Source organism: Corynebacterium sp. TAE3-ERU2 (assembly GCF_019209955.1).
GTDB lineage: Bacteria > Actinomycetota > Actinomycetes > Mycobacteriales > Mycobacteriaceae > Corynebacterium > Corynebacterium megadyptis.
Window position 1 is genome coordinate 345,516 of sequence record NZ_JAHUTL010000002.1, and the last position, 56,914, is coordinate 402,429.

53 protein-coding genes, 2 tRNA genes and 1 pseudogene (2 of these 56 only partly in view) are annotated in these 56,914 nt (G+C 63.0%); 21 read left to right on the plus strand and 35 right to left on the minus strand.

Going from position 1 to position 56,914, the window contains the following annotated elements; translation table 11 throughout:
• The 11 genes from KRX12_RS04420 to KRX12_RS04470 all read right to left on the minus strand — a co-directional run.
• A protein-coding gene (locus KRX12_RS04420; RefSeq protein ID WP_255549020.1) for a Na/Pi symporter crosses the window boundary here: on the minus strand, positions 1 to 981 show its 5' portion. The gene continues 261 nt to the left of window position 1, outside the view; the window shows 981 of its 1,242 coding nt (coding positions 1-981); its start codon is at positions 979 to 981; the stop codon falls past the left edge of the window.
• A gap of 730 nt (positions 982 to 1,711) precedes the next feature.
• Positions 1,712 to 1,996, minus strand: coding sequence for a hypothetical protein (locus KRX12_RS04425; RefSeq protein ID WP_218365863.1), 285 nt, complete (start codon positions 1,994 to 1,996; stop codon positions 1,712 to 1,714).
• A 16-nt stretch (positions 1,997 to 2,012) separates the two neighbouring features.
• A complete protein-coding gene (locus KRX12_RS04430) occupies positions 2,013 to 2,240 on the minus strand; it encodes a hypothetical protein (protein ID WP_218365864.1) in 228 nt (75 codons plus the stop codon).
• Positions 2,241 to 2,529: 289 nt separating this feature from the next.
• Entirely contained in the window at positions 2,530 to 2,814 is a 285-nt protein-coding gene (locus KRX12_RS04435; protein ID WP_218365865.1) for a hypothetical protein, read from the minus strand.
• Between the two features lie 31 nt (positions 2,815 to 2,845).
• Complete coding sequence (locus tag KRX12_RS04440; RefSeq protein WP_218365866.1) at positions 2,846 to 3,058, minus strand: hypothetical protein; 213 nt, start codon at positions 3,056 to 3,058, stop codon at positions 2,846 to 2,848.
• Positions 3,059 to 3,492: 434 nt separating this feature from the next.
• On the minus strand, positions 3,493 to 3,777 hold the full coding sequence (locus KRX12_RS04445; protein ID WP_218365867.1) for a hypothetical protein: 285 nt from the start codon (positions 3,775 to 3,777) through the stop codon (positions 3,493 to 3,495).
• A 214-nt stretch (positions 3,778 to 3,991) separates the two neighbouring features.
• Positions 3,992 to 4,064: transfer RNA gene (locus tag KRX12_RS04450), tRNA-Ala, on the minus strand.
• 34 nt (positions 4,065 to 4,098) lie between these two features.
• Positions 4,099 to 5,280: a gephyrin-like molybdotransferase receptor GlpR gene (gene glpR, locus KRX12_RS04455; RefSeq protein ID WP_218365868.1), complete on the minus strand. Its 1,182-nt coding sequence runs from the start codon at positions 5,278 to 5,280 to the stop codon at positions 4,099 to 4,101.
• A 208-nt stretch (positions 5,281 to 5,488) separates the two neighbouring features.
• Positions 5,489 to 6,082 (minus strand): GNAT family N-acetyltransferase, encoded by a 594-nt coding sequence (locus tag KRX12_RS04460; RefSeq protein WP_370625144.1) that lies wholly within the window; start codon positions 6,080 to 6,082, stop codon positions 5,489 to 5,491.
• A 145-nt stretch (positions 6,083 to 6,227) separates the two neighbouring features.
• Entirely contained in the window at positions 6,228 to 7,520 is a 1,293-nt protein-coding gene (glp, locus tag KRX12_RS04465) for a gephyrin-like molybdotransferase Glp (protein WP_151530054.1), read from the minus strand.
• A gap of 80 nt (positions 7,521 to 7,600) precedes the next feature.
• A complete protein-coding gene (locus KRX12_RS04470) occupies positions 7,601 to 8,527 on the minus strand; it encodes a UTP--glucose-1-phosphate uridylyltransferase (RefSeq protein ID WP_218363599.1) in 927 nt (308 codons plus the stop codon).
• An 81-nt stretch (positions 8,528 to 8,608) separates the two neighbouring features.
• On the opposite strand from KRX12_RS04470, the gene KRX12_RS04475 reads away from it, so the two are divergent.
• The 3 genes and pseudogenes from KRX12_RS04475 to mscL all read left to right on the plus strand — a co-directional run.
• Positions 8,609 to 9,211, plus strand: coding sequence for a 5-formyltetrahydrofolate cyclo-ligase (locus KRX12_RS04475; RefSeq protein WP_218365869.1), 603 nt, complete (start codon positions 8,609 to 8,611; stop codon positions 9,209 to 9,211).
• A gap of 68 nt (positions 9,212 to 9,279) precedes the next feature.
• A complete protein-coding gene (locus KRX12_RS04480) occupies positions 9,280 to 10,044 on the plus strand; it encodes an SAF domain-containing protein (protein ID WP_218365870.1) in 765 nt (254 codons plus the stop codon).
• 190 nt (positions 10,045 to 10,234) lie between these two features.
• Positions 10,235 to 10,630 (plus strand): annotated as a pseudogene (gene mscL, locus KRX12_RS04485) (large conductance mechanosensitive channel protein MscL); the annotation flags it as partial.
• A 235-nt stretch (positions 10,631 to 10,865) separates the two neighbouring features.
• On the opposite strand, the gene KRX12_RS04490 reads toward mscL, so the two are convergent.
• The 7 genes from KRX12_RS04490 to KRX12_RS04520 all read right to left on the minus strand — a co-directional run bounded on the left by KRX12_RS04490 (position 10,866) and on the right by KRX12_RS04520 (position 16,346).
• Positions 10,866 to 11,126, minus strand: coding sequence for a hypothetical protein (locus KRX12_RS04490; protein ID WP_218363603.1), 261 nt, complete (start codon positions 11,124 to 11,126; stop codon positions 10,866 to 10,868).
• Positions 11,126 to 11,725, minus strand: a complete 600-nt coding sequence (locus KRX12_RS04495) for a molybdenum cofactor biosynthesis protein B (RefSeq protein ID WP_151530048.1) — start codon at positions 11,723 to 11,725, stop codon at positions 11,126 to 11,128. The genes KRX12_RS04490 and KRX12_RS04495 overlap by 1 nt, the downstream gene beginning before the upstream one ends.
• Before the next feature lie 45 nt (positions 11,726 to 11,770).
• On the minus strand, positions 11,771 to 13,240 hold the full coding sequence (locus KRX12_RS04500) for a S1C family serine protease (protein WP_218365872.1): 1,470 nt from the start codon (positions 13,238 to 13,240) through the stop codon (positions 11,771 to 11,773).
• A 95-nt stretch (positions 13,241 to 13,335) separates the two neighbouring features.
• Positions 13,336 to 14,889: an ATP-binding protein gene (locus tag KRX12_RS04505; protein WP_370625541.1), complete on the minus strand. Its 1,554-nt coding sequence runs from the start codon at positions 14,887 to 14,889 to the stop codon at positions 13,336 to 13,338.
• A 20-nt stretch (positions 14,890 to 14,909) separates the two neighbouring features.
• Positions 14,910 to 15,602, minus strand: a complete 693-nt coding sequence (locus tag KRX12_RS04510; protein ID WP_151548952.1) for a response regulator transcription factor — start codon at positions 15,600 to 15,602, stop codon at positions 14,910 to 14,912.
• 288 nt (positions 15,603 to 15,890) lie between these two features.
• A complete protein-coding gene (gene rpmF, locus KRX12_RS04515; protein WP_151530045.1) occupies positions 15,891 to 16,064 on the minus strand; it encodes a 50S ribosomal protein L32 in 174 nt (57 codons plus the stop codon).
• A gap of 15 nt (positions 16,065 to 16,079) precedes the next feature.
• Positions 16,080 to 16,346, minus strand: a complete 267-nt coding sequence (locus KRX12_RS04520) for a type B 50S ribosomal protein L31 (RefSeq protein ID WP_018019288.1) — start codon at positions 16,344 to 16,346, stop codon at positions 16,080 to 16,082.
• A gap of 644 nt (positions 16,347 to 16,990) precedes the next feature.
• On the opposite strand from KRX12_RS04520, the gene rpmB reads away from it, so the two are divergent.
• The 6 genes from rpmB to KRX12_RS04550 all read left to right on the plus strand — a co-directional run bounded on the left by rpmB (position 16,991) and on the right by KRX12_RS04550 (position 19,788).
• Positions 16,991 to 17,227, plus strand: a complete 237-nt coding sequence (gene rpmB / locus KRX12_RS04525) for a 50S ribosomal protein L28 (RefSeq protein ID WP_151530044.1) — start codon at positions 16,991 to 16,993, stop codon at positions 17,225 to 17,227.
• Between the two features lie 3 nt (positions 17,228 to 17,230).
• Entirely contained in the window at positions 17,231 to 17,395 is a 165-nt protein-coding gene (rpmG, locus tag KRX12_RS04530; protein ID WP_151530043.1) for a 50S ribosomal protein L33, read from the plus strand.
• 3 nt (positions 17,396 to 17,398) lie between these two features.
• Positions 17,399 to 17,704, plus strand: a complete 306-nt coding sequence (gene rpsN, locus KRX12_RS04535; protein WP_151530042.1) for a 30S ribosomal protein S14 — start codon at positions 17,399 to 17,401, stop codon at positions 17,702 to 17,704.
• 13 nt (positions 17,705 to 17,717) lie between these two features.
• Positions 17,718 to 17,963 carry a 30S ribosomal protein S18 gene (gene rpsR, locus KRX12_RS04540; protein WP_026161376.1) on the plus strand — a complete coding sequence of 82 codons (246 nt, stop codon included), beginning with the start codon at positions 17,718 to 17,720 and terminating at the stop codon, positions 17,961 to 17,963.
• Between the two features lie 191 nt (positions 17,964 to 18,154).
• On the plus strand, positions 18,155 to 19,117 hold the full coding sequence (locus tag KRX12_RS11005; RefSeq protein WP_218365873.1) for a putative nucleotidyltransferase substrate binding domain-containing protein: 963 nt from the start codon (positions 18,155 to 18,157) through the stop codon (positions 19,115 to 19,117).
• Positions 19,117 to 19,788 (plus strand): TetR/AcrR family transcriptional regulator, encoded by a 672-nt coding sequence (locus KRX12_RS04550; protein WP_151530040.1) that lies wholly within the window; start codon positions 19,117 to 19,119, stop codon positions 19,786 to 19,788. Before KRX12_RS11005 ends, KRX12_RS04550 begins: the two co-directional genes overlap by 1 nt.
• On the opposite strand, the gene KRX12_RS04555 is transcribed toward KRX12_RS04550, so the two are convergent.
• The 4 genes from KRX12_RS04555 to KRX12_RS04570 form a co-directional block, all read right to left on the minus strand.
• Positions 19,785 to 20,633: a CoA ester lyase gene (locus KRX12_RS04555; RefSeq protein ID WP_218365874.1), complete on the minus strand. Its 849-nt coding sequence runs from the start codon at positions 20,631 to 20,633 to the stop codon at positions 19,785 to 19,787. The two genes, KRX12_RS04550 and KRX12_RS04555, sit on opposite strands and share 4 nt — an antisense overlap.
• Positions 20,634 to 20,739: 106 nt before the next feature.
• On the minus strand, positions 20,740 to 22,326 hold the full coding sequence (gene purH / locus KRX12_RS04560; RefSeq protein ID WP_218365875.1) for a bifunctional phosphoribosylaminoimidazolecarboxamide formyltransferase/IMP cyclohydrolase: 1,587 nt from the start codon (positions 22,324 to 22,326) through the stop codon (positions 20,740 to 20,742).
• Between the two features lie 82 nt (positions 22,327 to 22,408).
• The gene (gene purN / locus KRX12_RS04565) at positions 22,409 to 22,960 is read right to left on the minus strand and encodes a phosphoribosylglycinamide formyltransferase (protein ID WP_151530124.1); all 552 of its coding nucleotides are present in this window, start codon (positions 22,958 to 22,960) and stop codon (positions 22,409 to 22,411) included.
• 60 nt (positions 22,961 to 23,020) lie between these two features.
• Complete coding sequence (locus tag KRX12_RS04570) at positions 23,021 to 24,565, minus strand: DUF6350 family protein (RefSeq protein WP_218365876.1); 1,545 nt, start codon at positions 24,563 to 24,565, stop codon at positions 23,021 to 23,023.
• Positions 24,566 to 25,035: 470 nt separating this feature from the next.
• Here KRX12_RS04570 and KRX12_RS04575 point away from each other — a divergent pair, with 470 nt between their 5' ends.
• Complete coding sequence (locus tag KRX12_RS04575) at positions 25,036 to 25,752, plus strand: M23 family metallopeptidase (RefSeq protein ID WP_151548958.1); 717 nt, start codon at positions 25,036 to 25,038, stop codon at positions 25,750 to 25,752.
• Positions 25,753 to 25,877: 125 nt separating this feature from the next.
• Here KRX12_RS04575 and KRX12_RS04580 read toward each other — a convergent pair whose 3' ends face one another.
• The gene (locus KRX12_RS04580; protein WP_255550070.1) at positions 25,878 to 28,373 is read right to left on the minus strand and encodes a UvrD-helicase domain-containing protein; all 2,496 of its coding nucleotides are present in this window, start codon (positions 28,371 to 28,373) and stop codon (positions 25,878 to 25,880) included.
• 134 nt (positions 28,374 to 28,507) lie between these two features.
• Between KRX12_RS04580 and KRX12_RS04585 the strand changes: the two genes are divergently transcribed.
• The gene (locus tag KRX12_RS04585) at positions 28,508 to 28,807 is read left to right on the plus strand and encodes a chorismate mutase (RefSeq protein WP_151530035.1); all 300 of its coding nucleotides are present in this window, start codon (positions 28,508 to 28,510) and stop codon (positions 28,805 to 28,807) included.
• A gap of 82 nt (positions 28,808 to 28,889) precedes the next feature.
• On the opposite strand, the gene KRX12_RS04590 is transcribed toward KRX12_RS04585, so the two are convergent.
• The gene (locus KRX12_RS04590; protein ID WP_218365877.1) at positions 28,890 to 30,371 is read right to left on the minus strand and encodes an NAD-dependent succinate-semialdehyde dehydrogenase; all 1,482 of its coding nucleotides are present in this window, start codon (positions 30,369 to 30,371) and stop codon (positions 28,890 to 28,892) included.
• A 240-nt stretch (positions 30,372 to 30,611) separates the two neighbouring features.
• On the opposite strand from KRX12_RS04590, the gene KRX12_RS04595 reads away from it, so the two are divergent.
• The 4 genes from KRX12_RS04595 to KRX12_RS04610 all read left to right on the plus strand — a co-directional run bounded on the left by KRX12_RS04595 (position 30,612) and on the right by KRX12_RS04610 (position 36,833).
• Positions 30,612 to 32,642, plus strand: coding sequence for a fructose-specific PTS transporter subunit EIIC (locus tag KRX12_RS04595; RefSeq protein ID WP_218365878.1), 2,031 nt, complete (start codon positions 30,612 to 30,614; stop codon positions 32,640 to 32,642).
• Between the two features lie 210 nt (positions 32,643 to 32,852).
• Positions 32,853 to 33,533, plus strand: coding sequence for a DUF1707 domain-containing protein (locus KRX12_RS04600; protein ID WP_255550097.1), 681 nt, complete (start codon positions 32,853 to 32,855; stop codon positions 33,531 to 33,533).
• Positions 33,534 to 33,790: 257 nt separating this feature from the next.
• Complete coding sequence (gene pgi / locus KRX12_RS04605; protein ID WP_218365880.1) at positions 33,791 to 35,431, plus strand: glucose-6-phosphate isomerase; 1,641 nt, start codon at positions 33,791 to 33,793, stop codon at positions 35,429 to 35,431.
• A gap of 169 nt (positions 35,432 to 35,600) precedes the next feature.
• On the plus strand, positions 35,601 to 36,833 hold the full coding sequence (locus tag KRX12_RS04610) for an MFS transporter (RefSeq protein ID WP_218365881.1): 1,233 nt from the start codon (positions 35,601 to 35,603) through the stop codon (positions 36,831 to 36,833).
• Here the strand turns inward: KRX12_RS04610 and KRX12_RS04615 are convergent.
• Positions 36,830 to 37,657 (minus strand): DNA-formamidopyrimidine glycosylase family protein, encoded by an 828-nt coding sequence (locus KRX12_RS04615; RefSeq protein WP_218365882.1) that lies wholly within the window; start codon positions 37,655 to 37,657, stop codon positions 36,830 to 36,832. The genes KRX12_RS04610 and KRX12_RS04615 overlap by 4 nt on opposite strands.
• A gap of 112 nt (positions 37,658 to 37,769) precedes the next feature.
• Positions 37,770 to 42,656, minus strand: coding sequence for a DEAD/DEAH box helicase (locus tag KRX12_RS04620; RefSeq protein WP_218365883.1), 4,887 nt, complete (start codon positions 42,654 to 42,656; stop codon positions 37,770 to 37,772).
• A 34-nt stretch (positions 42,657 to 42,690) separates the two neighbouring features.
• On the opposite strand from KRX12_RS04620, the gene KRX12_RS04625 reads away from it, so the two are divergent.
• The 4 genes from KRX12_RS04625 (at position 42,691) to KRX12_RS04640 (ending at position 45,175) form a co-directional block, all read left to right on the plus strand.
• On the plus strand, positions 42,691 to 43,449 hold the full coding sequence (locus tag KRX12_RS04625) for a 3'(2'),5'-bisphosphate nucleotidase CysQ (protein WP_218363616.1): 759 nt from the start codon (positions 42,691 to 42,693) through the stop codon (positions 43,447 to 43,449).
• A 105-nt stretch (positions 43,450 to 43,554) separates the two neighbouring features.
• The gene (locus KRX12_RS04630; RefSeq protein ID WP_151530026.1) at positions 43,555 to 44,355 is read left to right on the plus strand and encodes a thymidylate synthase; all 801 of its coding nucleotides are present in this window, start codon (positions 43,555 to 43,557) and stop codon (positions 44,353 to 44,355) included.
• Between the two features lie 24 nt (positions 44,356 to 44,379).
• Positions 44,380 to 44,883, plus strand: a complete 504-nt coding sequence (locus KRX12_RS04635; RefSeq protein ID WP_218365884.1) for a dihydrofolate reductase — start codon at positions 44,380 to 44,382, stop codon at positions 44,881 to 44,883.
• A 46-nt stretch (positions 44,884 to 44,929) separates the two neighbouring features.
• Complete coding sequence (locus tag KRX12_RS04640; protein WP_218363618.1) at positions 44,930 to 45,175, plus strand: mycoredoxin; 246 nt, start codon at positions 44,930 to 44,932, stop codon at positions 45,173 to 45,175.
• 75 nt (positions 45,176 to 45,250) lie between these two features.
• Here the strand turns inward: KRX12_RS04640 and cobF are convergent, their stop codons facing one another.
• Complete coding sequence (gene cobF, locus KRX12_RS04645) at positions 45,251 to 46,003, minus strand: precorrin-6A synthase (deacetylating) (RefSeq protein WP_218365885.1); 753 nt, start codon at positions 46,001 to 46,003, stop codon at positions 45,251 to 45,253.
• A gap of 14 nt (positions 46,004 to 46,017) precedes the next feature.
• Entirely contained in the window at positions 46,018 to 46,299 is a 282-nt protein-coding gene (locus KRX12_RS04650) for a hypothetical protein (RefSeq protein WP_218363620.1), read from the minus strand.
• Between the two features lie 387 nt (positions 46,300 to 46,686).
• On the opposite strand from KRX12_RS04650, the gene KRX12_RS04655 reads away from it, so the two are divergent.
• Positions 46,687 to 47,505 carry a hypothetical protein gene (locus KRX12_RS04655; RefSeq protein ID WP_218363621.1) on the plus strand — a complete coding sequence of 273 codons (819 nt, stop codon included), beginning with the start codon at positions 46,687 to 46,689 and terminating at the stop codon, positions 47,503 to 47,505.
• 112 nt (positions 47,506 to 47,617) lie between these two features.
• On the opposite strand, the gene KRX12_RS04660 is transcribed toward KRX12_RS04655, so the two are convergent.
• From KRX12_RS04660 to KRX12_RS04690, 7 genes are all read right to left on the minus strand, one after another.
• Positions 47,618 to 47,690: transfer RNA gene (locus KRX12_RS04660), tRNA-Arg, on the minus strand.
• A gap of 135 nt (positions 47,691 to 47,825) precedes the next feature.
• Positions 47,826 to 49,184, minus strand: a complete 1,359-nt coding sequence (locus tag KRX12_RS04665; RefSeq protein ID WP_218363622.1) for a cation:proton antiporter — start codon at positions 49,182 to 49,184, stop codon at positions 47,826 to 47,828.
• 158 nt (positions 49,185 to 49,342) lie between these two features.
• Positions 49,343 to 50,188, minus strand: coding sequence for a hypothetical protein (locus KRX12_RS04670; protein WP_218365886.1), 846 nt, complete (start codon positions 50,186 to 50,188; stop codon positions 49,343 to 49,345).
• A gap of 149 nt (positions 50,189 to 50,337) precedes the next feature.
• A complete protein-coding gene (locus KRX12_RS04675) occupies positions 50,338 to 52,002 on the minus strand; it encodes a cation acetate symporter (protein ID WP_218363624.1) in 1,665 nt (554 codons plus the stop codon).
• Between the two features lie 15 nt (positions 52,003 to 52,017).
• A complete protein-coding gene (locus KRX12_RS04680) occupies positions 52,018 to 52,377 on the minus strand; it encodes a DUF485 domain-containing protein (RefSeq protein WP_218363625.1) in 360 nt (119 codons plus the stop codon).
• A 333-nt stretch (positions 52,378 to 52,710) separates the two neighbouring features.
• Positions 52,711 to 55,113 (minus strand): HAD-IC family P-type ATPase, encoded by a 2,403-nt coding sequence (locus tag KRX12_RS04685; protein WP_218365887.1) that lies wholly within the window; start codon positions 55,111 to 55,113, stop codon positions 52,711 to 52,713.
• 152 nt (positions 55,114 to 55,265) lie between these two features.
• Entirely contained in the window at positions 55,266 to 56,114 is an 849-nt protein-coding gene (locus tag KRX12_RS04690) for an aldo/keto reductase (RefSeq protein ID WP_218365888.1), read from the minus strand.
• 163 nt (positions 56,115 to 56,277) lie between these two features.
• Between KRX12_RS04690 and KRX12_RS04695 the strand changes: the two genes are divergently transcribed.
• Positions 56,278 to 56,914, plus strand: the 5' portion of a protein-coding gene (locus KRX12_RS04695) for an ABC transporter ATP-binding protein (protein ID WP_218365889.1). Its footprint extends 281 nt past the window's final position; 637 of the gene's 918 nt are visible here — the first part of the coding sequence; it begins with the start codon at positions 56,278 to 56,280; the stop codon falls past the right edge of the window.

The following is a 56,914-nucleotide window of genomic DNA, read 5'->3' on the forward strand; positions in this document are numbered from 1 at the left end:
GGTGGTTCCGATATTGGCGCCGATAGTAAAGGGGTAAATCTGTCGCAACGTGAAGGTGCCGGAGCCAGCCAGCGGCACTGCCAGAGAGGTGGTGGTGGAGGAAGACTGCACCATGATCGTCATCAGCGCGCCGGAGAAAATACCGGTGATGGGGCCACGTCCGATGGCGTTGTGCAGCACATCCTTGGCCTTACCCACCATGAGCACCTTGAGCAGCTTGCCGATGTTATTAATCACGGCAAGGATCAACACAACACCGAGCACAATGAGCAGAACGCCGGTCCACACATCGTTCAAGCCGAGGGAGCCAATACCCCCCTTGAACAGGTCCGCAAGCGGGGTCGTGATGGTCTTAACGAAGGAACCGATACCACTGAAGACTGCGGCAACGATGCCGCCATCCGAACCATCGGTGTGGGTAGCCATCCAATTGGAGCTCTTCTCCAATATGCCGAACATCAGCTCAAGCGGAAGCAGAATGAGCACGGCCATCAGGTTGAAGAAATCATGCACGGTGGCTGCGGCGAAGGCGCGTCGGAAAGCATCCTTATCTCGCGCCATACCCAAGCTGACCAAAGTATTGGTCATAGTGGTTCCGAGGTTGGCACCCATCAGCATGGGAATAGCCACCGCCATGGGTAATCCGCCGGCCACTAGACCAACCACGATGGAGGTGGTGGTGGAGGAGGATTGGGTCAAGGCAGTGGCCAAAAGACCAATCATCAAGGCCACAATCGGGTTGGAGGCAAAGGAGAAGAGAGCCTCCGCCTGATCACCGGTGGCAATTTTAAAACCGGAGCCGATGACCTTCACGGCCGTGATCAGCACGTAAATTCCGAGGACCACGCCAATCCAGTCGCGGGCATTGGCTGCGGCCCCCTTCAGCGGAATGAAGGAGAGAGGACTGCGCGGGATAGCGACATCGCTCTGCACCGCTTCGGGAGTTTCCGTAGCGGTATGTTCACGACTCTTGGTCTGCATGTAGTTCACATATCTCCGTGTTGAGCATGGACGAGGATCTGCACAGAGTAGAAACAACCGACATAACGCCCTCAAGAACCAAAGGTGAACAAAGGATGAACACCCGGCGGGATCGGGGGTAAAGCACCTGATAGAAGGCTGAAAATAAATTTTCTGTGATCTTAGACGCACCCGCATCGCGGCCAGCTCTGCCTACCCCTTAAAGCACACCCGTGCCATTAAACTTTTCTCAACCCACACCCCGCTCACGTGGCAAAAGCCCGCTCAAACTCACACACTGGGCGACCTTCTCCACCCCATGCGGGGACAAACACACGACCCATGAGACAAATAAGCGTACCCTAAGAACTCCCGTTCAGTATGCAGAACCGTGGGCTCCCCAGCTGGCGCCTTCTCGGGTGTCTTTCCAGCTTCTTATGCGGCCTCGCGCCAGATATCTCTGTTTCAACGCGGTGCACAATCGTCGTTGCTGGCGCCACTGTGAACGGATAGCTGAACTGAACTCGCATGCTCAGCAAGCGACATCTTCCCAGATGTTCTCGCTCGCGTGGCCGGCAGAACTGTCATTCCTAGCCCCGGGGAGGCGGCGATCAGTGTGCCTCCGTCCAACCGCCGATCCACAACCACGCACTGCGGGGCTCAGAGTCGCATAAGGAATCGAGGCCAGCTTCACCCGCCTAGGAAGCCAACACCACCACCCAAAAAGGACGTGGCGTACACGTGCGATGGACTAGTACAGCGTCATGGTGTCCGGATCGACAGACAGCACCTGAGCAAGCGTGGGAAAGTCGTAGTCTCCTCTGAAGAGCCACAGGTTTTCCCGCACGGTGTAAGGGATGTAGTCGTCCATGCCGTAGTCTTTCGCGATTTGGATATAAACCTTCACCGCGAAGGTGTAGTCACCGTCATCTGCTTCCTCTTGAACCCAAGCCATTTTCTCTGGAGGAAGCTGAGGACCTACCGAAACAATGTAGTCGTACACACTCTTCTGATCATCAAACTTCGGAAAATCCATCACATACCCTTCTCCCCTACCCCGGCTGAGCGTAGAGCAGGCCAGCACTACCCACAACAGGCAACCCCGACGGTGCGCGCTGCTCAAACAACTGCACCAGCTTGTCAGCGAACGCCTGCATATCCTCAGCCGTGTCTCCCACAATCAAATCCGCCGACACACCAGCCTTCGACGCAATCGCATCCCGAGTCGCAGACATAGCCTGAGCATGGGCCTGCTCCTTCTCCGCCTCCAGCAACCTCACACGCTCTTCAAGGCTCTGAGCACTTGCCAGCTGCTCACACGCAACTTGCTGCGCTCTACACAATGCCCAGCCGCCTCCTCAGTGCTTTCTGGGGTGTGAGCAACAGAATCGTTATTCATAACTCCTCCTGGGAGTAGAAAAAATGGGCATAACACAACCCCACACCAGCCATCCCTCAAGGACCGCCCAATGCGGGGTTAGTGGCCACGCTGAGACTCGAACCCAGCATCACCCAACCAGGAAGCCAACACCACCACCCAAAAAGGACGTGGCGTACACGTGAGATGGACTAAAGCACCATCATGGTGTCCGGATCGACAGACAGCACTTGAGCAAGCGTGGGAAAGTCGTAGTCTCCTCTGAAGAGCCACAGGTTTTCCCGCACGGTGTAAGGGATGTAGTCGTCCATGCCGTAGTCTTTCGCGATAAGCATGTAGAGCTCTACGGCGAAGGTGTAGTCACCGTCATCGGCCTCTTCTTGAACCCGAGCCATTTTCTCTGGAGGAAGCTGAGGACCTACCGAAACAATGTAGTCGTACACACTCTTCTGATCATCAAACTTCGGAAAATCCATCACATACCCTTCTCCCCTACCGCGGCTGAGCTTAGAGCAGGCCAGCACTACCCACAACAGGCAACCCCGAAGGTGCGCGCTGCTCAAACAACTCCACCAGCTTGTCAGCGAACGCCTGCATATCCTCAGCCGTGTCTTCCACAATCAAATCCGCCGGCACACCAGCCTTCGACGCGATCGCATCCCGAGTCGCAGACATAGCCTGAGCATGGGCCTGCTCCTTCTCCGCCTCCAGCAACCTCACACGCTCTTCAAGGCTCTGAGCACTTGCCAGCTGCTCACACGCAACTTGCTGCGCTCTACACAATGCCCAGCCGCCTCTCGGCGCGTCTTTTCCAGCTCTTTACGCAGCTGCTCGACACACATCTCTGTCTCGCTCGACGTATCAGAACCAGCATCGCTCGCTGCACTGTTCTCGGATAGATGATCCGAACTCGAGTACTCAGCGGCAGAAGCAGCCTCCTCAGTGCTCTCTGGGGCGTGATTAACAGAATCGTTTTCCATGACTCCTCTTGGGAGTAGAAAACGGGCATAACACAACCCCACACCAGCAGTCCTTCAAGGACCGCCCAATGCGGGGTTAGTGGCCACGCTGAGACTCGAACCCAGCATCATCCAACTAGAGGAAGCCAACACCACCACGCGCAAAGAAGAACGTGGCGTACACGTGCGGATGGACTAGTACAGCGTCATAGTGTCCGGATCGACAGACAGCACCTGAGCAAGCGTGCGGAAACCGTAATCGCCTTTGAAAAGCCGCAGGTTTTCCCGCACGGCGTAAGGGATGTAGTCGTCCATGCCATAATCTTGCGCCATGAGCATGTATTTAGTCACAGCGAAGGTGTAGTCACCGTCATCGGCCTCTTCTTGAACCCGAGCCATATCCTCTGGAGATAGCTGAGGACCTACCGAAACAATGTACTCGTACACACTCTTCTGATCATCAAACTTCGGAAAATCCATCACATACCCTTCTCCCCTACCCCGGCTGAGCTTAGAGCAGGACCGCGCTACCACGCGACGCGGAGACTACCATTTTATTCACAGGCCCAAGCCGTAGGCTGCGATCAGCATACTCGTGCTCTACCGTAGATTCATCCACCACCACGAAAAGCCTTCACCCAGCCTTAACACAACAAAACCCCTAGTGGATAACCACTAGGGGAAATGTATTCTGTGGAGCCAAGGAGAATCGAACTCCCGACCTTCGCATTGCGAACGCGACGCTCTACCAACTGAGCTATGGCCCCATACTGCGTCGCAGCGGGTGAGAGCGAACGTGCTCTAACTTACGCGACGCGGCTGACCGCCATTGTAGGACGTTTCGTACTCATCGTAGTAATCGTCGTAGAAGTCGGCGCTGACATCCCTGGTGTCGAGATATTCGAAGTCAGGGCTCTCATCGTCCATGTCGAGGACCACAGCGCCGGGATGGCGCAGGCGCTCGGGCACACCCATCTCTTCGTCTCGGTCCGTGCGAACGCCAAGGCGGGCGCGGCGCAGATGGCGCAGTCGGTGCTGGCGGAGCTGTTGTTCGGCACGTACTTGTTTACGCAGGGCAGAAAGGTAGAGCACGGTCAAGAGCACTGCAGCGACGCTCCACAGCCAAGCCCAGCCCCCAGCAACGATGCCGAGCACAACACCCACAAGGATTGCCACGCCCAAGCCGATCATGGTGCGCTGGCGGCGCTGGTAGCGAGCGTGGGCGAGATTGGCGTCGGCTTCGGGGTCGTACCAGCCGCGGCCGCGTCGAGAAGCAGCAAACTCACGATCCTCATCAGTGGCTTCTACCTCGTGCTCGACGGTGTCATCGGCAGGAGCTTCGGCCTCCGATACCTCGTCTGCGTCCTCATAGTGAGCTGCTGGGTGGAGCAGATCGGAGGGGCCGGTATAGGAGCTGTCGAACTCATAGGCGTCTTCGGCCACAGGAGTGTCCTGCTCGACCTCATCCGTCTCAGCCTCCGCAGCGGACTCCTCGGAGACGGACTCCGCGGCGGCAGGATCCTCTGCTGCTACGGTGTCGACGCTTAGCGCCTGCTCGTCCTCGTCGTTGGCGGTCGGCTCCGCAGCGGAAGTCTCCTCGTCGGAGGTGTCCTCATCCGCCGCTGCATCCGCCTGGGTGTTGCGTGCTGGCTCCAGCTCTCGCACCACGTCGCCATCGACTTCATCCACCACAGGCTCTGCGGCCACGGTGGTGCGACGAGGAGAGTCATCAATCAGGATGTCTTCGGGATCAATTTCCTCTGCCTCCACAGCGGGCTGCGGGGTTTCGGGACGGATATCGCGACGCGACCAGCGGGGCCGGGTGGCGCGAGGCAGCTCGCCGGAGCCCCCCTCGTAGACCACGCGGGTTTCATCGAAGGCCTTGTTGGTGCGACGGATCGGCTTTTGACCTCGGAGTGCAAGAGGTGCAAGAACGAAAAGCCACACCACCACCATGACGGCGATCGCGACTGTACCTGACACTGTTTGAGGACCTTCCTAGCTGAGAATAAGCGTGGGAATCATCGGTGCACCACACAACGATGCGCGTGCACACGCGGCGCACACGGACATCACCGATGCGCGGAGAGGCGATCCCACTCTTGTCGGTACTTAACACTAGTTGTGAATGCTATTGGGGCTGAGACAGCCACGCCGAGTCAGCCCATTATTTATTCCGTCGCTGCGCTGTTTAGAGCACCCGGTGGAGGCGTCGTAGACGCTCTATCGCCGGCACCGCATAGTCGTTGCGCAGGATCGCCACGAGGCAGTGGTCCTGCCAACGACCGTTGATATGCAATGCCTCGCGCAGATATCCTTCCTCGCTAAAACCACAATGCTCGAGCACGGCAGCGGAGGCGGGATTGTGGGGAAGATAGGTGGCGGTCACCCTATTCAGCTGCAGGTGGCCGAAGGCGTAGTCCACTCCGAGGGCACAGGCCACGGTGGCGATTCCTCGGCCGGTGTAGTCGCTATCCACCCAATAGCCAATCCAGCACTCGCTCAGCGCACCCCGTTGAATATTGCCGAGAGTCACCTGCCCCACGAAGCGTCCATCGAGCTCGATCACCATGGGCACGATTTCGCCGTTCATGCCGGCCTCTTCCAATACGCGGAAGGTGTCCTTCCACGCGCGGGCGGAATGCGCCTGCTCCCATGTGCCCTCAACCGTTGGCTCGACCGGCTCAAGAAACTCGCGGTCCTTGATGCGCAAAGCACGCCAGCGTGGACCATCGCTATAGGTCACGGGGCGAAGCCGCAGCTCCTCGCCTCCAGGTAGGCGCACAGCGATGGTCGGCCGCGGCTCACAGCCAGTGGGCGCCACGTGCGCCCGCACGCTATGTCGAACGCGCGTGAACAAACCGAACATAGAGATCGTGTGGTCGTTGAGATCGAATACTGAGCCGCCGTGGAGTAATGATGCGTCTGTCCTAGCGGCCTTGGGCGAGGAAGATCACGTCCACAATATCCCCGGGGCGGATCTCGGTGACGTCTTCCGGAATACGAATAATGGCGTTCGCTTCGCTCAATCCGGCCAGCAGGTGCGCTGGGGCACCACCGGCGCCGGCGAGGCCTTCGACGAGATAGTCCTGGGTCTGGGCATCGCGCATCAGCCGCGCCCGCACAAAGCCGCGGCGGCCCGGGCGGGAATCCACGTGGTTGAGGGCTCGCGCCCGCACGAAACGACGCTGCGTACTGGTTTTGCCGAGGCTGCGGCGAATCCACGGACGGATGAAGGTCTCGAAAATCACCAGCGAGCTCACCGGGTTCGAGGGGGTCAAAAATACCGGCGTGCGCTCCTCGCCGAGCACACCAAAGCCCTGCACGGAACCTGGGTGCATGGCCACGCGGGTGGTGTCGATATCGCCGAGCTCTCGCAGTACGTCCTGGATAGTGCGGGAACTGGCACCACCGACAGCACCAGAGATCACAATCAGCTCCGAGCGCAGCGTTTGACCTTCAATAATCTCCCGCAAGCGGCGTGGTTCACCCGCGGCGATACCCACGCGATGCACCTCGGCGCCCGCTTCCTTTACTGCGGCGGCGAGGGCATAGGAGTTGATGTCATAGACCTGCCCGAGTCCTGGTTCGCGATCGATATCAACGAGCTCCGCGCCAACGGAGATCACCGATACCCGCGGCCGCGGGTAGACCAGCACCTTGGAGCGTCCCACCGCCGCCAACAAACCGATCTGAGCGGGCGCGAGAGTCACCCCAGGGGCGACGGCCACGTCTCCGGGCTGGATGTCTTGGCCCACGCCGCGCACAAATTCGCCCGAGCGTACTGGGCGGGTGGCCACCACGCGCTTCGATCCACGATCGGACCACTCCAACGGGAGCACGGCGTCGGCAAGCGTAGGCAGGGGTGCGCCAGTGTGCACGCGCACTGCTTGTTTGGGCTGGAGGCGCAGCGGACGCTGGGAACCGGCGGGGACCTCGCCCACCACGGGCATGGATGTTTCCGCCACGGGCTCAGGCGCGAGCTCCGGCACGTCCTCGCCGCCGCGTGCGGGGCGTCGGGAGAGCCCGCGCTCGCCGCCGACGTCCACGGCCCGCACCGCATAGCCATCGATAGCGGCCTGTGGGAAGCCCGGCAGCGGCTTGGTGGCCTTGATTTCTTCGGCGCACATCATGCCGAGGGCTTCCGCGATAGCGATCCGCACCGGTTCCGGGGTGGCCGCAAGCGTGGTTATTAGCTCGAGCTGTTTCTCAACCGATCTCACAAGCTCACTAACTCCTTCGGTATCGCGTGTACGGCCAGCGCGGCAGAGCTTATCCGCCCCGTGCTGTGTAAAGAATTATTCTAGCCGCGTCGTTTCTTAGATTCCCGCTCCGCAAGCATCTCTTTAATGGCGCGCTTGAGACCGGGACCGTACTCGGGGTGGTCGAGGCCAAAATCCACGCAGGCCCGGATAAATCCGCCTGGGTTACCCAGATCATGGCGCTTGCCTTCGTGAATCACGATGTGCACGGGGTGGCCTTGCTCAATGAGCAGCTCGATGGCATCGGTGAGCTGCAGCTCCCCGCCCTTTCCCGGGGGAATACGGCGCAGCGCATCAAAAATCGAGCGATCCAGCAAATAGCGGCCGGTCGCCACAAAGTTCGACGGCGCTTCATCGGCATCGGGCTTTTCCACCATGCCCACTACCTTGCGCACGCTGCCCTCGCCGCACTCCTCGACGTCGAAGACGCCATAATTCGACACTTCATCGTGCGGCACCTCGAACGCGCACAGAACCGAGCCGCCCCTCTCCGCGCGGACCTGAGCCATGTCCGCCATGACGCCCATGGGCATCACGATATCGTCGGGCAGCATCACGGCCACCACATCTTCGTCATCATCGAGTACCGACTCCGCCAAGCCCACTGCATGACCCAAGCCCAAGGGTTGATCCTGTTCCACAGGCACGGCGTCGATCAGGTTTTCCGCACGCTCCACCTTGCGCAGTTGATCCATTTTGCCGCGTTCGCGCAGCGTGTCCACCAGTTCGGGATAGGGCTCGAAATGCGCGAGCACATCGGATTTTTGTGGCGCAGTGATGATAGCCAATCGAGAAGCGCCCAGCTGGGAGGCCTCTTCAGCGATTAACTCGATACCGGGGGTGTCCACTACCGGCAGGAGTTCCTTGGGGACGCGTTTGGTTGCGGGCAGGAAGCGGGTGCCTAAACCCGCAGCCGGCACAACCACAGTCTTAACAGAGTGTTCGTGATTCTCGATTGGCACGGTCATAACTGTTAAGACTACCTACCCCTATCCTCACTTCCATGCTTTGACTCTCCCCTTAATTCTCCGCGTGCCTATGCTGGGGCTATGAGCGCAGAGTCCTCCCCCGCCGAGCATGCCCCAGAGAAAGCCCGTCTCCGTCGTGAGATAATCACTCGACGCCGCGCACTGAGCACCGCCGCGCGCGAGGCGGCCAATGAAGCCCTGTGCACTCATGTGTCCAATCTCATGATGTCCATCGGTGCCCGGCGCGCCGCCGCCTATGTGCCGCTGGCTACTGAGCCGGGTGGCGACGCGCTTGTTCCGGTTCTCGCATCCTGCCTCGAGCAGCTCTATCTGCCCATTTCCGAGCCGGAGGGGCAGTTGAGCTGGGCGGAGTTTCGCGGCTTCGAGCACACCCGCACCGGCCCCTATTCCATCCCGGAGCCCACCGGCCCGCGCCACCCGAGCAGTATATTGAGCGAGCTCGACGTGATGATTGTGCCGGCTTTGGCGGCTACTCCGCAGGGGTGTCGTTTGGGCAAAGGGGGCGGCTACTACGATCGCGCGCTGGCCTCCCGCGCGGCGCTTCGCCCCCTCGCCGCTGTGTTGCTTTTCGACGATAACCTGCTGCCGCAGCTGCCTACCGAGGATCACGACGCGCCTGTGGACATCATCATCACTCCCTCGGCGATCCGCAGCGTGGAATAGCACGCGGCTAGCTCACCCACGGCGAGAATGGGGAACCTGCTCCTAGCGCTGCTGCGTCTATTGCAGATATGAGCTCCTCTCTTGATTCTCGATTGCGTTCTTTTACTCAAGCTCTCCTCACCCCGAGCTATCATCGCGCCCGCCTGCTGCGCTGGTGTATCGCCGGGCTGTGCCTCGTGGTGGCCGCCGTGTCTGCGCTGGCGCCACTGCGTAGTAGCGATCCCGCCGCGGTGGTGCTCAGCCGCGATGTGGCCGCCGGTGAGGAGATCGCGGATGCCGATCTCATAGTGATCTCCGTTCCCGACCGGCTGCGCCCGGAGGGCGCCTATGCTGCGGTGGAGGAGGTCAGCGGCCAAGTGGCGGCCTCGGCGCTCCGTGCGGGAGAGATCCTGCACCCGGCGCGGGTGCTCGGCCCCGAGCTCACAGCGCAGCTCGCCACGGGATCCCCGGGTATTCCCGATGCCACGATGGTGCCGATCACCGTGGCTGATCCCGCCGTGGCCGGTTTGCTCCAGCACGGCGATAGCATCAGCATTCTCACCTGGGCCGATAACCGCGAGGAGACGGTCACCATCGCCGAGCACGCGCGGGTGGCATTGACCCACCACCCAGCGGATACGGACGCGCAGCCAGGCACCATCCTGGTGGTGCTGTCCCAACCGGAGGCGCATGCGGTGGCCGCCGCGGCGCTGCACGGCCCTCTCACCGTCGTGATCACCGGAGCCCGCGCCGGCAGCAGTGTGAACACGAGTGCAGACGCGGCCGATGCAGATGCACAGCACCTGGCGCCGCCACCTGCCCCCGCAGCGGATAACGCACCGCATAGCGGCTGATTGAGCAGCTGGGCTAAGATACTGCCTCGACTTTAAGGCGAGGCCTGAGCCCCTCCGAGTGTGCTGCACTCGGCGAGCTAAGACCACTCGCTAAGGGTCCTGTGTGTCGAGGCGACACTGCCGGTGGCAGGCGCTGGCTGACACCTGAGCTCGTGCCCACCCTCTCTCTTCATTTTTAAGGACGTTTTCCATGCTCAAGGGTTTCCGCGACTTCATCTTGCGGGGCAATGTGATCGATCTGGCTGTGGCGGTGGTGATTGGCTCCGCGTTCACCGCCTTGGTTACTGCCTTCTCCGATAACATCATCGAACCTGTGTTAGCGCTGTTTGGCTCCACCGATGTCAAGGGTCTGGCTTTCCAGCTCGATCACAATAAGCCCAGCACCGTCGTGAATGTGGGCAAGCTCATCACCGCGGCACTGAACTTCCTGATTATGGCGGGCGTGGTCTACTTCCTCTTCGTTGCCCCGATGAATGAGTTCCGCGCCCTGCAGGCCGCCCGCAAGGGAGTCAAAGACGATGAGGAAGCGCCTGCTTCTGTAGAAGAGGAGCTGCTCGGCGAGATCCGCGATCTGCTCAAGGCCCAGGTCGCAGCCTCTACCACCTCCCCCAGCGCGGCTGGCACCGAGGCTGACTCCGGGGCCGAGGCTGACTCCGGGGCCGCCAGCACGAGCACCGCTGGGCCGGACAGCTCGTCTGAGGAGAAGCCCTCACACTCTTAAGAGCTGCGCCTACGCGCGGACGTTCTTCCAGCACAACGCCGCCCCAGCCTGGCACCCTCATGGTGTTAGGCTGCGGCGGCGATTATTCTGCGCTTAGGCGCTAGTCCCCGTGATGCGGCGGGCGGTTCTGCGTCCAGAACTCGGCGCTGAGCCGCCCATCTGCGTCTATGGGCGCTCGTTCTTCCACCACGCCGTCGCTATCGACATCGACGGTGCGATCGCGATCTCCGCGTGTATTTTCGGCTCCGGTGATGCGGCGATAGAAGTCAATCGAGTCCACGCTGCGATCAATATTCTCCGCATCGGAGAGACGACGGGCGCGGCGGCGCGGCCGCGATTTTCTCGACGGTGGTTGTGCCACTAGTCTTCTACACTCCAATTCTGCAGCTGCTCGATCACGTGATCCACCAGCGGCAAGAGCGTGGCCATGCCATCGCGAATCGCCGCCCGCGAGGGGGCGATATTAACCACCACGGTGGAACCAGACACCCCAGCCACGCCGCGGGAGACGCACGCATCCACGGCACCGCAGGCCAGCCCGGAGGAGCGTAGCGCCTGGGTGACGCCGTTGAGTTTCAGATCCAGCACCGCCTCGGTGGCTTCTGGGGCCTTATCGCGCGGGCCCACCCCAGTACCGCCGATGGTGATCACCAGATCGGCGCCACCGACCACGGCGGTTTCAATGGCGGTACGGATTGCGGATTCATCCGAACGCACCGACACGACCGCGTCGACCGCATAGTTGCCCTCTTCGAGCAGCTCGGTCACGAGGCGGTCGGTGTCTTTGCCGCTGGCGATGACGTGATCGGTCACCAACACCACGAGGGCGTGATGCACGGTGCGCCGGCCAGCGACTTCTTCCCGTTCGGAGGCCTGCAGAAATTCTGCCGATGGTTCCTCGATGTCGGCGAGGCGTTGCGCAGCTCGATCAGCTGCGGAGTTGAAGTTATCGTCAACCATGTCGACCTTTTCTGATCGGGGAATCTACGAGTGCTGGCTATCAATCTACTCGTTCGGCAGCGTAACCTCGACCATTCGCGGATTCTCGCCATTGTCATCGACAATTTCCAGCTTGACCGTCGCCCCGAATTCTTGGGAGCGCACCGCTGTGATCAGCGCGTCTGCACTGTCGATGGCGCGATCATCGACCCGCGAAATAATATCTCCGGGCTTCACTCCAGCGGCCTCGGCGGGGCTACCCGGCTCCACCTCGGCCACCACGGCGCCATAGGGCGAGGGGCTGCGCGATACCCGCGCCCCGATAATCGGCTGCTTCACCTTGCCGGTCTCCACCAACTGGTTGGCCAGCCGGCGCGTCTGGTTGGAAGGAATAGCGAAGCCGACGCCAATGGAACCGGCGCTTCTGCCGCCCCCAGTGGAGGTGGTGGCAATCACCGAGTTCATTCCCACGAGGTTGCCCTGCATGTCCACCAGCGGGCCACCGGAGTTGCCGGGGTTGATCGCTGCGTCCGTTTGGATGGCGTCGATAAGCGAGGACTCGCCGGCGCGATTGCCTGCGGCCCGGATTGGGCGGTTCAGGGCGGAGACAATACCGCTGGTCACCGTGGCCTCGAGCCCGAGGGGCGAGCCGACGGCCACCACCTGCTGGCCTACCTTGAGATCATCGGAGTTACCGAAGGTCATCACGGTGAGATTGCGGGCGTTGCGCAGCTTAATCACGGCCACATCGGTATCGGAATCACCGGCGATGAAATCGGCTTGATAGTGCTGGCCATCGTGCATCGTCACGACGATCGGGGAATTCTCGCTGCCGGCCACCACGTGGTTATTGGTCAGGATGAGCCCGTCTTCGGAGATCACCGAGCCCGAGCCTTCCGCGGTTTGGGTGGTAATCGACACCACGGCCGGCAGCACCCGGCTGGCGACGTCTTCCACGCTGCCCTCCGCTGCAGCGCCGGTGCGCTCCACGGGCTGTTCGGCGAGCGCATTGACCCGATCCGAGCGCGGCGAGCTGCCCGTACCGGAATTAGCCACCACCAGGCCGGTGATGCTGCCGGCAGCGACAGCGCCCACAAGCATCATGGCCATCGCCGTGACAAAGCCGACCTGGCGCTTCGGTTTCTGCTGCGGCGCGGCGGGATCGCTATAGTCGCCCTCCGGCGCCGCGTTGGGGCCGGGCTGTTGGGCGCCCGGCTGTGGCTGCGAGTTCTGCGGTTGCGGGTTCTGCGGCCCAGCCCACGGGGTGCCGGCCGCGTGCTGCGCCGGCTGTCCAGGCTGCGCGGGTTGTGCCGGCTGTGCAGGCTGCGCGGGCGCGCCCTGCTGCGGCGCCGGCTGATCGGTCGGCCCGAATTGCTGGGTAGGTTGGTCCTGCCAGCGGCCATAGGGGTTGGTGCTCGGGGACTGCCAGCCGGACTCGGCGCCGTGAGCCTGCGCGGACTCGGTGGATTCTGATCCGTTCTGCTGGCCCCACGAGGGAGACTCGGAGGGGCGGGGCGTGGTGTTATCTTCGTTCATAAATCCTTATTATTCACCTTGATTGTGGGGAATGACTGGCGAAGAATATCGCGCTTACTGACAGTTGTCTGTCAGTTTCCTTGGAAGCCCGCTGTCTAGTTTTCTCGGTTACGTTCCCACAGCGCGCCGAAGATTTCTTCGCGCGAGCCCTGCTGCGGAAATTCCTTTATGGGGCTTTCGCGCTTATCGACGTCGCCCTCCGCCGGCTCCATCTCTTCGTCTTGGGCCTCCGGATTGCTGGGTTCACCCGGCAGCTGCACGCGCATCAGCGCGCCGCCGCTTTCGGATTCCTCGGCGACGATCGTGCCGGCATGGCGTTCGATCACCTGCTTGACGATAGCCAGCCCCAGCCCGGAGCCGGGCATGGAGCGCGATTGCACCGAGCGGTAGAAACGCTGGAACACCTTCTCGCGATCTTCCACCGGAATACCCGGCCCGGAGTCCGCGAAGGTAAGCTCCACCAGATCCTCCCGCACCGGATTCATGGCGATGCGCACCACCCCATCGGAGGGCGACCACTTGGCCGCATTATCCATCAGGTTCAAGGTGGCGCGCCCCAGCGCGAAGGGATCACCGTAGAGGAACCAGTCGGTGGTCTCCATCTCAAATGCCACATCGGGGCGGCGTCGCTCCACGCGGGACAGCGACTCCTCCATGACCTCGGCGAGGTCGACCAGCTCCACTACCTGTTGGGGGCCATCTTCGCGGGCCAAATCCACGAGATCACCAATGAGGGTGGACATCTCCTCGATCTGGGCGACCACATCACGCTCCAGATCATTGCGGTCCTCCTCGCTGATCGCCGCCCCATTGCTGCGGGTGACCATCATCAACAGCTCGATATTGGTGCGCAGCGAAGTCAAGGGGGTTTTCAGCTCATGCCCGGCATCGGCCACCAGCTCCGCCTGGCGGATACGGGAGGCCTGCAGGGCCGCCAGCATGTCATTGAAGGAGCGGGTAAGCTGCGCCAGCTCGTCATCGCCGACCACGGGGATCGGGCGGAGATCATCCGTACGGGCCACATAGTCCACGGCCTGCTGGAGCCGGCCCACCGGGCGTAGACCGGTGCGGGCAATCACCATGCCGGTGGCAATGGCGATGAGCACGCCTACCCCACCAATGGTGAGCAGCATCAGCCCCAGGCTGGTGATAATGCGGTGGGTGTTTTCGAGGTCTTGGGCCAGAATCACCGTGGCGCCATAGTCATTGCGCACCGCCACCACACGCTCATCGCCGTTATTGCGGCGGCTCAGCTGCTGGGCGCCATTAATCACCCGGATTTCGTCGAAAAGCTGAATCTGATCGCCTACCCCAGAATGCGAGCCGGGCGGGAAATACGCCACGCGCATGGAGGGGTTGTAGTTTTTAAAGCGCAGAATCTCGGCTTCGGGGTTGTAGATAAACACCGGATCGAGGCTCTTCGATAGCAGGGTTTCCGCTTTGCTCTCGAGCTCGCGGTCGACCGAGTTCGTCATCGCGGTCGAGACCGTCCAGTAGGCGGCGATGGTCATGATTCCTACGGCGACGGCCACCATAAAGGCCGCGACCATAGACAAACGCCACCGCAGCGGGGAACGATTCCACCCGCCGAGGCGCCTATCCATTTCAGCATCGGTGCCCGAGTCGGCGATATCACCGTCCTCGGGCACTGATGTAGACTGCCGCAAAATCACGGTGCAGTCTCACGCAGCACGTAGCCGACACCCCTCACCGTGTGAATCAGGCGCGGCTCGCCATCGGCCTCGGTCTTGCGGCGCAGATAGCCGATGTAGACCTCGAGTGCATTGCCGGAGGTGGGGAAATCATAGCCCCATACTTCCTCGAAGATCGCGGAACGGCTGAGCACATGCGTCGCCCTCGAGAGCAGCAGCTCGAGCAGCGCGAACTCGGTGCGAGTGAGGCTGATCTGACGCTGGCCACGGAACACATCCCGGGTTTCGGGGTTCAGGCGCAGGTCGGAATAGACCAAATCGGCGGTGGTTTCTGGGCCGATGGCCTCGGCGGCGGCGCGGCGCAGCAAGGAACGCACCCGAGCCAGCAGTTCCTCGAGCGCAAAAGGCTTGGGCAGGTAGTCATCGGCACCCGCATCCAGACCGGCCACGCGGTCCGAGACACCATCGCGTGCGGTGAGCACCAGAATGGGACGATCATCGCCGCGGCTGCGCAAGGTGCGGCACACCTCGAGGCCATCGACGCGCGGCATCATCACGTCCAAGATCAGCAGATCGGGCTGCTCCTGTTCGGTGAGGTCCAGAGCGTCTTGGCCATCCTCGCCCATGACTACCTCATAGCCATTGAACGTCAGGGAGCGGCGCAGCGACTCGCGTACCGCTTGTTCGTCATCAACTACCAGAATTTTCATGAACTCTATTGTGCCCTATGTATCGCCAAACATACCTACGATGACGCCGATTTTAGACTCTTTACAGAAAGCTTTTTAGCGGCTGACAGCGAACCCACAGCTTTAGTGTGACCTGCCTCGCCGCTGCCCGCGCACACTGCCCCACCCCTCCCCCACAACGCGGTGCAGTGCCGTGGTCGGGGTGGCACATAAACAAAACCCACCGCCGTGGCAGGCGATGGGTTCTGTGCTTATCTCAGCTGGGCGCCTAGCGCCGCAGCGGACATAGTTATCAGGTGTTTTTCGCGCTTAGAACTGCTCGAGGTCCACCAGGCCGAGCTTGGCGGCCTTCACCAGACGCTTCGGAATGCGGTAGGTCTGGCCGTCGATCTTGACTTCCTGGAGTGCCACGTTGTTGGCCTTCCACTGAGAGCGACGGGAACGAGTGTTGGCACGCGACATACGACGCTTTGGTACTGCCATGATGTATTCCCTCCTTTAGGCCTTCTTGTTGCGGCGAACTCGGTTGCCGTAACGACGTTGGAACTTCTCGACTCGACCAGCGGTGTCCATGACACGCTGAGCGCCGGTCCAGAACGGGTGAGACTCGCTGGTGACGTCAACGACGATAAGCGGGTACTCGTTGCCGTCCTCCCACTCGACGGTGCGAGAGCTACCGGCGGTGGAGCGGGTCAGGAACTTGTGGCCCGTACCAGCATCCTGGAAAACTACCCAGTGGTAGTCAGGGTGGATGTCCTTCTTCATAAACTTCGATTCCCTCAGGGTTGAACTTCAGGTCGGTCGCGCGCATCACGCCGGCATAGTCCTTGAAATATATAAGTGACCAGCCACGGCGCACGTCGTGCCTGAGTTGGGTTTCTTTAGGTGTGCAGTTCTGCGCGGCAGCCACGGCCACCGAATAGATGGCTATGTGCTACTGAGCGCGGTTCGCTCATCGCCACCACCCATGCCTCGCGCGCAGCGGACATAGGCGTGCACGATGGCACTCGAAACATCCTACACACCGGCATTGTTCCTGCAAAACTCCCCCGACCTCGCACGAGTTCCACGTCCCGGCTCTGCCGCGGGGTTGCGGCGGCGAGGGGATGGCGTCGATAAGCCACGCACAGGGCTCTAGATATATAGAGCCTCCTGCGTAATGACATGTAATCCGCGCGCCACATCTACCCCACGCACCCCAGCAGTGGCCGGCGCAATAGCAAATGAGCAAGCGATTAGGGATTTCACGCGAAAACATGTATTGTTATCGCTTGCTGTTGTCGAAGTATTCGTTTACGCCCCGTCGACGTGGCTGTGAGCCGCGCCCCGATGCCTTTTTTATTTTTAAGGCCTTGTGCGAGCAGCGGCTCCAGAAGAGTCAGACGTGGGCGGCTAGGAGAAGGAAACCCATGTCGGCTATTTGCCAGGTAACGGGACGCAAGCCGAGTTTCGGCAAGTCCGTCTCGCACTCGCACCGACGCACTAACCGCCGTTGGAGCCCCAACGTGCAGCGTCGTCGTTTCTACGCCCCTTCTTTGGGTCGTACCGTAACTCTGAATGTGTCCACCAAGGGCCTGAAGATCATCGACCGCGATGGCATCGACGCCGTTGTTACTCGACTCATCGCACGTGGGGAGAAGATCTAACTTATGGCACGTAATGACATCCGCCCGATCATCAAGCTGAAGTCCACCGAGGGCACCGGCTACACCTATGTGACTCGGAAGAACAAGCGCAATAACCCCGATCGCATCACGCTGAAGAAGTATGATCCGATCGCCCGCAAGCACGTCGAATTCCGCGAGGAGCGATAATCTATGGCTAAGAAGTCTAAGATCGCCAAGAACGAGCAGCGCAAGGAAATCGTCGCCCGCTTTGCGGAGCGTCGCGCTGAGCTCAAGGCCATCATCAAGAACCCGAACACCTCTGACGAGGACCGTTTGGATGCGCAGTACGAGCTGAACCGTCAGCCCCGCGACGCCTCCCCGGTCCGCGTGCGTAACCGCGACGCCCACGATGGTCGTCCCCGCGGCTACCTCCGCAAGTTCGGCCTGTCCCGTGTCCGCGTTCGCGGCATGGCTCACCGTGGTGAGCTTCCGGGCGTCCGTAAGTCCAGCTGGTAATTAGGGAGTTTCAATGAAGCGTAATTTTAAGAAGGCGCGGATGGAACAGTCCCGCCGCCCCAAGAAGAACCCTCTGAAGGCTCTGGGTATCGAGAAGGTTGACTACAAGGAAGTCAACACTCTTCGTACCTTCATCTCTGACCGCGGCAAGATCCGTTCCCGCCGCGTCACCGGGCTCACCCCGCAGCAGCAGCGCCAGGTCGCTACCGCTGTGAAGAACGCCCGCGAGATGGCCCTCCTGCCGTTCACCAGCCGCTAAGCCGACTGGGACGCACTCTAATCGCTTACGCGATGACAGCGCACTGTTGCCGCTGGCATTCGTGACACGGCAAGAGTTTTCAGCAGTACAAGGCGCATATCTCCCACATTTCGGGAGCTATGCGCCTTTTGCTTATCTCCAGGCTTGGTAGTCTTTTGCTAACCGTCCACCTCGCACAAGAAAGCCCACCTGTGCCCACTTCACTGCATCCCTCCCTCCGCCAACTACTCGAGCAAGCGCCCCAGTGCCACAGCCTCGCCATGGCTCGTGACATCCTCGAGGAATCCCATATTCTGCTGCGCAACGCCATCTCCCACGAGGACAAGGTAGATGCGTGGTCGCTCACCCGGTGGTTCTCCGATGTGGTGCAGGCCGTGCTGCACTCCCCCGCGGTGTCGCAGCTCTGCGGGGGCGCCACCATCGTGGTCACCGGCGCCTTCGGCCGCGGCCATGGCCTGCCCACCTCGGGTGTGCAGTGGCTCAGCGTGCTCCGCGAGGGGCAGAGCAGTGACGACGCCGCCCTCGCCCACTTCTGCGAATCGGCCGGTCTGACCGTGCACGCCACCCCCGATAGCTTCACCCCCGCGGATAAGCAGGAATGGATCCGCCGGATCCACGCATCGGTCGAGCGCGGCGATGGCGAAGCCATGGGGCTTTTCGCGGATGCCGGTACCTGGGTGGCCGCCGAACTCGCGGCCGCGGTGGCCAGCGATGCCGAGCTGAGCACCCCGCTGCTCAGCCACGCCGCGAAGGTGCGCCCACCGGCGATCGAAGTCATCGACGGGCTACCGAAGCGCGACCGCGTCGTGGATATGCACGCTGAACTGGTGGTACCGCTGGCCAAGCTGGCCCGGTGGGCGTCGATGCGCGCCGGCAGCACCGTGACGGAAACGGATCGCCGCATCGCCGCCGCAGAGGTGGCGGGCGTGCTCAGCCATCACGAAGCCGCCTATGCTCGGGAGGCATGGACGGCGGCGATCACCCTCCAGCTGCACCGCTGGGCGGACCGCGCTGGCGGACACGTCATGCGCTGGGATCTGCTCCCGCAGCTGGATCGTTCCGCCTTTGGCGCAGCGTCCCGACTACTATCGGATGTCTTTGCGGCCGTTGAGGCTCGCTATAATCAGGCGCACAGCGTCGAGGAGGGAAAATAATGGCCGGAGCAGTAGGACGTCCCCGCAAAAATAGCGATCGTCGGCGCGGCAACAATGCCCGAGAGGAAATCCTCGACGCCGCCGCCGAGTTGTTCACCACTAAAGGTTTTTCCACCACCTCCACCCACGAGATCGCGGACGCGGTGGGCATGCGCCAGGCGAGCCTGTACTACCACTTTCCTTCTAAGTCGGATATCTTTCTCACCCTGCTGAAGTCCACGGTGGAACCGTCGATGGTGGTGGCCGCGGAGCTTGGCGCCTCGGATATCACTCCCGAGATGCGCCTGTGGGCCCAGGTGGCCGCCGAGACACGGCATTTGCTGTCCACACGGTGGAATGTGGGCAAGCTCTATCAGCTGCCGATGGCCGCCTCGGAAGAGTTCACGGAGTTCCACCGCCAGCGCGGGGATCTCTCCCAAATCTTCCGGGACCTCGCCGCGGAGATCGTCGGCCCCGATGATCCTCGCACCTTCCTGCCCCGGCATATCGCCCAGTCGGTGGTGGATATGCGCCCCAATGATGGCACCATCCCCTTCCCGCTGGCGATCGATAGCCTGCCCGAGCCAACGGTGATTCTGGCCGATGCCGCCCTGGCCGTGCTCAACGCCGAGCTGCCAGAGCGCCGCGAAGAAACGGCCCTGGAGCTCATCACCAAGGTGCAGACCAGCTAGTCCGCGCTCTCCGTGGCCTCGCCGCTGCGCTCGAGCAACCGATGCGCCAGGGTAATCAGCGGGGTATCCACCATTTCCCCATCGAGGGAGAACGCGCCTGGGTGCCGGCGGCTTTCCGCCGCGATGCGCCGGGCCCAGTCCAGCTGTGCCGCACTCGGGTGAAAGGCGCGACGCACCGTGTCCACCTGGCTGGGGTGGATACAGGGATAGGCGGCAAAGCCCATGCGCGCCGAGTCGAGCGCCTCGGTGTAGAGCCCCTCGAGATCCGTGAAGTCTTGATACACCGCGTCGATGGCGAACTTGCCCGCCGCGGCGGCGTGAATAAGGGTATGGGAGCGCAGATAGTCCAGCGGCGCCCGATAGCGGCCCGGAAAGGGCTCATCGTCTTGCTGGCGCGAGCTCGCCCCGCCGAGGCCGATGGTGAAATCATCGGCGCCCCAATACAGGCCCACCACCCGCTCATCGCGGGCGATCTCGGCGGTATGCAGCAGCGCCTCGGGCAGCTCAATGATCGGCACAATATCGAGTCCGTCGAGCAGCGGGGAATCCGGCAGCGGGCCGGTGACCTTTGGGATGATCACCGAACGATAGGGCGTCTCTGCGACGCAGCGAAGATCATCCTCGTGGTGCTCATTCTGCGGGCCTACCACCCGCACGAAGGTGCGTGCTGGGTCGAGATCGGACTCGCGAATGGTGGCGTAGGCACTCGCCCGATCCACCGTCCCAGCACCATCTTCTAGATCGAGGATCACCATATCCGCCCGCGCGGCGGCCTTGGGGATGATCTCTGGGCGATTAACGGGGGCGAAGAGCAAAGCGGGCCCTGCGAGATGGAAAGTGCTCATGCCAGATCAGTCTAGCTGTCACCGTCCTCCTCGCAGGGCCCGCTGCGCGTAGCCGCACCGCTTCTGCGGGCATAGCCGCTCGCGGCGCCGGGTTTAGTGCCCGGGTTTAGTGAGCGAAGTGGCGGGCGCCGGTGAAGTACATCGTCACGCCGGCCTTGGTGGCGGCCTCGATCACTTCATCATCGCGGATGGAGCCGCCGGGCTGCACCACGGCACGAACTCCAGCCTCAGAGAGCACCTCGAAGCCATCGGCGAAGGGGAAGAAGGCATCGGAGGCGGCCACCGCACCGCGGGCGCGCTCCTGCTCCCCTGCCAGGGTATTGGCGCGCTCGACCGCGAGCTTGGCGGCGTCCACGCGGTTGACCTGCCCCATGCCCACACCCACGGTGGCGCCATCGTGGGCGAGCAGGATGGCATTGGACTTGGTGGCGCGCACCGAGCGCCATGCGAACTCGAGATCGGCCAGGGTGTCCTCGTCCACGGCCTCACCGGCGGCGAGGGTCCAGCCGGCCGCGGTATCGCCCTCGGCCTGGAGGCGATCGCGCTGCTGCACGAGCAGACCACCGGAGATTTCACGGGTCTCATACTGCTGCTGCTCGGGGGCGGGGCAGAGCAGGATACGAATATTCTTCTTCTGCTGCAGGATCTCTACCGCACCGTCCTCATAGCCGGGGGCGATAATCGCCTCGGTGAAGATCCCGGAGACAGTTTCTGCCATCTCCTTAGACACGGCACGGTTGGCGGCAATGATGCCGCCGAAGGCAGACATCGGATCGCAGGCGTGGGCGCGGCGGTGGGCCTCCGCAATGGACTCCTCCGATACCGCGATACCGCAGGGGTTGGCGTGCTTGATGATCGCCACACAGGGACGCTCGTGGTCCCAGGCGGCGCGCCAGGCTGCGTCGCCATCGGTGTAGTTGTTGTAGCTCATCTGCTTGCCGTGCAGCTGGGTGGCGCGCGCCAGTCCCTCATGCTCGGCGTCGTTGAGATACAGGGCCGCGCTCTGGTGCGGGTTCTCGCCATAGCGCAGGGTTTCCTGCAGGCTATAGCTGGCGCCGCGCCATGCGGGGAAGGTGTTGTCGGCATCGTCCTGCTGGTGCAGCTGCTCGCCCATCCAGGTGGCCACGGCCACGTCATAGGCGGCGGTGTGCCGGAACGCCTCGGCGGCGAGCTCGGTGCGCTCGGCCCGGCTAAAGCCGCCGCTGGAGAGCGCCTGGGAGATGGCGTCGTAATGCGCAGGCGAGGTGACCACGGCCACCGAGGGGTGGTTCTTCGCGGCGGCACGCACCATGGAGGGACCGCCGATGTCGATCTGCTCCACGCAGGCGTCGAAGTCGGCGCCGGAGGCCACGGTTTCGCGGAAGGGGTAGAGATTCACCACCACCAGCTGGAAGGCCTCCACGCCCAGCTCCTCGAGCTGGGAGAGGTGATCGTCCTTGCGGGTGTCGGCGAGGATGCCTGCGTGCACCTTCGGGTGCAGCGTCTTAACCCGCCCCTCAAGACACTCGGGGAAGCCGGTAATGGCCTCCACGGGGGTCACGGGAACCCCGGCCTCCTCAATGCGGGCAGCGGTGGAGCCGGTGGAGACAATATCCACGCCGGCCTCGTGCAGATCACGCGCGAGAGACTCCAACCCAGTCTTGTCATACACGCTGATCAATGCGCGCTTAATAGTCTTGCGATCCTCGCTCATATGAGCTTGTTCCTAACCTTTCGCAGTATGTCTTTCGCCAACAATGGTCTCTGGTGCGCAGCGCCTGCCGTAGCGGCGCAGGCTAGCTGCGGGACAGAGTGTGCAGCACATCAACGATGGCCTGCCGCTCTACTACTTTGATGCGCTCATGCAGGCTGGCTTCGGTGTCATCGGCGTGCACCGCAACGGGGCGTTGCTCGATGATCTCGCCGGTGTCCACGCCCTCGTCAACGTAATGAACCGTCGATCCGGTGACTTTCACCCCGTAGTTCAGCGCATCCCGCACCGCGTGCGCGCCCGGGAATGCGGGCAGCAGCGCCGGGTGAGTATTAATGACCCGCCGCGGGAAACGCTCGAGAAACTCGGGGCTGAGGATGCGCATAAAGCCCGCTGAAACAACAAAATCTGGCTGCAGCGCCGCTACGGCCTGCGCCAGATCTCGGTTCCAGTGGTCTCGCTCCGCGCCGCCACGAAAGGGCACGAGCTCTGCCTGCACTCCAGCGGTGCGGGCCCGCTCCAGGGCCTGGCATTCGCAATCCGCCACCAGTCCACATACGCGATACGACTCATCCTGGGCGTCCATGATGGCCTGGGCGAGAGTGCCGGAGCCCGATGCCAGAATGACGATGCGCATGGGCTGCAGATCAGTGCTCGGGGTAGTGCTATGGGGTGAAGTCACGAACACATACTAACGCTAACGCGGTTGACTACTGTCTTCTTCCCCCTGCGATCGCTCAGTTTCGGCCTCCTCTACCCCCGTTTGGTTGTTCTCATCCGCACTTTCTGTGCTTTCGCTTGTCGACGCTATCTCGGCGTCATCCTCCCCCGCTGCCGGATCCGGATCCTGCGGGTGTTCCTCGGCGGCGACGGCCTCCTCCGCGGCCGTATCTTCTGCGGCAGCGCTCTCTGTGGGCTCCTCTTCTTCGTCCGACTCCTCTGCCTCGTCCAGCTCCGCGCTCTCCTCTCCCGGGCTAGCGGCGGGCTCGCCGATGGCGGGGATGTCCGTGAGCTGTTCTTCGTAGTCCTCGTTGTGCTCCACATCGTCGAAACCGCCGACGAAGTCCGCTTCGTCTTCCTCGGTTTCTTCGCTGTCCTCGCTGTACTCCTCCTCGGAGTCGGTCTCGCGGAATTCCTCCGGAACCGCGGCGGCGGCGCGATACGCCAGCAGGCGGTCCAGGCCCACCATGGCGATGCCGAGTACGAGCATCCACGCCGCACTCACACCGGCGAAGAGAGGCACATGAACGCCGATAGAGCCGTAGAGGCCCACCTGGCCGCTCAGCAGCCATGCCAGCACGGCGGCGATCGCGGCAGTCCAGAGCCCGGACAGCGCCACACACAGCCACGGACGCTCGGCGCGGGCGGGGATGCGCCAACCGATCTCGAGGGCAATGAGCATCGGCACCAGCAGGAGCAGCCAAGCGTAGTCCCAGATCGAGGCCGGCCACGCTGTCAGCAGCGGCAGCGGGGGCATGGGCACGAGGGTGGCGTCGAAAAGGCTCACAAACCCCTCACCGAAGCGGGCCTCGCTACCGCTGAGCACCGCCATGGCGGCGACCACGCCATTGACGGCGTAGAGCACAGAGACCCCCACCACCCCGAGGAAGCCGGAGCTGCCCTCGAAGGCGCTGCGGATCTCGCCGAGCGCGGCATGGTGGGCGGCGATGCTCACGCCGACGACGAGCACAGCGACGGCGGCCATGGCGGTATGAAAACGCGTGGCCGCGTCGAAGCCGCTGAGCACTTCGCTAGGAACACCGTATTTCTTGCACAGTGCCCGCCACAGGCGCGGGCCCATGCCAAAGATCAAGGCCAGCAGGTGAATGGCGAGCACACGCCCCAGCAGGTTCGGCAGCTGCAGGGTGAACTCGGCCGGACGCAGCACGGCCCAGATCGCCACAGCAAACAGCAGCGGCACAAGCACGGTGGCGCCGGTGAGATAGGCGATGTCCACCACGCTCACCTTTTTATTCACGTTGTGCCGGATCAAGGCGGCCATGCCGGCGATCACCACCACCGGCCCCAGAAGCGGCATCGCGGAAAAGGTGACGGTCTCGGCGTGGAGCGCCGCCGTATGTGCCCCTGCCCACACATAGGCGGTGGCGTTCAGCAGGTACCCCAGAGGCTCATTACTAAAGAGAATCGCGGCGAACGCCACCACCACACAGAGTGCGAGCACAATCACGTTGGCGATCACCGAGGCCCCGCCGAAGCGGAGTAGACGTGACCGCCACGTCACGGGAGCGGGCGCTTGCTCAGCTGCGCGCTGGCGACGTTCGGCGGTGCTGGCGCTAACCTTGACACGCCTCGATTGTCGCGTTTTCCTCGAGGAATGGCTCTGTGGCGACGTCGTTTTACTCACACGACCACTTTGCCATGAATCAGCGAAAGATAGGTCAAGCGACACTAGCAGCGCCCTCACCCCCTCTCGGGTGGGAGGGAAAGAGTCACGCCTGTAACGTTCTCCCCCGTTGTCACGTATAGAAACATTTTTCACAACATGCTCGATTGTGCTTGACCAATTCGTTATAAAAGGCTAGCGTTACTACCTGTTGATAACGGGATGGTTACATTTTTGTACACTTCTAAGGATCTAACGATTCCGTACCTTCTGGATGTCCACAGTCTCTGTATGCATCCAGCAGCGTCACGATAATCCAGATCCGCGGTTCCCCCTCGGAACACTAGTTAGGCACAGAAAGAAGGCTCATGCAGACTCAGACTCGGGCACACGCCAAGCACCGCACCACTGCGATGAGCGCAACCGCTAAGGGACGCGTCGCCGCAGTGGCTTTTGCTACTGGCTCCGTCTCCATCGCGGGGGCCGGCGGCGCCGCCGTTGCCGCTACCACTGCTGATTCCCAGCCTGAGACCGCCGCTTTCGAGCTGGCCGCCGATCCGGCGACCACCATCCCTGATGCACAGCCGCAGATCCTCGCTATCGCCGAGTACAAGCCGGTGGAGGACTTGAGCAACCAGGTGCAGACCGCCCTGAAGTTCACCAAGGACCGCCTCGCCGCCGATGCTGCGGCCCGCGCCCCGAAGGCTGCCAAGCCGGCCGAGGGCACCTTCACCTCCCCCTTCGGCCCCCGCTGGGGCACCATGCACAACGGCATCGACATCGCCAATGCCGTGGGCACCTCCATCGTCGCCGTGCTGAATGGCACCGTGATCGATGCCGGCCCGGCCTCCGGTTTCGGCAACTGGGTGCGGGTGCTGCACGATGACGGCACCATCACCGTCTACGGCCACATGGAGACCGTCGAGGTCGCCGTGGGCCAGAAGGTGACCGCCGGGCAGCGTATCGCCGGCATGGGTTCCCGTGGTTTCTCCACCGGCTCCCACCTGCACTTCGAGGTTCACCCCGGTGGCGGCGGCCCCATCGATCCCGTGCCGTGGCTGGCCAACCTGGGCATCCACGTCTAAATAATCTTTAGAACATAAACATCAGCCCGCAGCGTGTGTGATCACGTTGCGGGCTGATATCGTGTTGGCCCTGCTGCGGGCGGGGGCGCGGGATAGGCGCGCCTCAGCGCTAGGCAGGGTGCTTCTTAGAGCTTCTCCATGGGCACACCGCCGAGCAGCATCAGGCGAACGGTGCCGCTCGAACCGAAGTCGATGGTGGCGGTGGCACGCACCCCCACCCCTTCCACGGCCACCACGGTTCCGAGGCCGTATTTATCGTGATTGACCCTATCGCCTGCCTGCAGCGAGAGATTCTTATTCAGATGGCGTTTCGGCGCGGGGCTGCTGGGGCGCGGACTCGAGTGCTGGGGCGAGCCATAGCCCGAGCCATAGCTGGAACCGGAGCCATAGCCCGAGCCGGACCACGAGCCGCCGCCCATTCCTGAGCCGCTGCCCCATGCGGAGCCGGGCTGCGGTTCTTCTCGCTCCCACTCGATCAGCTCAGAGGGGATCTCGTTGAGGAAGCGCGAGGGCGGGTTATTCATCGGCTTGCCCCATGCCGAGCGCACCATGGCCCGGGTGAGGAAAAGCCGCTGCCGCGCGCGGGTGATACCCACATAGGCCAGACGCCGTTCCTCGGCGAGCTCGGACGGATCCCCGAGACTACGCATGTGTGGGAATTGCCCGTCCTCCCAGCCGATGAGAAAGACCATCGGGAACTCCAAACCCTTGGCGGTGTGCAGCGTCATAAGCGTCACGACGCCCTCGTCGCCATCGGGCAGCTGATCGGCATCGGCCACCAAGGAGACGCGCTCGAGAAAAGCCTGGAGGCTACCCGGTGCGGGCTCGCCCTCCTCTACCTCGAGGGCGCCGCCGTCCATCTCCGCATAGGCCTTCTGGTTCATGACTTCGGAGGTGAACTCGCGCGCGACGGACACCAGCTCGTTGAGGTTATCCAAGCGGGTCGCGTCCTGGGGATCATTGGATTTCTCGAGTTGGTGCTTATAGCCGGTGACGTCGAGAACCTCGGCGATGATATCGCCAATAGCGGGGATCTCCTCCTCGGCGACGATCTCCTCCATCCGGGCGCGCAGCCCGTCCATCATCTCGTTGTAGCGGGCGATTGCATTGCGGCCGCGCCCGCCGAGCAGGTCAATCTTGCCGTTGCCGGCGTCGATAAGCGCCTGGGAAAAGGGGATCTGGTTATTCGCGGCGTGCAGATCCACAAAGGCAAGCGCCCTATCGCCGATACCGCGGCGCGGGGTGTTGATGATGCGCCGAATGGAGACGTCATCATCGGGGTTATCCAAGACGCGCAGGTAGGCGACGATATCGCGGATCTCTTTGCGCTCATAAAACCGGGTGCCACCCACCACTCGATAGGTGATGCCACAGCGCATGAACGCGTCCTCGAGGGCACGTGAGGCATTGTTGGTGCGATACATCACCGCCACCTCATCGGCGCTGTGTCCCTCATCGAGCAGGCGGTTGATTTCCGAGGCGATATAGGAGGCCTCGTCGTGCTCATTATCGGCGACATAGCCGATGATCTTCGGGCCGCTGCCCTCCGCGGTCCACAGCTTCTTCTCTCGGCGCCCCTCGTTTTGAGAGATCACCGCGTTCGCCGCGCTCAGAATATTCTGCGTGGAGCGATAGTTCTGCTCCAGCAGCACGGAGCGGGCCTGCGGGAAGTCACGCTCAAATTCCTCGATATTACGGATGGTGGCGCCGCGGAAGGCATAAATCGACTGATCGGCATCGCCCACCACACACAACTCGGAGGGGTGCTCGCTCTCAGCGCCGACGAGTTCTGCGACAAGCGCATATTGGGCGTGGTTGGTGTCTTGGTACTCGTCTACGAGGACGTGGCGGAAACGGGAACGATAGTGCTGGGCTACCTCGGGGTGCTGGCGCAGAATCGCCACCATCTCGAAGATGAGATCATCGAAGTCCACGGCATTAGCCTGCCGCAGCCGGCGGTTGTATTCCCGATACACCGCGGCATGGGTCTCCTCATAGGGGTTATGCGTCCGCTCTGCGGCGGCCGCCGCCTCCTCGGGGCGCAGCAGCTCGTTTTTCCACGCAGAGATGGCATTGGCCACCTGGCGGGGTGGGAAACGCTTGGCGTCGAGCTGCATGTCCTTGGCCACCAGGCCGATCAAGCGGCGGGAATCATCGGCGTCATAAATGGTGAAGTTGGAATTCAGCCCCGGCACCAGATGCGCATTTTGCCGCAGCATCCGCACGCAGGTGGAGTGGAAGGTAGACACCCACATCTGTTGCGCCGCTGGGCCGACCAGCTCCAGCACCCGCTCGCGCATCTCGGCGGCGGCCTTATTAGTAAAGGTAATAGCCAGCACCTGCCACGGAGCGACGCCGCGTTCCGCCAGCAGATAGGCGATGCGGCGGGTCAGCACCGCGGTCTTGCCCGAGCCAGCGCCCGCCACAATCAGCAGCGGCGTGCCACTATGCAGCACAGCCTCGCGCTGCTGCGGATTCAGCCCCTCGACAATGGCCTCCGAGCGGGCCTGCGGCGGGCGCGACGCTGCCGCTTCGGCAGCGCTGGGAAAGGCCGCCACGCGGGCGGCGGGAGACACGGCGGAGGACTGGGTGCTACGCGGACTAAAGGGAGAATTCGACATAGTGTCTTCTAAACTACTCGTTCGCTCGGACACTGCTCAGCGATGCTCACCCAGGCGTTCGATAGACGCAGCAATCGCAGGCATTATCCCAGCGCATACCCCGCGATGTGGTGGGGGTGTGGCACAATACTGCTATGAGTGATGCTGAAGATTTTGCTATTCGCATGCCGTCGGGCACTGATGATCCGCTCTCTGACGCCGAGATCCAGCAGTATCGCAAGGAAATCGATCGTCTCGACAAGGTCATTATCGAATCCATCCAGCGCCGCACCGCCATTTCCCAGGCCATTGGGAAAACCCGCATGGGCTCCGGCGGCACTCGCCTCGTCCATACCCGCGAGGTGTCCATCATTAATGAGTTCCGCGAGCAATTGGGCGAAGAGGGCCCGCAACTCGCCGGTATTCTGCTGCGCCTCGGCCGCGGCAAGCTCTAGCCTCTCTCCCGACGCGAGGGCGGCGCAGCCCACCATGAGTTCATGATGTGGGTGCGCCGCCCTTGATCCGTGTGCGGTGGTTTTAGAGGCTGGCCTCCGGCAGTGCCATGAGCTTGGTTTCGAGATACTCGTCAATACCTTCGAAACCGCCTTCGCGGCCCACACCGGACTGCTTCACTCCACCGAAGGGGGCGGAAGGATCAGAGATCGCGCCCTTGTTAATCGCCAGCATGCCCACCTGCATCGCCTCGCCCGCGCCGAGGGCGCGCTCGAGGTTCTCGGTAAATACATAGCCTGCGAGGCCAAAGAGGGTGTCATTGGCGAACTCGATGGCGTCTGCATCGGAGCTGGCCTTATAGATTGCCACCACGGGTCCGAAGATTTCCTCGCTGGCGATGCGCGCCGAGCGCGGCACATCGGCCAGCACGGTCGGCGGGAAATAGGAGCCCTTCTCTGGGAGATTCTCGTCCAGCTCGTAGACGCTGCCTCCGGCGAGCACCCGTGCGCCTTGGGCGATGGCGTCATTGACCAGTTCGGAGACGGTTTCTACTTGGTCATCACCAGAAAGCGGCCCCACGGTGACGCCCTCATCGGTGCCGCGCCCCACGGTGTAGGTGCCGATCAGCTCGGTGACGCGCTCGCAGAAGGCGTCGTATAGCTTCTCATGGACGATGAAGCGGTTCGCGGCGATGCACACCTGGCCGGCGCCGCGCATCTTCGCGACCTTCACGGCCTCCACGGCCTTGTCGAGATCAGCATCCTCACAGACGATGAAGGGGGCATTGCCGCCCAGCTCCAAGCTGGCGCCGAGGGTGTGCTCGGAGGCCTTCGCGTGGAGTGCCTGACCCACCTCGGTGGAGCCGGTGAAAGTGAACTTGCGCAGGCGGGGATCCTCCAGCAGCGAGGACGCCGCCGAACCGGAGCCAGGAATGATATTGATGACGCCATCGGGCAGCCCCGCCTCCTTGAGAATGCGGGCCAGATACAGCATGGTCAGCGGGGTCTTCGAGGCCGGCTTGAGCACCATCGTGCACCCAGAGGCCAACACTGGGCCCATCTTGCGGGTGCCCATCGACAGCGGGAAGTTCCACGGAGTGATGGCCAGCACCGGACCCACCGGCTGCCGGATAGTGATGACGCGGCCACCACCAGCGGGAGTGATGCGGTAATCGCCGCTAATGCGGACGGCCTCCTCGGCGAACCAGCGGAAGAACTCGGCGCCATAGGCGACCTCGCCCCGCGAATCCGGGAGGGCGCGGCCCAGCTCGGCGGACATGATGTAGGCCAATTCCTCACTGTGCTCAGTGAGCAACTCGAATGCGCGGCGCAGAATCTCGGCGCGTTCGCGCGGGGCGGTGGCCGCCCACTCCTGCTGCACCGCAACGGCAGCATCCAGTGCTGCCACGGCATCCGCCTCGCCGGCCTTGGCCACCGTAGCCAGCACACTGCCATCCGAAGGATTTTCTACCTCGAAGGTCTCGCCGGAGCGGGCATCAACAAATTCACCATTAATAAAAAGCTGCGTGGGGCAATCAGCAATGACTGCGTCTAGATCAATACTCATAGCCACCACTATGCCCCCGAAGCAGAAATGGCGCCACTACCCACTGCCCGCGCTGGTGAGGGTTAGGGGTGGGGGTTGGGCGGCATCGCCGGGGCTAGGCTGTGGCGACGCAGCACACAGGCCCGCTGCGCAATCCCCTCGAGCTAGCGGCCGGGGCGGACAGAGCGCCGCCACTCACCGAGGTCGCTGGCCCTATTCGCCCGCCGAGAGGCTCACTCAACCGGTGTTATCCTACGTCCCATGAGAGATGCACGCGATAGGGGCACGCCACGAGTGCTGGCCATCACAGCCTGCCCCACCGGAATTGCCCACACCTACATGGCCGCCGAAAACCTCGAGGCCGCTGCCCACGAGATGGGAATCGAGCGGCGCGTGGAGACACACGGCTCGGTCGGGGTCGAGGGCGCCTTTAGCGCCGAGGAGATCGCCAATGCCGACGCCATTCTGATCTCCGCAGACACGGTGATCGACAAGCAGCGCTTCGCCGGAAAGCGGCTATTGAGCACGTCTGTCGATGCCGCCATTAAGGATCCAGCCACAGTGCTCGAGCGCGCCCAGTCCGCCCCGGTGTGGACAGCCGGCGGCGCCCAGGACGACAGCACCGACACCGCCAGCAGCGATGAGCCACTGCGCCGCCAGCTCTACCAAGCGCTGATGAATGGCGTGTCGCACATGGTGCCCTTCGTGGTCACTGGCGGTTTGCTCATCGCCGTGTCGCTCTCCCTGGGCGGCGACCCCAGCCCCGAAGGCTTGGCCATTCCGGAGGACTCCTTCTGGTTCATGCTCAGCTCCATCGGCGCCCTCGCTTTTGGCTTGATGGTGCCGGTGCTCTCCGCCTATATCGCCTCCGGTATCGCCGGCCGCCCAGGCCTCGCCCCGGGCTTTATCACCGGCATGATTGCGGTGACGGGATCGCTCTATAACTCCGATGCCGGCGCCGGCTTCATCGGCGGCATTATCACCGGCTTCCTCTCCGGATATGTGGCCCTAGCGGTTAAGAAGATACCGGTGGGTAAATATGGTGCCGCGATCATGCCGGTGATCGTGATCCCCATCGCCACCACGCTCATCGTGGGCCTGCTCTTTGTCTACGTCCTGGGCGGACCGATCTCCTCGCTCTTTGCGGCGCTGACCACATGGTTGGCCTCGCTCGAAGGCGCCTCGGTGATTGTGCTCGGCGCCATTCTGGGAGCGATGATTGCCTTCGATATGGGTGGACCCTTTAATAAAACAGCCTTCCTCTTCGGTGGCGGCATGATTGCCAGTGGCAACGCTGCCCCGATGGGCATGGTGGCCGCGGCGATCGCGGTGCCGCCGCTGGCGGTCGGGCTGGCCACCCTGCTGCGCCGCAGCTGGTTCAATAACGCCGAGCGCGACTCCGGCATCGCCGCGCTATTCATGGGCTTCTTCGGCATCACCGAGGGCGCCATCCCCGTGGCCGCCGCGCGTCCGCTACAGGTCATCCCCGCCAATGTGGCCGGCGGCGCTGTCGCCGGTGCCGTCGCCGGCCTGCTGCATGTGGAGGACAACGTGATGCACGGCGGCCCCATTGTGGCGATACTCGGCGCGGTGGACAATACCCTTGGATTCTTTATTGCCTTGGCCGCCGGTATCGCCGTCACCACTGGCCTGATAATCGTGCTCGTGGGCGTTTCTCGACGCCAACAGCAGGACACCTCCCCTGCGGGCGAGACAGCCGCACCTGCAGAGCACACTACCGCCGGAGCCGGCACTGCTGCTGCCTCAGCCACCGAGGCCGCAGCCGGCGCGTCACCCGAAGCCGCCGAGACCACCACCGAGACCGCCTCCGAGGCCGAGGAGCTCATCACCGCCTCCTTGGTTGCCCTCGACACCCTCGCCCCCGACAGCAGCCAAGAGGAGGTACTGCGCACTCTCGTGCACGCCGCGAGCGAGCAGGACAGAATCACTCACCCCGAGCAGGTCATCGATGCGGCTCGTTCCCGCGAGGCCCACGCCTCCACCGCGGTGGGGCATCACGTGGCTATCCCCCATGCTCGATGCTCTGCGGTGGCGCGTCCCACCCTGGCTTTCGCCCGTATTCCCGAGCCGGGGATGCAGTGGGATGAGGATGCCGAGGATCGGGTTCGCATGGTCTTTTTCATTGCCGCTCCCGAGGATGCAGGCACAGAGCACCTGCGGATTTTGTCGAAGCTGGCCCGAGCCACGATGCGCGAAGATATCCGCGCCCAGCTGCTGCAGGCCACCACGGCAGAAGAAGCGGTGGCTGTGATTCGCAGCTGCATGCACTAGCGGCGCGCCCGCACCAGCGTGCAGCTACTTCCTCCCCCCGCGCCGGCGACCACCGAAACTCTCCTCGGTCGCCGGCGCTGCTGTGCATGGTGCACCGGCATGTCTCAGCGCACCGGAAAGGCGCACCTGTTTCGCCCCTGAACAGGAAAAACTGGATTACACTGAAGTTATGACTTCGAGTCCTCCTCGCATGATCGACAGCCGCCACGACTGCGTGCAAGCGACCACGATCGTTCCCGTGTCCTTGACTACCTCGCCCACGCCTATGCGGATGGGCGGCTCGACTATTCCGAGTTCGATGAGCGTTCCTCGGCTGCGTCCACCAGTCGTTTCATGGACGAGCTCAGCCCGCTCCTCGAGGATCTCGGCGGCACCCCAGAGCTGCCCGCTGTATCCCCCTCTCATGCTCTGTCGCCACGCCCGGATTCTGCGCAGTACGCGACGGAGCAGTGGGCACCACGGCCGGAACAGCAGCGCGCCATCGCCCGCATCACTCGCCGCGTCGTGGGCGGGACGGGCTCGAAATATTCTTTGAGTCTCTTCGGCGCCAACTCCTTTTCCGGTGGTAGCACCCTTGCCACCCGCCATGACGCCATCGTGCTATTTAGTGGCACTAGCCTCGATTTGCGCCACACCCAGCTGGAATCGAAGAACATCACCATCACCTTGAATGTGATGTTCGGCGGCTGCGACATCATCGTCCCCGAGGGCATGCGCGTGATTATGAACCCCGTGACCTTGTTCGGCGATAGCACAATAAAAGTCAAAGACGGCGTCCGGGTGGACCCCAGCGAGTTACCCTCCTCCGCCCCGTCTGTCACCATCAACGGGTTCGTGTTATTCAGCGGCTGCGATGTCATTATCGCCCCAGATAAGTACGCACAACCCTAAACGTGGTTTTTGGGTTCCCACGTTTCCCCCAGCCGAATGTCCGATTATGTTGGGACGTTCACCACAGCTAAGAAGCGCCACCTGCGCGCTTGCGCTGACACGTCCCGCACACCCCAGCACAACGGGCATAGTCTCGCTAGCATTACCCCTAGAGTGGCGAGCCGATGAGCCGCACCACGGAGCTTAGTGCTGCCGGCCTCTCATAACTCGCCCACACTTTCCCAAGATCCCATATATCAAGGAGCGTTAGAGAAAAAGTGTCGATGGATATTACCAAGACTGAGACCTGGAGCAAGCTGTCCGCTCATCACAATAAGCTGAGCGAAACCAGCCTCCGCGAGCTCTTCGCCGGCGATGCCGAGCGCGTCTCTAAACTCACCTTCTCTGCTGCTGACCTGCACGTGGATCTGTCCAAGAACGTGATTGATGATGACGCCCGCGAGCTGCTGGTGCAGCTGGCCCGCGAGGCAGGGCTGCCGGAGAAGATCGAGGAGATGTTCTCCGGTTCGCACATCAACAACACTGAGGACCGCGCCGTGCTGCACACCGCGCTGCGCATGCCGGTGGAGGACTCCTTGGAGGTCGACGGCCAGGACGTGGCTGCGGACGTGCACGAGGTGCTCGGCCGGATGCGCGATTTCGCGCAGGCGCTGCGCTCGGGCTCGTGGCTCGGCCACACCGGCCACACCATTAAGACTGTGGTCAATATCGGTATCGGCGGCTCGGATCTGGGCCCGGCGATGGCCACCAAGGCGCTGCGCACCTACGCCACCGCCGGTATCAACGCCTACTTTGTCTCCAACGTGGACCCCGCGGACATGAGCGCTGTGCTCGAGAAGGTGGACCCGGAGTCCACCCTGTTCATCGTGGCTTCGAAGACCTTCACCACCCAGGAGACTCTGGCCAATGCCCACGCCGCGAAGCGCTGGCTGCTGGAGAAGTTCGATGGCGATGAGTCGGCTGTGGCCAAGCACTTCGTCGCCGTGTCCACCAATGCCGAGAAGGTCGCCGAGTTCGGTATCGACACGGAGAACATGTTCGGCTTCTGGGATTGGGTTGGCGGCCGCTACTCGGTGGATTCCGCCATTGGTCTGTCGCTCATGGCCGTGATCGGGCCCATGGACTTCATGCGTTTCCTCGAGGGCTTCCACGCCATGGACACCCACTTCCGCACCACCCCGCTAGAGCAGAACGTGCCGGCCCTGATGGGTTTGCTCGGCGTGTGGTACACCGATTTCTTCGGTGCGGAAACCCACGCGGTTCTGCCCTACTCCGAGGATCTCTCCCGCTTCCCCGCCTATCTGCAGCAGCTCACCATGGAGTCCAATGGCAAGTCGGTGCGTCACGACGGCACCTCGGTGACCACCAACACCGGTGAGATTTACTGGGGCGAGCCCGGCACCAATGGCCAGCACGCCTTCTATCAGCTGATGCACCAGGGCACCCGCATCGTGCCGGCGGACTTCATTGGTTTCGCCCGCCCCAAGGAGGACCTGCCCACCGCCAGCGGCGAGGGCTCCATGCACGATCTGCTCATGGGCAACTTCTTCGCCCAGACCAAGGTGCTTGCCTTCGGCAAGACCTATGAGGAGCTGCTCGAAGAAGGCGTGCCCACCGAGCTCATCACCCACAAGCTCATGCCGGGTAACCGCCCCACCACCACCATTCTGGCGGAGGAGCTCACCCCCTTCACCCTTGGCGCCCTCATCGCGCTCTACGAGCACATCGTGTTCACTCAAGGCGTGATCTGGGACATCAACTCCTTTGACCAGTGGGGCGTGGAGCTGGGTAAGCAGCAGGCTAATGACCTTGCCCCGGCCGTGTCCGGTGAGCAGGAGCCCAACTCGGGCGATGCCTCCACCGACGCCCTGATCGCCTTCTACCGCTCCAAGCGCTAGCGCTTCCTCCCACCGCCTTTTTCGCCCAGCCTGGGTGCGGCCTCGTGCTGCACACGCGCTGGGCAGCGGTGTCTTCAGCACCCGCAGCACGCGGGCGAGATACCACTAGCTGGGATGCGCTCTGGGCCTAGATTCCCGCGCGGTGACGCACAGGCGTAGTGTGTCTGCCGTGACTGACACCACGACACCCCAGCCGAATCGCCGGATAGCGTTCATCGCTGCAGCGGCTATTGTGTTGAGCTCTCTCAACCTTCGCGCCCTCGTCACCGCCCTGCCGCCGCTGCTGCCGCGTATCGACGCCAGCTTAGGCCTCAGCGGCGTGATTCTCGGTGTTATCGGCATGGCCCCCACCGTCACCTTCGCGCTGGCAGCGTTGTCCACACCGCGTATGTTGCGCCGCTTCACCTCCGCGCAGACCTTGTGTATCGCGATGCTCGCCACGGCCTGTGGCCAACTGCTGCGCGTGCTGGGGCCATCGACCCTGCTGCTACTGGCGGGAACGTTTTTCGCGCTCTTTGCCATCGGCCTCACCAACGCGGTGATCCCGGTGGCGCTTCGTGCCTTCTTCCCGCGGCGCGTGCCGCAGCTATCGATCGTCTACATGGTGTGCATGCAGATCGGCATGATGAGCGCCCCCTTGCTCTCTGAGCCGCTGGCCGAGTCCCTCGATGGCCGCGGTGGCGTCGCGGGCTGGCAGTTCGCGCTCGGCGTGTGGATCATCCCCGCGCTGATCGCCGCCGCCGCGTGGTCTCCGCTGTGGGGCTTGGCTCGTAGCCGCGCCGCTGCTCAGGCGGCCGCGCGCCGCAGCTCCCTGCCGGTGCATCGCACCGCCGTGGGTCGCGGGCTGGTGGTGATGTTCGGCATGACGAGCTTCTCCACCTTCTCCTATATGCTCTTCATCCCCCAGATGTATCTGGATGGCGGCGCCAGCGTGCACTTCGCCGCGCTCATGCTGTCCTATTGGTCTGGCTTGGGCCTCGTGCTTTCTATCGCCGGGCCGTGGATCGCCGCCCGCCTCCGCGATCCCTTCCCCGTTTTGGCGTTTTTCCTGCTCTGCTTCATCGTGGGCAATGTGGGTATGGCGCTAAACCCCATGTCGGCGCCGTGGCTGTGGATCACGCTGTCTGGGGTCGGGCCGCTGTCCTTCCCCACCGCACTCACGCTGGTGAATCTGCGCGCCCGCACCACTGCCGGCGCCACCGCGCTGTCGAGTTTCGGCCAGGGCGGCGGCTACACCATCGCCGCCGTGGGCCCGCTATTATTCGGCACGCTTCACGACGCCACCTCGAGCTGGATCGTGCCCGTGGGCATGACCGTGATCGCGACGGTGCTGGTCGCTATCGGCGCCTTCTTCGCCACCCGCCCCACCTATGTGGAGGCACAGCTCGGCGACGCCGCCTAATCCGCCCCCAGCAGTGGCTGGCAGCGGGGGCACCACCAGATGACACGCTCCAGCTCTCCTGCATCGCCGCCCTGGTCCACCCCGCCGAGAAAGCCCTTCTCAATGCGGCTGCCACAGCGGCGGCAGGGGCGGGCATAGCGGCCAAACACATAGGCGGTCTCGCCAACCCGGTTGATCCCCGTGCTCACCCGCTTGGTGGCGAGGCGATTGGCCCACATGAGGCGACGGGTTATGCGCACCACCGCGGCCACATCCACCTTCGCCACGGGCGTGGCAGGATGGAGGCCGGCGAGGAAGCAGATTTCGGCCCGATACTCGTTGCCCACGCCCGCGAGATTGCGTTGATCCAGCAGGGCCGCGCCGATGGCGCGCTCGGGGCGGCGCAGAATCCTCGCGCAGGCCTCCGCCTCATCCCAATTCTCCCCCAGCACATCGGGCCCCAGATGCGCGATGGCCTGCGGGTACTCGGCGCTGCGTAGAACGTGCACCAGTCCCAGCTCGAAGCCCACCACCTCGATGGGGCGGGGATACTCGGGCGCGCCGTCGAGCTGCAGCACCACCCGCGCTTTCCAGCCCGGCTTGGACCAGCGATCCCCGCTGAGGGTTATGCGCCACGTGCCCTCCATTTTCAGGTGGGTCTGCAGGATCTGGTGCCCAAAATCCATGAAGAGATACTTGCCATAGGGCCACACCTGCTGCACGGTCGAGCCGCTGAAATCGGTGGTGGCCCAGCGCGGCACCCGCAGCGAGGAGCCCACGACCTTCCGCCCCGTCATAAACTGCAAGCGGCGGCTGAGCTGAAATACTGAATCGCCCTCAGGCATGCTGTGCTCTCTTCCTCGTATCGCTCGGCGGCGACGGCTCCCCACTAGGCACCTCGGATGCGTAGTGCGCTGCGTGGCAGTGTAGCAACCCCAGCCAGTGAAACCGGCGCCCCTAGCGCCGCCGACCGCCGGCACCGAAGGGGCCTCGGCGCTCGCCCCTGGGGCCTGCAGAGGGGCGTCGAAAAGCATTCTTATCCACCGCCTCCACGGCATCGGCCAACCCCCTGCCCCGCCGCTTCGTCTCCTCGGCGCTGCTGCGGCTGGAGCCGACGCGCACCCCCTTGGGCGTGATGCTCAGCCCCAGTGCGCGCACCGCCGGCAGCAGCGGCGACTCCCATACCGAGACCCCATTGATCTTTTCCACCACCACAGGTGTCACCGAGGTCAGCTGGGTGGCGTGCTGCACGGCGGCGTCGATATCGCGCAGCGCAGACTCCACATCCGCCACCTCCTCGGGAATCCGGAGAGTCTTGCCGCCGCGGCTGAGATATCCCAACAGAACCCCGCCCCGCAACACCACCATGGCCCCCGCCGCGCGCGAGTAACCACTACCCGGCCACTCGAGGGCGGCCCCATAGGGATTGGCGGGATCCGCGGCGGCCACAAGATAGAGGGCATCCTCCCGGGTGGCGCGCACGCGATCCACCACCGCAGAGGTAGAAAACTGCGCCCCACCCAGACCATCGATGATGTAACCGCGGGTGGCCTTTCCGGTTTCTGCAAAAGAGCGCAGCACCTTATAGGCCAGCGCAAAACCACCGAGAACATTCTCCGCCTGGATCGAGCCGCGGGTGACCACCCCATAGCGATCCAGCCACGCCTCGCCATGCGCCACGGCGCGGGCAGTGGCCTCCGCCACCGGATCAGCGGGCCGGACGGCACGGGAGAAACGACCCGGCACATCCACCGGTTGGCTGGCGTGCCCGGCGCGCCGGGCGTTAGCGCTCTGGGCGAAGCTGGTGCGCCCCATGCGCAGGCGCGAACGATTGGGGCGGCGGGTGGCGCGGTGCGCGGTTGCGCCTTTCGTGGAGGTGCCGGCGAGCCGGGCCCGCAGCGGGGCGAAGCTCTCGGGGCTCACCAGTGTTTTCTCGATCAGCGACCATAAGCTATCGCGCACCACCTCGGGGCTGTGCTCGGCTGGGGGCAGCGGCACTCCGAGTTCATCGGTGTAGCTCTCAAGGTAGCTCTGGAGTTCGCTGAAGAGGAAGGCACCGCCGGTGTCGAGGGCCTGCAGCAGCGCTGTCTCCGTGGTGGAGAGGGTGTGCTCGGTACCCTCCTCTAGCAGTTGTGGTGCGTAGTCGGCGGGGATGAGGCTCACCCACGGGTCGCGGGCGCCGGCGAGGCCGCGGCACACCACGAGGACCTCGCCGTTTTGGGTGAGCTCGTCGAGATCCGTGGGGGTGTAGTTGCTCACCCGCAGCGGAAAGACGAGGGACTCCCAGGCGCTGGCGGGAAGAAATACCCCTGCCAGTTGCTCGCACACAGCGAATACACCATCGGCGCCGCGCAGCGTCGGATAGTCGCCGCAGGCGGCAAGGTTATGCCACTCGGGAAGGAAGGCGGCATAGGCCTGCTGGCTCACCGGCTCGATCTGGCTCTGCACCTTCGCCAGGGTGCGGGTGCGGAGTTTTTTCAATACCCCGCGATCGACGTATTCCTGCTCCTCGATCTCGGCGCGGTAGCGTCCTTCCACCGCGCCATTGCGGCTGGCGGCAGTGGCGGCCACGCTGATCCCTATACCTAAGGCGGTGGCGAGTTCCCGGGCGGTGAAGGGGCCGCGGCTGCGGGCGAAGCGGCGCACCAGCTGATCGAGGGCGTCGTCGATGGTGTCCGGATCCGCGCCGACCCCAGGCGGGACGGGGATGCCGAGGCCATCGCGCAATAGCGCGGCGTCGAGCGCCAGCGCCGCATGGGCCTGCCCCTGGATGCGCACCTCCATCACCTGCTGGCTGTGGGCGAGCTGGGTCCACGGCTCGGGGAAATCGGCGTGGCGCTGCAGCTCCGCCAGCGGGATGGGACCGGTTTCGCGGAGCACGTCGATAAGCGCATCGGGGGTGCGGGCCCGCCAGCCCTCGGCGGTGTGCTGCAGCTGGGCGTGAACCTCGGAGATGATGTCTTGATCCAGCATCTCCCGCAGCTCCACTGTGCCGAGGAGGCTGGCCAGCAGCTCGGGGTCGAGAGATAACGCGGCGGCGCGTTTCTCGGCGAGTGGAGTATCGCCTTCGTACATGAACGCGCCGGTGTAGTTGAACATGAGCGAGGAGGCGAAGGGGCTGGGCTGCTCCACGGTGACCTCGGCGATGCGCACCCGGTGCTGCTCTATATCGCCCATCAGGGCGGTGAGCGCGTCGAGGTCATAGACATCCTGCAGGCATTCGCGCACTGTCTCCAAGATGATGGGAAAGGAGGGGTATTTACGGGCTACGTCGAGCAGCTGGGCGGCGCGTTGACGCTGCTGCCACAAGGGGGCGCGCTTGCCGGGGTTGCGGCGCGGCAGCAGCAACGCTCGGGCCGCGCATTCGCGGAAACGGGAGGCAAACAGCGCCGAGTTGCCCACCTGTTCGGTGACCAGATCGCTGATCTCGTCCTTATCGAAGCGAAAAAGCTCCGGCCCGGGATCGGTGTCCATGGCGGGCAGGCGCAGCACAATGCCATTATCGCCGGCCACGGCCTGGGCATCGATGCCGCTGTGCTCGGCGATGCGCGCCCCCACGGCCAAGGCCCACGCGGCATTGACGCCGCGACCATAGGGCGAGTGCAGCACCACGCGCCAGTCCCCGAGCTCGTCGGTGAAGCGTTCCACTAGCAGGGTGCGTTCATCGGGAACCATGCCGGTGGCCTGTTGCTGCTCGCGCACAAAGGCGCGCACATTATCGCGGGCCCACTGGTCGAGATCCGAGTTCTCCAGCACCTGCGGGTCATCGGCGACGCGGCGCAGAAATTCGCCGATCATCACCCCGAGCTCCGCGGGCCGGCCGGGGCTATCGCCGCCCCAGAAGGGCAGCCGGCCGGTGTGGCCGGGGGCGGGGGTCACCAGCACCTGATCGCGGGTGATCTCCTCGATGCGCCAGCTCGACGCCCCCAGGGTGAAGACATCGCCCACGCGGGACTCGTAGACCATCTCCTCATCGAGCTCCCCCACTCGCCGCGGCCCGTGCTCGCCGCCGCCGGCCAAAAACACCCCAAACATGCCGCGGTCAGGAATGGTGCCGCCGCTGGTCACCGCTACCCGCTGCGCCCCCTGCCGGGCAGAGAGCAGGCCGCTGACGCGATCAAAGTTCACCCGCGGTTTGAGCTCGGCAAAATCCGTGGAGGGATAGACCCCGCTGACCAGGTCCACCACGGAGTCGAAGACGGTGCGGGCGAGATGGTGATAGGGATAGGCGCGGCGCACCATCTCATACCACTCATCCACGTGAATATCGCCGTTCACGGTGACGGCAATGGTCTGCTGTGCCAGCACGTCGAGGGGATTCTGCGGCACGCTCAGCGCCTCGATAAACCCGGCGCCCATCTTGTCGACCACCACGGCGGAATCCACCAGATCGCTGCGATGCGTGGGATAGAAGGTGGCGCGGGATACCGCGTTGACGCGGTGCCCGGCTCGGCCAACGCGCTGCAGCCCCGAGGCCACAGAGGGCGGGGATTGCACCTGGATCACCAGATCCACCGCACCCATATCGATGCCGAGTTCCAGCGAGGAGGTGGCCACCACGCAGCGCAGCTCGCCGCTTTTCAGCGCCGCCTCGGTGTGGGCGCGTTCATCCTTGCTCACCGAGCCGTGGTGGGCGCGGGCGATGATCGCCTCGGCCTCACCGGCGATATCCGTGGACTTCATTAACTGGGCGGGATCGCGTCGGCGGGCGGCGCTGAGCGCCTCGGGCTGGTGCTGGGCGGCATAGAGCTCATTAATGCGGGAGGTCAGCCGCTCCGCGCTGCGCCGAGAATTGACGAATACCAAGGTGGAGCGGGCGGTCATCACCTGCTCATAGAGTTGTTCCTCGATGAAGGGCCAGATGCTTCCCTGCTGCGGCAAGGCCGATTCCACGGCGGCGTCGTCGAAGCTGGGCAGGCTCGGCGCGGACTGTTCATCGTTGTCGCTGCGCTGGCTGTGATCGTCGATAAGCGGAGAGGCGATCCCCAAAGGATCGTCGATGGTGGCCTCCCCGATGCTTGAGCCGCGCTCCGGCACAGGCAGATCCGACATATCGGGCACCGGCACCCGCACGCTCAGATCCCATTCCTTGCTGCTGTGCGGTGCCACGATATCCACGTCACGGTCGCCGCCGAGGAACTGGGCGACGGTGTCAATGGGGCGCACCGTGGCCGATAAGCCGATGCGCTGCACTGGGCGCTCGCTCAAGCCCTCCAGCCGCTCGAGGGAGAGCGCCAGATGGCTGCCGCGTTTCGTGCCGGCGAGGGCGTGGATCTCATCGATGATCACCGTATCGACATCGCTGAGAATCGACGCCGCCTTCGAGGTGAGCATCAGATATAGGCTCTCGGGCGTGGTGATTAACACATCGGGGGCGTTACGTACCTGCCGCGCCCGCTCAGCCTGCGGGGTATCGCCCGAGCGCACGCCCACGCTCACTCCGTGCAGCCGCACCCCATCGCGCTCGGCGGTCGTTTCAATTCCCGTCAAGGGCGCCCGCAGATTGTTCTGCACGTCCACTCCCAGCGCCTTCAGCGGGGAGATATAGAGCACGCGCACGCCCGTCTCGCTGACCTCCACCCGGCCCGGCGCGGGCACCCCCTGCAGAGGCAGCGCGTCTTCGCTGCGCTTATCGACGCTATCCTGCCGGCTCACCAGCGTGTTCAGTGCCCATAAGAAGGCAGAAAGTGTTTTACCCGAACCGGTGGGCGCCACCACGAGCGCATGGTGTCCTGCGGAAATAGACTCCCACGCGGCGGCCTGCACGGCGGTGGGAGCGGCGAAGACATCAGTAAACCAGCGCGCCACCACTGGGTGGAACTTCTGCAGGATCTGAGCGGTCATGTAACCATCAAACCAAACCATTAAGCTAAAGGGCATGACTGCGCACATTGATGATGCCATTTTGACCCACCGTCTCGCCCAAGGAACCGGAGAGATCCTCAAGGGCGTCCGTAATGTCGGCGTGCTGCGAGGCCGCAACCTCGGCGATGCCGGCGATGAGCTTGCCCAGAACTGGATCGCGCGTGTGCTCGAGCAGCACCGCCCCGAGGATGGAGTCCTCTCCGAAGAGGCCGCGGATAACCCCGCTCGTCTCGGCAAGGACCGCGTGTGGATTATCGATCCGCTCGACGGCACCAAGGAGTTCGCCACCGGCCGTCAGGACTGGGCGGTGCATATCGCGCTAGTGGAAAACGGCACTCCCATCCACGCCGCCGTCGGCCTGCCCGATCTGGGCGTGGTCTTCGACTCCTCCGATGTCAAGGCCGTGATGGGCCCGCGCCCCTACAACATCGTGCTGTCGAAGAACCGCCCGCCGAAGGTAGGCACCTTTGTGGCCGAGCAGATGGGCTGCAGCATCACCCCGATGGGTTCTGCCGGCGCGAAGGCGATGTCTGTGCTGCTCGGCGATGCCGACGCCTATATTCACGCCGGCGGCCAGTACGAGTGGGACTCCGCCGCGCCGGTGGGTGTGGCCCAGGCTGCCGGGCTGCACTGCTCGCGCCTCGATGGCTCCGAGCCCACCTACAACAACCGCGACACCTACATGCCGGACATGGTGATCTGCCGCCCCGACATCAAGGATGAGATTCTGCAGCTCGCCGCGCAGTATCTCGAGGAGAACGGCTCCTACTAATACCGCCCCACCCCGCGCCGCCGGCATTCTTAGCCCGCGCGGGGTGTGTCTTTTTCTCTAGCTCCCCGTCGGCGGTCTTTACCGCACTAGGTATGCTTAGCGGCTGTGAGTATCGAGACGCCTTATGAAGATCTTCTGCGCACTATTCTGCAGCAGGGCACCCGCAAGGATGACCGCACGGGCACGGGCACGATCAGCCTTTTTGCCCAGCAGATGCGGTTTAATCTGGCGGAGTCCTTTCCGCTGATCACCACGAAAAAAGTGCATATGAAATCCATCATTGGGGAGCTGCTGTGGTTCTTGCGCGGCGATTCCAATGTGGGCTTCTTGCACGAGCACGGGGTGAGTATCTGGGATGAGTGGGCCGATGAGAACGGCGATCTCGGCCCCATCTACGGCGTGCAGTGGCGCAGCTGGCCCACCCCCGATGGCCAGCACATCGATCAGATCTCGCGCGCTCTCGAGACGCTGCGCACCAACCCGGATTCCCGCCGCACCATCGTCAGCGCCTGGAATGTCTCGGAGCTCGATTCCATGGCCCTGCCGCCCTGCCACCTGCTCTTCCAGCTCTATGTGGCCGAGGGCCGGCTGTCCTGCCAGCTCTATCAGCGCAGCGCCGACATGTTCCTCGGCGTGCCCTTTAATATCGCCTCCTATTCCCTGCTCACCCACATGTTCGCCCAGCAGGCGGGGCTCGAGGTGGGCGAGTTCGTGTGGACCGGCGGCGACTGCCACATCTACACCAACCATCTCGAACAGGTGCGCACCCAGCTCGAACGCGAGCCCCGCCCCTACCCGCAGTTATCGCTGCGCAAGGCGGAGTCGATGTTTGACTATGACTTCTCCGATATCGAAATCACCGGCTACGATCCGCACCCGGCTATTCGTGGCCAGGTGGCGGTCTAGCCCGCTGGGGAAAGGAGTAGGTGGATGATCGGCGCTATCTGGGCGCAGTCCCGCGACGGCGTGATCGGCGATGGCCACACCATGCCCTGGCATATTCCCGAGGATCTCGCCCATTTCAAGGAGATCACCTCCGGCCACCCCGTGCTCATGGGACGCGCCACCTGGGAGTCCCTGCCGCCGGCCGTGCGCCCCCTGCCGGGCCGCCGCAACCTGGTGGTATCCACCCGCACGCCCGGGCCGTGGTCCGCCGGGGCCGAGGTACTGCCCGATCTGCGCACTCTGCCCGAGTGCGACACCCTGTGGGTGATGGGCGGCGGCAGCATCTACGAGGCTCTTCTTGATCGCTGTGAGCGGATTGAGATGACGCTTGTCGACGCCACCCTCGCCGCCGAGCTCGGCGACGCTGCCGTGTATGCGCCCGCGCTGCCCGCGGATGTCGAGCTCGTCTCTGAAAGCGACTGGCACACCTCCCGCACGGGCACCCGCTACTGCTTCCGCAGCTATCGCCGCAGCAAGCCGCGCACGTGAGTTTTCTGGGTGCGCTGAGAGCCACGGGTGTGGCACAGTGGAGGCTATGGCTAACGTAACTTTGTACACCACGTCGTGGTGCCCCTTTTGTCAGCGCCTGAAGAAGGCTTTGAACCGTACCGAGACTCCTTTCGATGAGATCGATGTGGAGCAGGATTCCGAGGCTGCCGCATGGGTGGAGTCGGTCAACGATGGCAACCGCGTGGTTCCCACCGTGAAGTACTCCGATGGCTCTACCGCCACCAACCCGGCTGCATCCGAGGTGCGCGCGAAGCTCGAGGAGCTTAGCTAACTACCCACTCAGCACGAGAAAGAGGCTCCCACCAGTGATCTGGTGGGAGCCTCTTTGTGTGTTCTCTGCCCTGTATTAGGAGGCGGGCTCCTCGCGCAGCAGGTAGATATCCATAATCCAGCCGTGTTCGGCGCGGAGCTGCTTTTTCAGCTCCGCGATCTCGGCGCCGATCTCGCAGACCTTGCCGCGGCGCAGCACCTGCCAGTCCGTGGAGAGATACGCGCCCCAATAGATCACGGTGTTCTCCGTGTAGTTCTCCATCCAGGCCGCTCCCCCATCGAGCATCACCACACAGTTCGCACGGTCTGCCTCGCTGGTTTCTGGCAGCTTGCGGGCGGTGGTGACATGGATGGCTTCACCGATGCGGTTCAGCAGCATCCCGTGGGCCGCGGTGAGGGCCTGAATAGCGGTGATACCTGGGTAGATCGATCGGGTATGGGGTGTGTGCAGCCGGTCCAAGATCCGCAGCGTGGAGTCATAGAGCGAGGGATCGCCCCAGACGAGGAAGACGGCTGTGCCGCCGTTGGGGAGATGCTCGCCCAAGGCGGCGTCGATACGCTGCGCGCGCGCCTGGTGCCAGCGTTTCACCTCTGCTGCGTAGTTCTCGGGATGGCGGTCGCGGGGCGGATCAGCAATAGCAACGAGCTTCACCTGCGGCGCATGGGCCGCAATGATGCGCTCACGGACGGCCAAAAGCTCCGCCTTGTCCTCACCCTTATCAAGACTCAAGACGCAATCTGCGCTAGCAAGCGCCGCGATTGCGTCTTGGGTGATATGCCCGGGGCTACCGGCCCCTATCCCGATCACACAAATATGTGTGTCGTTCATGGTGGCAGTGATCTTTACTCGTCTTCTTCGTCGTGGGAGCCGAAGAGATCAGCCATCTCCTGCGGGTCCAAGCCGGTGTGCAGCTCGGAGAAGGAGGCCGAGAAAATCTGCTGCAGGTACAACTCACACGCAGCGGCGAGCTGCTTGGAGTCAAACTTGTTCAGCAGCAAGAGACGCTTAGAGGAGCCATCCTCAAGAATCTGATCTACGGCGAGAACCGGAACTTCGTGATCAATGACAGTGTGCACACGAATATCGCGGCGCTGAACGTCGGTAAACGTCGGTCGTGCAGACATGGGGAACCTACCTATACAGTCAAGAAAATCTGAATACATACAACAGTAGGCGTTCGCTCATACTTATGCGCGTCTTTAGTGCAATACACCCCCGCTATGGGCCGTACAGGGTGCCGGGACAAGGATATATTCACCCCCAAAAGTGCGCAGGAACAGCGTTTTCCCCGCTGTCGACGGACCCCGCAGGCAGCCCTAGCAATCCAGAATGCGTCCAGCCCGACATGCGGCACAAGCGGCTAGCACGCTCTATCGAGGCGGAAACACGGCCACTAAGCGGGAAGAACTATCGCCCTATTCTCCCGAAATGAGCACCTGGCAGCGATTAAAATAGGCCTGAGAATCCCAGCGGGAGCTGGGCCGAGGTAGTCCGCAAAGAAGGGAGCACACGTGCGTTCTCCGTCCCGCCGCAATAGAGGGGCAGCCATCACAGTCATTCTCGGAACCGCGGCCCTAGTGCTCGCAGGGTGCGGCGGCGCGGATGATGCCGCGCCCAGCGGCTCCACGAGCACCACCACGGTGACCGAAATCGAAACCGAAATCGCGGACGAGACTAGTGCTGATACGGAGCCGACACCGCGCACCGAAGATGCCTACCTGCGCTATGAGGCGGGTCCCCACACCTCTGAGCTCTTTGCTAAAAGCGTGCGCGATGCCTTCGCTGCCCAATGGGTGCGTACGGGCAACACAGATGTGAGCGTGGAAGCCAACTCCTTCGTCACTGGAGACACCTACACCATGAAGTGCAGTGGCGAGCACATTGTTCACTGCACCGGCGGCAATAATGCGCACGTCTATCTCTACGACAAGACCGTGCCCGCCGGCGAAGAGGGCGCGCCCGCATACCCTGAGTTAGACGATAACGAACCCCAGACTATCAGCGGTGTGATCCGCGATCTCTCGGGCGATGAGTTCCTGGAGAAATACGGGGAGCTCTACCCCTTTGACTTTGGGGTCACCGGCCGAGTGCGCTATGTGGAACTGGATGAGCCCACAGTGCTGCGCGGCACCTACCCCTACAGAGAAGGCAAGACTAAGGAGGATCAGACATACCGAGTAGCCATCGGCTCGACCCCCGAGGATTCGGCCGGTAGCAGGTTGGCCGGCAGGGATGGCGAACACATCACCGAGGATGTCTCCCCGAGCCAGTGCTGGTGGCCTAACGATCCGAAACCTCCAGGATGGGCCCTGCGCTGCAGGTTCGACTAGCTAGCGAAGCCCCAGATACAGAACTATCCCCGATTCCTCTTCCGAATCGGGGATAGTGCGATGTGGGCCTAAAAGAGGACCCTCATGTGCCAGGCGCGGCACCGTTTTTATGTGCCCCAGAGAGGAATCGAACCTCCGACACCGGCTTTAGGAGAGCCGTGCTCTATCCACTGAGCTACTAGGGCTGCTACACGACGCGCACATTCTTTGGCGGGGTGGCCACAGCGTGTGGGGCGTGTCGTGATTAGGCTACCGTAGCCGCGGGCTAGCGGTGAAATTTGGGGTTATGCAGCAGTGATACGTCGATAAGCGGGCGGCGGCTAGTCGGTGTCGATGGTCACTTCCTCCTCGGCGACCGTGCGGGACTGCGGCTTGCGGGCGGCGGGAGCACCCTGGCGCGCCTTTTCTTCCTGCTGCTTCTTGGACTCGAGATATTCGCGGTGCTCGTCCTCTGCGGCGGCCCGCTTGGTCTTTTGTTCCTTCGGCTCCTTCGGGGAATCCATCTCCGGCCAGTACTGGTGCACCAGATAGGCGGCGAGCGGGAAGGCGAGCACCGTGATCGCGCCGGCACAGACCAGAATGGATGCGAGCTCTTCGTCGATGAGATCGCGGTGCGCGGCCACCTCGGTGACGGCAACGATGATGGGCAGACCAGTGGCCGCGTAGAGTCCCAGTTCCACCTTGTCGCGGGGCTCCTTCAACCCGGAGTCGGTATCGGTGAACACCTCGGTGAGGAACACCGGGATACCGCGGGCCACGAGGATCACGGCGACGAAGAGGAAGATCAGCCACCACCGGCCGGCCACGGCGGAGATATTGATGGCCATGCCGGAGGTAATGAAGAACACGGGGATGAAGAAGCCATAGCCCATCACGTTGAGGCGGGCTTCCACGGTCTTGTGGAATTTCTCCGGCACCAGCGAGCGCAGGATGATACCCGCGGAGAAGGCGCCAAGCACCACGTCGAGCTCGAATACCGCGGCCGCTGCCATGAGCATGGTCAATAGGGCCATCACCGAACGCATCACCGTCTGCGAGGTATTGCCGGCGCTCTCGTGGATCAGCGACCCCACCCGCGGCACCAAGGTTTTCACGGTGCGCGGGATGAAGGCGGTGATCAGCGCGATCGTCATGAAGATGAGGAGAATGATCAGGGTCAGGCCCATCGAACGCGCCGAGAGCAGCAGCGACATGGCGAAGATGGGGGCCATCTCACCCACCGCGCCATGCACGAACACCGTCTTGCCCACCTTGGAGCTGTCCATGCCCACGGACTTCAGAATGGGCAGCAGCGTGCCGAGCGCCGTCGAAGACACCGCAATTGCGATCGTGACCGCCCACAGCGGGTTTTCGGGTTGGGCAATAAAGTAGACCACCACGAACGCCACGGTGATACTGATCAGCCACGTTCGCAGCGCCCACCGGCCGGTGCGCCCCTTCATCGTCTTCGGATCGATCTCCCAGCCCGCGAGCAGGAAGAGCAGCCCGAGGCCAAGCTCACGCAGCATGCTCACGCCGCCATCATCGACGGCGAACTCCAGCACCTCTGGACCGATAATCACGCCGAATCCCAGCATGAACACCACGGCGGGGATGTGGTTCTTCGTCATAAACGCGAGGAACTGCGACGCCAGTGCGGCGAGCGTAATCCACATCGTCGACACAATGATTGTGGTCATGGGCTTAACTCCAGAATTGTTTCTTCAACGGTGATGCGCGGGCGTACCGATAGCTCTCGGGCTCGAGGCTGCGGAATCCGCGTCCGAATGTCACAGGATATACAACCGACAGGGGTTTTCGCTTATCGACGCTTTCCCCCTGCCTCTCCCCCGCCCTGCTAGGTATCCGCGGATTGCTCGGGCACGAGCCCGGCGAGCTGCTGCTCGACGAGGTCGGTGAGATCCTCGGCGGAGCCGGCGATGGCCGCGGCAGCCACATAGTCCTCCCCGAAGCTAACCGAGGAGTGCAGCGTGCGGCTATTCGACCATCCCCACTTCGACCCTTCCGCACCGGGGAGGGTGCTGGTGCCGAAGTTCTGCTTATAGCCATCCGCGGCCACCGGCTTCGCTGTGCGCATGGCGCGCAGCAGCGGCGAGTTCGGATCCTCCTCGAGTTTCTGGGCGAGGAAGAAACACACGTCATAGGTGGAGGTCACGCTGTAGCCCCACTTGGAGTTAGCGCGGGTGGACTGCAAGTCATAGCGAGTGGCGGTTGTGTCGATGGCCTCCGGATAGGACTCATAGAGCGCGGCGGCAATGCTATCGCTGGAATCGCGCACCATGGTCAGCGCCTGCTTTCTTTCCGTGGCGCTACCGTGGTCGAGCACATAATCCGCGATGTAGAGCTTGATCAGGCTGAGCGCGGGGCGCGCGAAGCGCTCATTGGCGGTGCCGTGGTGCTCGCCATCGGAGAGCCGCACGAAGCTCACCTGCGAACCGGCCGCATGGGTGCCGAATACATCATTGTCCAGTGGCAGTGGTGCCGGCTCCACGGGGTAGCGATAGATAGGCGCCGTGGGCGCAGCTGGTGCGGTGGGCTCGGTGGCATAGTGCAGCGGCTCTGAGCTGCGTGCCGGCCCCACCGAGGGAAGTAGGAAGAGGGCGCCGACGAGAAAGAACGCTGGTGCAAGCACCAGCGTGGGCAACCACGATGCGGGGCGTGAGCCGTGGGAAGTCGACGACATGGGGGACATTCTAAGAAACCCCAGCGCATACCTACAAATACTGCGGACATGACGACAGCCCCGCCGCGAGCACGGACGGTGCTCAGCGCGGGGCTGCGAATCAGCGGTGTGCCGGTAGGCCTCGTGTCACCGAGGCTGCGACGGGAATCTTAGTGATCCACTGGGGCTTCGACGCCCACACCGGTGAGGGAACGAACTTCCATCTCTGCTTGGAGGTCTTCCATATTGTCCGACTTACCCAGGTAGGTGCCGATGATGCCGGCGAGGAAGGCGGCCGGGATGGAGACCAGACCCGGGCTCGTCAGCGGGAACCACGACCAGTCTGCATCGGGGAACATTGCGCTCGGGGCACCGGAGACCGCCGGGGAGAAGAAGATAAGTACCAGCGTGGTAATCAAGCCGGTGTAGATGGAGGCGCAGGCACCCACGGTGTTGAAGCGCTTCCAGTACAGCGAGTACAGGATGGTCGGCAGGTTCGCCGAGGCGGCGACCGCGAAGGCCAGGGAGACCAGGAAGGCCACGTTCTGGTTCATCGCGAGGATACCCAGCACGATAGACAGGGCGCCGATGACAACCACGGTGATACGAGAGACGCGCACCTGCTCAGCCTCGGTGGATTCACCATTGCGGATCACCGAGTGATAGATATCGTGCGCCACCGAAGCGGAGGCGGTAATAGCCAGACCAGCGACCACGGCCAGCACGGTAGCGAAGGCCACAGCGGCGATGGCGGCCATGAACAGCGGGCCAGCCAGCTCCAGTGCCAGCAGCGGTGCGGCGGCGTTGGCGCCACCCGGGGCATTGAGGATCCGGTCCGGACCCACCAGTGCGGCAGCGGCGTAGCCGAGCACCAGAGTCATCAGGTAGAAGGAACCGATGAGCACGATAGCCCAGGTCACGGACTTACGAGCTTCCCGTGCGGTCGGCACGGTGTAGAAGCGCATGAGCACGTGCGGCAGACCAGCGGTACCCAGCACCAGCGCCAGGCCCAAGGAGAGGAAGTCCAGCTTGGTGGTGATGGAGCCACCGTACTTCAGACCCGGATCCAAGATCGCGCTGGCTTCATAGCCCTTCGAGGCGAGAAGATCCGAGCTAGCATGGGCCGCAACAGCGGAATCGAAGAGATCGGACAGACCGCCCTTGATGTTGAAGAAGATGAGCACCGTCATGATGCCCACGCCGCTCACCAGCAGCACGGCCTTAATCATCTGCACGTAGGTGGTGCCCTTCATACCGCCGATAAGCACGTAGGCGATCATGATGATGCCCACCACGGCAACCACAACGGCCTGGGCCGTGGGGTCATGGATATCGAGAAGGACGGACACCAGAGAACCGGCGCCTGCCATCTGAGCGATGAGATAAAACAGCGACACGAACATGGTGCCGAAGGCTGCGGCGAGGCGCACGGGACGCTGGCGCAGACGGAAAGAGAGCACATCGGCCATGGTGAAACGGCCGGTATTACGCAGTGGCTCGGCCACCAGCAGCAGGGCGATCAGCCATGCCACGAAGAAGCCGATGGAATAGAGGAAGCCGTCGTAGCCGGAGATCGCGATCGCACCCACGATACCGAGGAAGGATGCGGCGGAGAGGTAGTCGCCGGCGATGGCGAGACCGTTCTGGGTACCGGAGAAGCTCGCGCCACCGGTGTAGAAGTCGCTGGCTTCCTTCGTGGTTCGACCGGCCTTCACCACCACGGTCATGGTGACCACGATGAAGAGTGCGAAGATTCCGATGTTCAGAATCGGGTTGCCAGTACTAGTTGCTTCTGCTGCGAGATTGGACTCGCTCGCTAAATAAGTGATGTTCATATAATCTTCGCCTCCTTAGCCTTCCATGAGTTGACGGATATGAGCGGCCTTCGGCTCGATGTTCTTATTCGCGTAGCGCACGTAAATCCACGTGATCAAGAACGTGGTGAAGAACTGAAGTGCGCCGAGAACGATGCCGAGGTTCACCGCTCCATACACCTTCACGGCCAAGAGATCGGGAGCATAGGTGGCCAGCAGCACAAAGGCGACGTACCACACGAGGAAGGCCACGGACATGGGAAAGGCGAAGGACCGGAAGGTAGAGCGCAGCTCTTGGAACTCCGGGTTCTTCTGCATCTCGCGGAACTCCTGCGCGGTGGGTTCGTGCTTTCTCCGAGGCTGTTGAGCCTCCGGTGGTGGTGCAGTATTAGTCATGCTTTTTCCTATCTAGCGTCTAGCGCAAGCGGTGATGAAGCTCGGTGCTTTCTTTCAGCGCTCTCTCAGATTTGAACGCCCTAGCAAACAAATTACCTAGCTCACATTGCAATGTGTGACCTACGAAGCACTTTTTGCCCACAAATCTTTCAACCATCGCCCCCAACCCCCTATCACCTGCACCAAGAAAGGTCCTACCACCACCCCCGAAAAGGCAGGCAGGACTCCTTTGCCAAGTTTGTGAATCTGAGCGCTATGAGCTTCGCTAGCTTTTCACCCGCACACAACGAGGCTGCCGCATACGCGACAGCCTCAGGAAGATGTGATCTTTTTTCAGCTTGTGCTCGTGTGCTGCAGTTCTGGGCTGCGATCGTGCTGTGTGTCCCGGCGCGCGGCCGCCTGATTCACCCGCCACAGCAGCTCCACCAGCACGGCCCCAGCAACGCCGACCGCCATAGATTGCAGGAATAGTGGCGAGAGGTGGGCGTCGAGAAGCAAAATATGGGCGCTGAAGGGCACGGCAAAAAGCGCCACATAGGCCAAACCGGAGACCCCGATGAGCAGCATCTTCCACCAGTTCAGCGGGCGTGAGACCACCACGAGAACCCACCAGGCCATGATGAGCAGGGCGGCCAGCGCCGCGGTGGCCTCGTGCTGATCCACCCCAGAGCCATGCGGCGAAGAAGAAATCAGCATCCACCACAGGGAGACTCCCAGCCCGATGACCACCCCGGAGGGCATGGCCAGACGCAGCACTCGGCTCACGAAGCCGGGCCGGGCGCGCTCGTGGTTGGGCGCCAGGGAGAGGATGAAGGCGGGAATACCAATGGTGAACCAGCCGATCATGGTCACATGGATGGGTTGGAAGGGGTACACAACGCCGAATATGCCGGTGACCAGCGCCAAGATCACGGAGTAGACCGTTTTTGTGAGGAAGAGATTGGCCACGCGCTCGATATTGCCAATCACCCGGCGCCCCTCGGCCACTACATGCGGCAGCGTGGAAAAGCGATTATCCAGCAATACCAGCTGGGCCACCGAGCGGGCCGCCGGCGATCCCGACCCCATGGCGATACCAATGGAGGCTTCCTTCAACGCCAGCACATCGTTCACGCCATCGCCCGTCATCGCGACCGTATGCCCGGACTCCTTGAGCGCGAGCACCATCTGCTTTTTCATCTCTGGAGTCACCCGTCCGAATACGCGGCCGCGCTCCACCGCCGCCCGAAACTCCTCGGGATCGCGGGGAAGCTCGCGGGCATCGATGGCCTCGGTCGAGATACCCAGGGACCGGGCCACCGCCCCCACCGATACCGCGTTATCGCCGGAGATGATCTTCAGCTGCACCTTTTCTTTGGCGAAGTAATCGAGGGTGGCGCGGGCCTCGGGGCGAATCACCTGCTCCAGGATCACCAAGGCATGCGGCTCGAACTCCGCCTCCGATTTCCTCCCGAGCAAGAGCACGCGCTGGCCGAGCTGCATATGCTCATCGGCTGCGCGCAACTCGGGAGCCAGCACATCGGGCGCTCCCAGCAGCCAGCACTCGCCGGAGGCCAGCTCCACACCCGAGTACTTCTTGGTGGAATCGAAAGCGATATGCTCACTCACCTGCGGCAGCGAGCTGGGCTCTCCCGGCGCGTCGGCGCGGGAGTGCTGCAGCGCCTCGGCGATGGCCTGCATGGTGTCATTGGGGCGTTTATCAGCCTTGGCCATCGCGAGCAGCGTGGCCTCATACTCGGCCGCGGGGCGGCGTCGCCTAGCATCCGCCACCACATCAAGGCCGGTATAGCCCATGCGGTTTTCCGTGAGCGTGCCGGTTTTATCCGCGCACACCACATCCACTCGCGCCAACCCTTCGATGGCAGGCAGCTCATTCACCAGCGCCTGGCGCTTACCTAGGCGCACCACGCCGACGGCAAAGGCGATCGAGGTCATCAGCACGAGCCCCTCGGGCACCATCGGCACCAACGCCGCCACCATCGCCAACAGGGACTCGCGTAATGGATTGCCGGTGCGCACCAGCTGGGTGTAGATCGCGAGCAGTCCCGTAGGAATAAGCAGCCAGGTAATGATCCGCAGGATCTTGTTGATCCCGTTTTGCAGCTCGGAGTCGGTGAGAGTGAAACGCCCGGCATCGCGGATCAGCTTGGTGGCATAGGCATCCTCGCCGATGCCGGTGGCCTGGAAGGTGCCAAAGCCCGCGGCCACAAAGGAACCGGAGTAGAGCGGATCGCCCACGGATTTCTTTATCGGCTCGGACTCGCCGGTGAGCATCGATTCATTGATCTCCAGCCCCTCGGAACTGCGCACCACGCCGTCCACCACCAGCTGATCGCCGGCGCCAATATCGATGAGATCGTCGAGCACAATAGAATCGCGCGGGATCTCGGCCGTAGCCCCATCGCGGATCACCTTCGGGTCCTCTTCGCCGAGGATCGTCAGCCGGTCCAGGGTGCGCTTGGCCCGCAGCTCCTGAATGATGCCAATGCTCGAGTTGGCGATAATGAGCAGACCGAAGGCGCCATTAATAAAGGACCCCGTGGTCGCCACGATGACGAAGAGCACCCCGAGGATGGCGTTGATCCGGGTGAACACATTGGAATAAATAATGTCGCGGGTGCGCCGGCCGGTGCGCCGCAGCGTCACGTTCACCTGGCCGCGCTCGCGCCGCTCGGCCACCTGCGCCGAGGTCAAGCCTGCGGCGGGCGTGATGGCCCGTGTGGTGTCTACCTCCATGAGCTCCGTAGTCTACCCCCTGTGCTCAGCGTAACTGCTCTGCGTGAGGGCCCAAGACGGGGATTCACAGCGCTTTCCCAGCTGCGCCCTTGTCGCCCCTCCTGCCAGCAGCGAAGCGGCGCTGCGCCCGGCTGGAGGCGACGTCGTGGCGCTTAGCTGAACTCGCGGGGATCGGGCCCCACACGGCCGGCACCTTCGCCCTGATCCATGGCGGTGATCCGCCGCAGTTCCTCCTCGCTGAGGGCGAAGGAGAAGACATCCATATTCTCCCGAATCCGCTCGGGCGTGCGCGAGCGCGGGATCACAATGCGGTCCTGCTGCAGGCTCCAGCGCAGCGCCACCTGGGCAGGGCTGACCCCATGGTGCTCGGCGATCTCTCCCAAGATGGGATGGCTGAGGATCTCGCCCTGGCCCAGCGGCGACCAGCACTCAGTAACAATGCCGTGGTGGTGGTGATAGTCCACGAGCTGGCGCTGCGAAAACCCAGGGTGGAGCTCGATCTGATTGATCGCGGGAGTAATGCCGGTAGCGGCGATGATCCTGTCGAGAGTCTCCTCATAGAAGTTGCAGACGCCCACGGTCTGTACCCTTCCCAGCCCTTGGAGCTGGGCAATCGCCTCGAAGCTGGCGCGGTAGGTATCCGTATCCGGGCAGGGCCAGTGCACCATGTACATATCGAGATAGTCGAGGCCGAGGCGCTGCAGACTCTGGTTGAAGGCCTCCCCCGTTTCCTCAAAGCCCTGCTGGTTATTCCACACCTTCGACACCACGAAGAGCTCATCGCGATCCACATCGCCGGCGGCAATCGCTGCGCGCAGGGCGGCGCCGACGGCCTCCTCATTCTTATAGATCGCCGCACAATCAAAGTGGCGATACCCTGCCTCGATGGCAGTGCGGATAACTGTCTCGCATTCATCCGGGTCGATCTTCCACAAGCCCAGACCGAGCTGCGGGATAGGGGTGGCGTCGTTGAGGGTGATGGCGGGAACGCAAGTAGACATAGTTCCCATTGTGCCCCTGCCCAGCGCTCAGGGCTATAGCCAGCACCGAGGGGTCCACCATGATAGGTGTCCCACACAAGTATTAAGGTAGGCCTACGTGATTGTTGGAACATATGTCCATGTGTGACTTCACACCACGGCTATGAGGAAAGAACACGAGAGTATGCACGACACCACACTCCACATAGATGGATTGACCAAGCGCTATGGCGATGTCGTAGCGCTGGAGGACATGAGTTTTTCCGTCGCCCCCGGCGAGATCTACGGTTTTGTCGGCTCCAATGGCGCGGGCAAAACCACCACGATGCGCATCGCCCTTGGCGTGCTCAGCGCCGATTCTGGCGAGGTGCGCCTAGGCTCACGGACCGTCGACGACGCCCTGCGCCGTAGCTTTGGCTACATGCCCGAGGAACGCGGGCTCTACCCCAAGCAAAAAGTGGCGGAACAGTTGCACTATTTCGCACGGCTGCACGGGCTCGATGCTGCCGCCGCCAAGCGCAATACCGCCGAGCTGCTCGAACGGCTGGGTCTCAGCGACCGCGCGAAGGACAAATTGGAGCAGCTGTCTTTGGGCAATCAGCAGCGGGTGCAGCTCGCCGCGGCGCTGGTCTTTGATCCGCAGGTGCTGATCCTCGACGAGCCTTTTAGCGGCCTCGACCCCGTGGCCGTTGAGGTGATGTCCAACTCGCTGCGGGAACGCGCCCAGCAGGGCATTCCGGTGGTGTTTTCCTCGCACCAGCTGGATCTGGTGCAGCGTTTATGCGATCGCGTGGGCATCATCAGCGGCGGCCGCATGATGG

What these genes read in the sequence shown, in the direction of transcription:
- KRX12_RS04425 (WP_218365863.1), bottom strand. Translation starts at nt 1,996, where the DNA reads ATGGATTTTCCGAAGTTTGATGATCAGAAGAGTGTGTACGACTACATT.
- KRX12_RS04435 (WP_218365865.1), bottom strand. Translation starts at nt 2,814, where the DNA reads ATGGATTTTCCGAAGTTTGATGATCAGAAGAGTGTGTACGACTACATT.
- KRX12_RS04445 (WP_218365867.1), bottom strand. Translation starts at nt 3,777, where the DNA reads ATGGATTTTCCGAAGTTTGATGATCAGAAGAGTGTGTACGAGTACATT.
- KRX12_RS04470 (WP_218363599.1), bottom strand. Translation starts at nt 8,527, where the DNA reads ATGACCGTGCCAATCGAGAATCACGAACACTCTGTTAAGACTGTGGTT.
- KRX12_RS04475 (WP_218365869.1), top strand. Translation starts at nt 8,609, where the DNA reads ATGAGCGCAGAGTCCTCCCCCGCCGAGCATGCCCCAGAGAAAGCCCGT.
- KRX12_RS04480 (WP_218365870.1), top strand. Translation starts at nt 9,280, where the DNA reads ATGAGCTCCTCTCTTGATTCTCGATTGCGTTCTTTTACTCAAGCTCTC.
- KRX12_RS04495 (WP_151530048.1), bottom strand. Translation starts at nt 11,725, where the DNA reads ATGGTTGACGATAACTTCAACTCCGCAGCTGATCGAGCTGCGCAACGC.
- KRX12_RS04500 (WP_218365872.1), bottom strand. Translation starts at nt 13,240, where the DNA reads ATGAACGAAGATAACACCACGCCCCGCCCCTCCGAGTCTCCCTCGTGG.
- KRX12_RS04510 (WP_151548952.1), bottom strand. Translation starts at nt 15,602, where the DNA reads ATGAAAATTCTGGTAGTTGATGACGAACAAGCGGTACGCGAGTCGCTG.
- rpmF (WP_151530045.1), bottom strand. Translation starts at nt 16,064, where the DNA reads ATGGCAGTACCAAAGCGTCGTATGTCGCGTGCCAACACTCGTTCCCGT.
- KRX12_RS04520 (WP_018019288.1), bottom strand. Translation starts at nt 16,346, where the DNA reads ATGAAGAAGGACATCCACCCTGACTACCACTGGGTAGTTTTCCAGGAT.
- rpmB (WP_151530044.1), top strand. Translation starts at nt 16,991, where the DNA reads ATGTCGGCTATTTGCCAGGTAACGGGACGCAAGCCGAGTTTCGGCAAG.
- rpmG (WP_151530043.1), top strand. Translation starts at nt 17,231, where the DNA reads ATGGCACGTAATGACATCCGCCCGATCATCAAGCTGAAGTCCACCGAG.
- rpsN (WP_151530042.1), top strand. Translation starts at nt 17,399, where the DNA reads ATGGCTAAGAAGTCTAAGATCGCCAAGAACGAGCAGCGCAAGGAAATC.
- rpsR (WP_026161376.1), top strand. Translation starts at nt 17,718, where the DNA reads ATGAAGCGTAATTTTAAGAAGGCGCGGATGGAACAGTCCCGCCGCCCC.
- KRX12_RS04550 (WP_151530040.1), top strand. Translation starts at nt 19,117, where the DNA reads ATGGCCGGAGCAGTAGGACGTCCCCGCAAAAATAGCGATCGTCGGCGC.
- KRX12_RS04555 (WP_218365874.1), bottom strand. Translation starts at nt 20,633, where the DNA reads ATGAGCACTTTCCATCTCGCAGGGCCCGCTTTGCTCTTCGCCCCCGTT.
- purH (WP_218365875.1), bottom strand. Translation starts at nt 22,326, where the DNA reads ATGAGCGAGGATCGCAAGACTATTAAGCGCGCATTGATCAGCGTGTAT.
- purN (WP_151530124.1), bottom strand. Translation starts at nt 22,960, where the DNA reads ATGCGCATCGTCATTCTGGCATCGGGCTCCGGCACTCTCGCCCAGGCC.
- KRX12_RS04575 (WP_151548958.1), top strand. Translation starts at nt 25,036, where the DNA reads ATGCAGACTCAGACTCGGGCACACGCCAAGCACCGCACCACTGCGATG.
- KRX12_RS04580 (WP_255550070.1), bottom strand. Translation starts at nt 28,373, where the DNA reads ATGTCGAATTCTCCCTTTAGTCCGCGTAGCACCCAGTCCTCCGCCGTG.
- KRX12_RS04585 (WP_151530035.1), top strand. Translation starts at nt 28,508, where the DNA reads ATGAGTGATGCTGAAGATTTTGCTATTCGCATGCCGTCGGGCACTGAT.
- KRX12_RS04590 (WP_218365877.1), bottom strand. Translation starts at nt 30,371, where the DNA reads ATGAGTATTGATCTAGACGCAGTCATTGCTGATTGCCCCACGCAGCTT.
- KRX12_RS04595 (WP_218365878.1), top strand. Translation starts at nt 30,612, where the DNA reads ATGAGAGATGCACGCGATAGGGGCACGCCACGAGTGCTGGCCATCACA.
- KRX12_RS04615 (WP_218365882.1), bottom strand. Translation starts at nt 37,657, where the DNA reads ATGCCTGAGGGCGATTCAGTATTTCAGCTCAGCCGCCGCTTGCAGTTT.
- KRX12_RS04620 (WP_218365883.1), bottom strand. Translation starts at nt 42,656, where the DNA reads ATGACCGCTCAGATCCTGCAGAAGTTCCACCCAGTGGTGGCGCGCTGG.
- KRX12_RS04625 (WP_218363616.1), top strand. Translation starts at nt 42,691, where the DNA reads ATGACTGCGCACATTGATGATGCCATTTTGACCCACCGTCTCGCCCAA.
- KRX12_RS04635 (WP_218365884.1), top strand. Translation starts at nt 44,380, where the DNA reads ATGATCGGCGCTATCTGGGCGCAGTCCCGCGACGGCGTGATCGGCGAT.
- KRX12_RS04640 (WP_218363618.1), top strand. Translation starts at nt 44,930, where the DNA reads ATGGCTAACGTAACTTTGTACACCACGTCGTGGTGCCCCTTTTGTCAG.
- cobF (WP_218365885.1), bottom strand. Translation starts at nt 46,003, where the DNA reads ATGAACGACACACATATTTGTGTGATCGGGATAGGGGCCGGTAGCCCC.
- KRX12_RS04650 (WP_218363620.1), bottom strand. Translation starts at nt 46,299, where the DNA reads ATGTCTGCACGACCGACGTTTACCGACGTTCAGCGCCGCGATATTCGT.
- KRX12_RS04665 (WP_218363622.1), bottom strand. Translation starts at nt 49,184, where the DNA reads ATGACCACAATCATTGTGTCGACGATGTGGATTACGCTCGCCGCACTG.
- KRX12_RS04670 (WP_218365886.1), bottom strand. Translation starts at nt 50,188, where the DNA reads ATGTCGTCGACTTCCCACGGCTCACGCCCCGCATCGTGGTTGCCCACG.
- KRX12_RS04675 (WP_218363624.1), bottom strand. Translation starts at nt 52,002, where the DNA reads ATGAACATCACTTATTTAGCGAGCGAGTCCAATCTCGCAGCAGAAGCA.
- KRX12_RS04680 (WP_218363625.1), bottom strand. Translation starts at nt 52,377, where the DNA reads ATGACTAATACTGCACCACCACCGGAGGCTCAACAGCCTCGGAGAAAG.
- KRX12_RS04685 (WP_218365887.1), bottom strand. Translation starts at nt 55,113, where the DNA reads ATGGAGGTAGACACCACACGGGCCATCACGCCCGCCGCAGGCTTGACC.
- KRX12_RS04690 (WP_218365888.1), bottom strand. Translation starts at nt 56,114, where the DNA reads ATGTCTACTTGCGTTCCCGCCATCACCCTCAACGACGCCACCCCTATC.